General features: G+C 59.8%; 50 protein-coding genes, 1 other RNA gene and 5 pseudogenes (2 of these 56 only partly in view). 21 read left to right on the top strand and 35 right to left on the bottom strand.

Translation table 11 applies throughout. From position 1 onward, the window contains the following. From JFV26_RS15440 to JFV26_RS33600, 3 genes are all read right to left on the bottom strand, one after another. Positions 1-878 carry the beginning of a cytochrome c biogenesis protein DipZ gene (locus tag JFV26_RS15440; protein WP_201193666.1) on the bottom strand. 886 nt of this gene lie to the left of the window's left edge, so only the first 878 of its 1,764 coding nucleotides appear in the window; the start codon lies at positions 876-878; its stop codon lies beyond the left edge, outside the window. A 42-nt stretch (positions 879-920) separates the two neighbouring features. Further along, positions 921-1,439, bottom strand: coding sequence for a peptide-methionine (R)-S-oxide reductase MsrB (gene msrB, locus JFV26_RS15435; RefSeq protein ID WP_201193664.1), 519 nt, complete (start codon positions 1,437-1,439; stop codon positions 921-923). Positions 1,440-1,506: 67 nt separating this feature from the next. Beyond that, a complete protein-coding gene (locus JFV26_RS33600) occupies positions 1,507-1,728 on the bottom strand; it encodes a hypothetical protein (protein ID WP_242487848.1) in 222 nt (73 codons plus the stop codon). Between JFV26_RS33600 and JFV26_RS15430 the strand changes: the two are divergent. The 4 genes and pseudogenes from JFV26_RS15430 (at position 1,630) to JFV26_RS15415 (ending at position 5,323) form a co-directional block, all read left to right on the top strand. Continuing rightward, positions 1,630-2,306, top strand: a pseudogene (locus tag JFV26_RS15430) (response regulator transcription factor). The gene JFV26_RS33600 and the pseudogene JFV26_RS15430 overlap by 99 nt on opposite strands. After that, positions 2,303-3,817, top strand: a complete 1,515-nt coding sequence (locus tag JFV26_RS15425; RefSeq protein ID WP_201193662.1) for a sensor histidine kinase — start codon at positions 2,303-2,305, stop codon at positions 3,815-3,817. The pseudogene JFV26_RS15430 and the gene JFV26_RS15425 overlap by 4 nt, the downstream one beginning before the upstream one ends. Before the next feature lie 55 nt (positions 3,818-3,872). Beyond that, positions 3,873-4,376, top strand: coding sequence for a DUF6622 family protein (locus JFV26_RS15420; RefSeq protein ID WP_201193660.1), 504 nt, complete (start codon positions 3,873-3,875; stop codon positions 4,374-4,376). A 242-nt stretch (positions 4,377-4,618) separates the two neighbouring features. Further along, complete coding sequence (locus JFV26_RS15415; protein WP_201193658.1) at positions 4,619-5,323, top strand: hypothetical protein; 705 nt, start codon at positions 4,619-4,621, stop codon at positions 5,321-5,323. Between the two features lie 75 nt (positions 5,324-5,398). Here JFV26_RS15415 and JFV26_RS15410 read toward each other — a convergent pair whose 3' ends face one another. Together JFV26_RS15410 and JFV26_RS15405 are read right to left on the bottom strand one after the other, a co-directional pair. Next, positions 5,399-5,890, bottom strand: coding sequence for a RidA family protein (locus JFV26_RS15410; RefSeq protein WP_201193656.1), 492 nt, complete (start codon positions 5,888-5,890; stop codon positions 5,399-5,401). Positions 5,891-6,240: 350 nt separating this feature from the next. Beyond that, a complete protein-coding gene (locus tag JFV26_RS15405; protein WP_201193654.1) occupies positions 6,241-6,735 on the bottom strand; it encodes a RidA family protein in 495 nt (164 codons plus the stop codon). Positions 6,736-6,857: 122 nt separating this feature from the next. Between JFV26_RS15405 and JFV26_RS15400 the strand changes: the two are divergent. Further along, positions 6,858-8,266 (top strand): annotated as a pseudogene (locus tag JFV26_RS15400) (aminotransferase-like domain-containing protein). A 134-nt stretch (positions 8,267-8,400) separates the two neighbouring features. Here JFV26_RS15400 and cyoE read toward each other — a convergent pair. The 7 genes from cyoE to hmpA form a co-directional block, all read right to left on the bottom strand. Then, a complete protein-coding gene (gene cyoE, locus JFV26_RS15395) occupies positions 8,401-9,288 on the bottom strand; it encodes a heme o synthase (protein ID WP_123410182.1) in 888 nt (295 codons plus the stop codon). A gap of 11 nt (positions 9,289-9,299) precedes the next feature. Then, complete coding sequence (gene cyoD / locus JFV26_RS15390) at positions 9,300-9,647, bottom strand: cytochrome o ubiquinol oxidase subunit IV (protein ID WP_201193652.1); 348 nt, start codon at positions 9,645-9,647, stop codon at positions 9,300-9,302. Continuing rightward, positions 9,647-10,273, bottom strand: a complete 627-nt coding sequence (locus JFV26_RS15385) for a cytochrome o ubiquinol oxidase subunit III (RefSeq protein ID WP_054613570.1) — start codon at positions 10,271-10,273, stop codon at positions 9,647-9,649. The genes cyoD and JFV26_RS15385 overlap by 1 nt, the downstream gene beginning before the upstream one ends. A 3-nt stretch (positions 10,274-10,276) precedes the next feature. After that, positions 10,277-12,307 (bottom strand): cytochrome o ubiquinol oxidase subunit I, encoded by a 2,031-nt coding sequence (gene cyoB, locus JFV26_RS15380; protein WP_201193650.1) that lies wholly within the window; start codon positions 12,305-12,307, stop codon positions 10,277-10,279. Between the two features lie 3 nt (positions 12,308-12,310). Then, complete coding sequence (cyoA, locus tag JFV26_RS15375; protein WP_201193648.1) at positions 12,311-13,255, bottom strand: ubiquinol oxidase subunit II; 945 nt, start codon at positions 13,253-13,255, stop codon at positions 12,311-12,313. A 799-nt stretch (positions 13,256-14,054) separates the two neighbouring features. Further along, complete coding sequence (locus JFV26_RS15370) at positions 14,055-14,564, bottom strand: disulfide bond formation protein B (protein WP_201193646.1); 510 nt, start codon at positions 14,562-14,564, stop codon at positions 14,055-14,057. Positions 14,565-14,789: 225 nt separating this feature from the next. Continuing rightward, positions 14,790-15,971 carry an NO-inducible flavohemoprotein gene (gene hmpA / locus JFV26_RS15365; RefSeq protein ID WP_201193645.1) on the bottom strand — a complete coding sequence of 394 codons (1,182 nt, stop codon included), beginning with the start codon at positions 15,969-15,971 and terminating at the stop codon, positions 14,790-14,792. A gap of 147 nt (positions 15,972-16,118) precedes the next feature. Here hmpA and norR point away from each other — a divergent pair, with 147 nt between their 5' ends. The 5 genes and pseudogenes from norR (at position 16,119) to JFV26_RS15340 (ending at position 20,558) form a co-directional block, all read left to right on the top strand. Beyond that, positions 16,119-17,669, top strand: a complete 1,551-nt coding sequence (gene norR, locus JFV26_RS15360) for a nitric oxide reductase transcriptional regulator NorR (protein ID WP_201193644.1) — start codon at positions 16,119-16,121, stop codon at positions 17,667-17,669. Positions 17,670-17,859: 190 nt separating this feature from the next. Further along, the gene (locus JFV26_RS15355; RefSeq protein WP_201193643.1) at positions 17,860-18,762 is read left to right on the top strand and encodes a chemotaxis protein CheV; all 903 of its coding nucleotides are present in this window, start codon (positions 17,860-17,862) and stop codon (positions 18,760-18,762) included. Positions 18,763-18,788: 26 nt separating this feature from the next. Further along, positions 18,789-19,247, top strand: coding sequence for a GNAT family N-acetyltransferase (locus JFV26_RS15350; RefSeq protein WP_201193641.1), 459 nt, complete (start codon positions 18,789-18,791; stop codon positions 19,245-19,247). Positions 19,248-19,399: 152 nt separating this feature from the next. Then, a pseudogene (locus JFV26_RS15345) lies at positions 19,400-19,725 on the top strand (hypothetical protein). Positions 19,726-19,808: 83 nt separating this feature from the next. Next, complete coding sequence (locus tag JFV26_RS15340; RefSeq protein ID WP_201193639.1) at positions 19,809-20,558, top strand: YkgJ family cysteine cluster protein; 750 nt, start codon at positions 19,809-19,811, stop codon at positions 20,556-20,558. 224 nt (positions 20,559-20,782) lie between these two features. On the opposite strand, the gene JFV26_RS15335 is transcribed toward JFV26_RS15340, so the two are convergent. Continuing rightward, complete coding sequence (locus tag JFV26_RS15335; protein ID WP_201193638.1) at positions 20,783-21,040, bottom strand: hypothetical protein; 258 nt, start codon at positions 21,038-21,040, stop codon at positions 20,783-20,785. A gap of 377 nt (positions 21,041-21,417) precedes the next feature. Here JFV26_RS15335 and JFV26_RS15330 point away from each other — a divergent pair, with 377 nt between their 5' ends. The 7 genes and pseudogenes from JFV26_RS15330 (at position 21,418) to JFV26_RS15300 (ending at position 31,692) form a co-directional block, all read left to right on the top strand. After that, positions 21,418-22,578: an efflux RND transporter periplasmic adaptor subunit gene (locus JFV26_RS15330; RefSeq protein WP_201193637.1), complete on the top strand. Its 1,161-nt coding sequence runs from the start codon at positions 21,418-21,420 to the stop codon at positions 22,576-22,578. After that, a complete protein-coding gene (locus JFV26_RS15325) occupies positions 22,575-25,667 on the top strand; it encodes a multidrug efflux RND transporter permease subunit (RefSeq protein WP_201193635.1) in 3,093 nt (1,030 codons plus the stop codon). The genes JFV26_RS15330 and JFV26_RS15325 overlap by 4 nt, the downstream gene beginning before the upstream one ends. 9 nt (positions 25,668-25,676) lie before the next feature. Next, on the top strand, positions 25,677-26,351 hold the full coding sequence (locus JFV26_RS15320; RefSeq protein WP_201193632.1) for a heavy metal response regulator transcription factor: 675 nt from the start codon (positions 25,677-25,679) through the stop codon (positions 26,349-26,351). Positions 26,352-26,471: 120 nt separating this feature from the next. Then, positions 26,472-27,842: a heavy metal sensor histidine kinase gene (locus tag JFV26_RS15315; protein WP_201193629.1), complete on the top strand. Its 1,371-nt coding sequence runs from the start codon at positions 26,472-26,474 to the stop codon at positions 27,840-27,842. 276 nt (positions 27,843-28,118) lie between these two features. Beyond that, positions 28,119-28,343 (top strand): hypothetical protein, encoded by a 225-nt coding sequence (locus tag JFV26_RS15310; RefSeq protein ID WP_201193628.1) that lies wholly within the window; start codon positions 28,119-28,121, stop codon positions 28,341-28,343. A gap of 244 nt (positions 28,344-28,587) precedes the next feature. After that, a pseudogene (locus tag JFV26_RS15305) lies at positions 28,588-29,855 on the top strand (OprD family porin). A 334-nt stretch (positions 29,856-30,189) separates the two neighbouring features. Further along, on the top strand, positions 30,190-31,692 hold the full coding sequence (locus JFV26_RS15300) for a sensor domain-containing diguanylate cyclase (protein WP_201193625.1): 1,503 nt from the start codon (positions 30,190-30,192) through the stop codon (positions 31,690-31,692). A gap of 161 nt (positions 31,693-31,853) precedes the next feature. Here JFV26_RS15300 and lpxC read toward each other — a convergent pair whose 3' ends face one another. The 18 genes and pseudogenes from lpxC to rsmI all read right to left on the bottom strand — a co-directional run bounded on the left by lpxC (position 31,854) and on the right by rsmI (position 51,359). Continuing rightward, positions 31,854-32,765, bottom strand: a complete 912-nt coding sequence (lpxC, locus tag JFV26_RS15295) for a UDP-3-O-acyl-N-acetylglucosamine deacetylase (RefSeq protein WP_201193622.1) — start codon at positions 32,763-32,765, stop codon at positions 31,854-31,856. A gap of 112 nt (positions 32,766-32,877) precedes the next feature. After that, positions 32,878-34,071 carry a cell division protein FtsZ gene (gene ftsZ, locus JFV26_RS15290; RefSeq protein ID WP_033061342.1) on the bottom strand — a complete coding sequence of 398 codons (1,194 nt, stop codon included), beginning with the start codon at positions 34,069-34,071 and terminating at the stop codon, positions 32,878-32,880. A gap of 75 nt (positions 34,072-34,146) precedes the next feature. Further along, positions 34,147-35,406, bottom strand: coding sequence for a cell division protein FtsA (gene ftsA, locus JFV26_RS15285; protein WP_046048247.1), 1,260 nt, complete (start codon positions 35,404-35,406; stop codon positions 34,147-34,149). Between the two features lie 15 nt (positions 35,407-35,421). Then, a pseudogene (locus JFV26_RS15280) lies at positions 35,422-36,290 on the bottom strand (cell division protein FtsQ/DivIB). Positions 36,291-36,294: 4 nt separating this feature from the next. Further along, positions 36,295-37,263, bottom strand: a complete 969-nt coding sequence (locus tag JFV26_RS15275) for a D-alanine--D-alanine ligase (RefSeq protein ID WP_201193619.1) — start codon at positions 37,261-37,263, stop codon at positions 36,295-36,297. Continuing rightward, a complete protein-coding gene (gene murC, locus JFV26_RS15270; protein WP_201193617.1) occupies positions 37,260-38,720 on the bottom strand; it encodes a UDP-N-acetylmuramate--L-alanine ligase in 1,461 nt (486 codons plus the stop codon). The genes JFV26_RS15275 and murC overlap by 4 nt, the downstream gene beginning before the upstream one ends. Beyond that, a complete protein-coding gene (gene murG / locus JFV26_RS15265) occupies positions 38,713-39,783 on the bottom strand; it encodes an undecaprenyldiphospho-muramoylpentapeptide beta-N-acetylglucosaminyltransferase (protein ID WP_201193616.1) in 1,071 nt (356 codons plus the stop codon). The genes murC and murG overlap by 8 nt, the downstream gene beginning before the upstream one ends. Then, entirely contained in the window at positions 39,773-40,990 is a 1,218-nt protein-coding gene (ftsW, locus tag JFV26_RS15260; RefSeq protein WP_446739930.1) for a putative lipid II flippase FtsW, read from the bottom strand. Before ftsW ends, murG begins: the two co-directional genes overlap by 11 nt. Next, entirely contained in the window at positions 40,987-42,333 is a 1,347-nt protein-coding gene (gene murD, locus JFV26_RS15255) for a UDP-N-acetylmuramoyl-L-alanine--D-glutamate ligase (RefSeq protein ID WP_201193614.1), read from the bottom strand. The genes ftsW and murD overlap by 4 nt, the downstream gene beginning before the upstream one ends. Before the next feature lie 5 nt (positions 42,334-42,338). Then, entirely contained in the window at positions 42,339-43,421 is a 1,083-nt protein-coding gene (gene mraY / locus JFV26_RS15250) for a phospho-N-acetylmuramoyl-pentapeptide-transferase (protein ID WP_201193612.1), read from the bottom strand. Further along, positions 43,421-44,788: a UDP-N-acetylmuramoyl-tripeptide--D-alanyl-D-alanine ligase gene (locus JFV26_RS15245; RefSeq protein WP_201193610.1), complete on the bottom strand. Its 1,368-nt coding sequence runs from the start codon at positions 44,786-44,788 to the stop codon at positions 43,421-43,423. The genes mraY and JFV26_RS15245 overlap by 1 nt, the downstream gene beginning before the upstream one ends. Further along, positions 44,781-46,244, bottom strand: coding sequence for a UDP-N-acetylmuramoyl-L-alanyl-D-glutamate--2,6-diaminopimelate ligase (locus JFV26_RS15240; protein WP_201193608.1), 1,464 nt, complete (start codon positions 46,242-46,244; stop codon positions 44,781-44,783). Before JFV26_RS15240 ends, JFV26_RS15245 begins: the two co-directional genes overlap by 8 nt. Next, on the bottom strand, positions 46,244-47,983 hold the full coding sequence (locus JFV26_RS15235) for a peptidoglycan D,D-transpeptidase FtsI family protein (RefSeq protein ID WP_201193847.1): 1,740 nt from the start codon (positions 47,981-47,983) through the stop codon (positions 46,244-46,246). The genes JFV26_RS15240 and JFV26_RS15235 overlap by 1 nt, the downstream gene beginning before the upstream one ends. Then, positions 47,983-48,276 carry a cell division protein FtsL gene (ftsL, locus tag JFV26_RS15230; RefSeq protein ID WP_201193606.1) on the bottom strand — a complete coding sequence of 98 codons (294 nt, stop codon included), beginning with the start codon at positions 48,274-48,276 and terminating at the stop codon, positions 47,983-47,985. Before ftsL ends, JFV26_RS15235 begins: the two co-directional genes overlap by 1 nt. After that, positions 48,273-49,220, bottom strand: a complete 948-nt coding sequence (rsmH, locus tag JFV26_RS15225) for a 16S rRNA (cytosine(1402)-N(4))-methyltransferase RsmH (RefSeq protein WP_446739929.1) — start codon at positions 49,218-49,220, stop codon at positions 48,273-48,275. Before rsmH ends, ftsL begins: the two co-directional genes overlap by 4 nt. Next, positions 49,217-49,672, bottom strand: coding sequence for a division/cell wall cluster transcriptional repressor MraZ (gene mraZ, locus JFV26_RS15220; RefSeq protein WP_008147486.1), 456 nt, complete (start codon positions 49,670-49,672; stop codon positions 49,217-49,219). The genes rsmH and mraZ overlap by 4 nt, the downstream gene beginning before the upstream one ends. A 355-nt stretch (positions 49,673-50,027) precedes the next feature. Further along, positions 50,028-50,377, bottom strand: an RNA gene (rnpB, locus tag JFV26_RS15215) — RNase P RNA component class A. Between the two features lie 76 nt (positions 50,378-50,453). Continuing rightward, positions 50,454-51,359, bottom strand: coding sequence for a 16S rRNA (cytidine(1402)-2'-O)-methyltransferase (gene rsmI / locus JFV26_RS15210; protein ID WP_201193605.1), 906 nt, complete (start codon positions 51,357-51,359; stop codon positions 50,454-50,456). A 177-nt stretch (positions 51,360-51,536) separates the two neighbouring features. Here rsmI and JFV26_RS15205 point away from each other — a divergent pair, with 177 nt between their 5' ends. The 4 genes from JFV26_RS15205 to JFV26_RS15190 all read left to right on the top strand — a co-directional run bounded on the left by JFV26_RS15205 (position 51,537) and on the right by JFV26_RS15190 (position 54,986). Next, positions 51,537-53,348, top strand: a complete 1,812-nt coding sequence (locus JFV26_RS15205) for a penicillin-binding protein activator (protein WP_201193603.1) — start codon at positions 51,537-51,539, stop codon at positions 53,346-53,348. Next, complete coding sequence (locus JFV26_RS15200) at positions 53,348-53,710, top strand: YraN family protein (protein WP_007904371.1); 363 nt, start codon at positions 53,348-53,350, stop codon at positions 53,708-53,710. The genes JFV26_RS15205 and JFV26_RS15200 overlap by 1 nt, the downstream gene beginning before the upstream one ends. A 104-nt stretch (positions 53,711-53,814) precedes the next feature. After that, positions 53,815-54,408: a phosphoheptose isomerase gene (locus tag JFV26_RS15195; RefSeq protein ID WP_007904374.1), complete on the top strand. Its 594-nt coding sequence runs from the start codon at positions 53,815-53,817 to the stop codon at positions 54,406-54,408. Further along, positions 54,405-54,986, top strand: coding sequence for a BON domain-containing protein (locus JFV26_RS15190; protein ID WP_201193601.1), 582 nt, complete (start codon positions 54,405-54,407; stop codon positions 54,984-54,986). Before JFV26_RS15195 ends, JFV26_RS15190 begins: the two co-directional genes overlap by 4 nt. 194 nt (positions 54,987-55,180) lie before the next feature. Here JFV26_RS15190 and JFV26_RS15185 read toward each other — a convergent pair whose 3' ends face one another. The 4 genes from JFV26_RS15185 to JFV26_RS15170 all read right to left on the bottom strand — a co-directional run. Further along, complete coding sequence (locus JFV26_RS15185) at positions 55,181-55,594, bottom strand: ClpXP protease specificity-enhancing factor (protein WP_201193600.1); 414 nt, start codon at positions 55,592-55,594, stop codon at positions 55,181-55,183. Between the two features lie 16 nt (positions 55,595-55,610). Then, positions 55,611-56,228, bottom strand: coding sequence for a glutathione S-transferase N-terminal domain-containing protein (locus JFV26_RS15180; protein ID WP_201193598.1), 618 nt, complete (start codon positions 56,226-56,228; stop codon positions 55,611-55,613). 150 nt (positions 56,229-56,378) lie between these two features. Beyond that, entirely contained in the window at positions 56,379-57,161 is a 783-nt protein-coding gene (locus tag JFV26_RS15175; RefSeq protein WP_201193596.1) for a cytochrome c1, read from the bottom strand. Next, positions 57,161-57,671, bottom strand: the final stretch of a protein-coding gene (locus JFV26_RS15170; protein WP_054045582.1) for a cytochrome b. 701 nt of this gene lie beyond the right edge of the window; the window shows 511 of its 1,212 coding nt (coding positions 702-1,212); its start codon lies off the right edge, out of view; it ends in the stop codon at positions 57,161-57,163. Before JFV26_RS15170 ends, JFV26_RS15175 begins: the two co-directional genes overlap by 1 nt.

The following is a 57,671-nucleotide window of genomic DNA, read 5'->3' as shown; positions in this document are numbered from 1 at the left end:
TTCAACGCCTGGGCGGTCAGTGGTGGCGAGTTGAGCCATTGCACGGCACCGTCCAGCGCTGGAAGGTTGCCTTCGACAGGGAGTGTGCCGGGTGCTTTGTCAGCCACTTGCATGGCGCTACCCGAGGCCGAAGCCGGCTCGCTGTTACTCGGCGATTTGCCGGCCAGTCGCCCGACCAGGGCCTGTTCGATGCCGCCGGTAGACGCGGTCGAAAACCGCGCCAGAATCCCGGTATCCAGCCCCAGAGCGATGGCCGCCACGCCCGCCAACATCAGCGCACCGAGCCCACGTCGAACCCACTCGCCTGCGCCGATGGAACGCTTCATCGCCGTGAAAACCTTACCGCCCAACAGCAGCGCCACGGCCAGGGAGGTTGCCGCCCCGGCGGCGTACGCCAACAGCAGCAACGTGGTGCCGATACTGGCTCCTTGCAGCGCCGCACCGGTCAGCACCAGCCCCAGAATCGGCCCGGCGCACGGCGCCCAGAGCAGGCCCGTGGCGACACCGATCAGGAACGAAGCGCCGGGGCGTGGCCGGGCATCGGCGCCTGCCACTTCCGACAACCGACTGCCCGCCGCCACCAGTGGCCGGGTCAAGCGGTCGGCCAGTTGTGGCAACAACAGCGTCAGCCCGAACAGCGCAACGAACACCAGCGCGACCCAGCGCCCGTACTGATTGAGTTGCACCACCCATCCGCCGCCGACCGCCGCCAGCGAGGCGACGAGCGCAAAGGTCATGGCCATACCCGCCAGCAGCGGCAAGCCGCTTTTCATAAACGGCTGCCCGGTGCGCGCGAAGACGAAGGGCAATACCGGTAGAATGCACGGGCTGACAATCGTCAGCACACCACCGAGATAAGAGAGAATCAGAAGCCACATAGCGTCGACCTGCATCAAGTGAGAGAAAGGATTAACCGCGGATCAAGCCGTCTGTGGCTTGAAGGTCATCGCCAGGCCATTCATGCAGTAGCGTAGCCCCGTCGGTTTTGGCCCATCGTCGAAGACATGGCCCAGATGCCCGCCGCAACGCCGGCAGTGAACCTCTTCGCGCACCACGCCGAAGGAGCGGTCCTGACGCGTGGCCACCGCCTTGTCCAACGGCTTCCAGAAACTCGGCCAACCGGTGCGGCTGTCGAACTTGGTGTCGGATGAAAACAACGGCAGATCACACCCGGCGCAAGCGAATGTGCCAGCGCGGTGCTCGTCGTTCAACGCACTGGTATAGGCTCGTTCGGTGCCTTCTTCGCGCAGGATCTCGTACTGCTCGGCACTGAGGATGGCGTGCCATTCGCTGTCGGTGTGAGTGACCTCGAAAGCCTCAGCCGCGCTGGCATCACTGACCAGCGCTGTGCTCGCCGCAAATTTTGGCAATGCACCGATCACCAGGGCTGCCGCCCCCAGCCCACCGCTGGTTAAAAGAAATTGTCTGCGTGAAAACATGGCCGTCTCCAAAATTCCAGGTGCCTGTCATGGAACACAGCCTAGGCTTGGGTTGATCGCCAAATCCTCACGGGAAGTTAAACAATTCGTGATAACTCCCCCTGAGGAAAACCCGCACAATGTGCCCATTCGCGGCAAAGGATTGAGCTTCATGGAACAGACCAAACGCGTCCTGGTGGTCGAGGACGATTTGCACATCGCCGACCTGATCTGCCTGCATCTTCGTGATGAGCAGTTCGAGGTGGTGCATTGCGCCGACGGGGACGAAGGCATGCGCCTGTTGCAGCAAGGAAGCTGGGACGCGCTGATCCTCGACCTGATGCTGCCCGGCGTCGACGGCCTGGAGATCTGCCGCCGCGCCGGGCCATGGCTCGCTACACGCCGATCATCATCACCAGTGCGCGCTCCAGCGAACTGCACCGTATCCTCGGCCTGGAACTGGGCGCTGACGATTACCTGGCCAAACCGTTTTCCATGCTGGAGTTGGTGGCACGGGTCAAGGCCTTGTTGCGACGGGTCGACGCCATGGCCCGCAACCTGAAGATGGACGCCGGCAGCCTGATCGTCGATGGACTGTCCATCGACCCGATCACCCGCGAAGTGTCCCTCGACGGCCGGCGCCTGGACCTCACGCCACGGGAGTTCGACCTGCTGTATTTCTTCGCCCGCCAACCGGGCAAGGTGTTCTCACGCATGGACCTGCTCAACGCCGTGTGGGGCTACAGCCACGAAGGCTATGAGCACACGGTCAACACCCACATCAATCGTTTGCGGGCCAAGATCGAAACCGACCCGGCACAACCGGTGCGCATCCTCACGGTGTGGGGACGTGGTTATAAATTCGCGGCACCCGAGGACCCGTCATGAGATTGACCCTGACCCAGCGCTTGTCCCTGGTATTCGCCGTGTTGCTGCTGGTGTGCTGCGGCACCTCGGCATGGATGCAGGTGCGCTCCAACCAGATGCATGAGCTGGAAGTGGTGCAGGGGTTGTCCCGGGACCTGGCCCAGCACATCGCCCACGACACCGTGCTGATGGACAGCAAAGGCCTGATGCCCAATGCCGTGCGCGATCTGTTCAGCCAACTGATGCTGGTCAACCCGAGCGTCGAGGTTTACCTGCTGGACAGTCAGGGGCGGATTGTCGGCAGCGCCGCGCCTGAAGGACGAATACGCCGCGAGCAAGTCGATCTGTTGCCGATCCAGCATTTGCTCAAGGGCGATGCCCTGCCCATTCTCGGTGACGACCCGCGCAGCATCGATGGTCGCAAGGTCTTCAGCGCGGCACCGTTGCAGGTCGACGGTAAACCGGCGGGCTATCTGTATGTGGTATTGCTGGGTGAAGAACACGACCGCTTCGCCGAACGCGGTGCGACCAGTGCCGCGCTCAACACCGCCCTGCTGTCCATCGGATTGGTGGCGTTGTTGTGCCTGATTGCCGGCCTTACAGCCTTTGCCCTGATTACCCGACCCTTGCGGCGCCTGACCGAAACCGTCAGCCAGTTCGACATTGACGGCGTTCCCGTCACGCCCTCCGCGCCAGCACCGGTTGAAAAAGCTGCCAGCCACGATGAGATTGCCGTACTCGACGCCGCGTTCCGGCAGATGCAAACCCGCCTCAGCGAGCAATGGCGTTCGCTGACTCGCCAGGACCAGGAACGCCGCGAACTGGTGGCGAACATCTCCCACGACCTGCGCACACCGCTGGCCTCGCTGCACGGTTATCTGGAAACCCTGTCGCTCAAGGACGCCACGCTGTCGCCTGCCGACCGGCGCCGCTACCTGGGCATCGCCCTCGATCAAAGCCGCAAGGTCGGTGGCCTGGCGCAATCGCTGCTGGAACTGGTACGGCTGGAACACGGGTTTGTGCAACCGATACTGGAACGCTTCTCCATGACCGATCTGGTGCAGGACATCTTCCAGAAATTCGAACTCACCGCCGAAGCACGCCAGGTGGAGCTCAAGGCGACCTTCGCCCCCAACGTTTCAGCCGCTTGCGCCGACCTGGGGCTGATCGAACGGGTGCTGACCAACCTGTTCGACAATGCCCTGCGCCATACGCCACAAGGCGGTGAAATCGAACTCAGCTTGCGGCCGCAAGGCTCTTTCGTTGAGGTGACCATCAGCGATACCGGTCCCGGCATCGCCGCCGAACTGCGTGAAGGGCTGTTCCTGCGGCCCTTCAATATTGGCGGCGCACGGCGCGATGGTGGGTTGGGGCTGCGGATCGTGCATCGGATCCTGCAACTGCATGGTCGCGATATCCAGTTGATCGATGTGCCTGGGCGTGGCGCAACCTTTCGCTTCACGTTGCCCGTGGACGAACAAACAGCCGAACAAGGGGTGGTTCGCTCGATGAACCTGAATACTCCAGGGTAATCGTCGAACGCTACCGCTATGATCCCGGCACCTGTTTCGGCAAGGACGCTGCGCAATGCTGAACACCCTGCAAAATACCCCGTGGTGGGTTTATGGAGTCCTTCTGCTGCTGTGCTACTACGGTATCAAGGCCCTGTCCCCGACCCGGGAAAGCAAAACCTCATTGCTGGTCACGCCGCCGATTTTGTTGGTCTGGTCGCTGTATTCGCTGAACCTAACGCTCAATCCGTCGTTGTCGTTGAGCTGCTGGTTGATCGCCCTCTTGATCGGGAGCCTCGCTGCGCTGTTGATTTTTTCCCGCAAGGGCATCGAACTGGATGATTCGCAAACCGGGCTGATCCTGCCGGGCTCACTCAAGACACTGATGCTCTACCTGTTGTTTTTTGCCGTGAATTATTACTTCGGCTATCAGGCCGCCGTGCAGCCAGAACTGTCGGCAACACTGCAGATGGTGTTGCTCAAGGCGTGTGCGTCAGGTTTTGCCAGCGGGTTGTTCTGTGGGCGGACGATCAAGCTGTACCGGGTTTTCCAATCGCTGAAGCCAATGACAACCGCGTAGGAGCTGCCGAAGGCTGCGATCTTTTGATCTTCAGCACCTTCAGCACTTTCAGCACCGCCGAAGATCAAGATCAAAAGATCGCAGCCTTCGGCAGCTCCTACAGGGTGACCCGCGCACCCGGTATATTGCCCGCTCGCCTGTTGGGTCGTGACAACGTCGTCTCGGTCCAATAGATTAGGCGGCCTGAAAAGGCCTCGCGCTTTCTCGCCTCAACTCAAGTTAAAAGAAGTAGTGAAATTTCAATGTCCGATTCCAACACCGCTGAATCCGTAGTCACCTTGTCGTCCAAAGCGGAATACGAAAACTCCATCAATCTTTCACAGCACGTGCCCCAGGCCAAGACCATCAGCGAGATGGTGCTGGACGCTTTCCAGTCCACTCGTGAAAGCGACCAGATCCGCGAGCTGCGCACCGCGATTCGCCAGGCTCACGACAGCTTCGATGACGATAAAGCCTACGAACTGATGGGCGAGCTCAAGCAACTCAAGGATGCCGAGGCGTCCGACATTGCCGCCCTGGAAGACCTGAGCAGCAAGTTCCCGATCAGCCGCATTCTGTCCAGCTTCAAGAACGACCCGGCGTTCCAGGAAATCGTCTATGGCCTGGCACTGACGGTGCTGAACCAGACGCATCAAGCCATCAGCAACCCGAGCAGCGGCAAGAGCAAGACCGCTCGGGCCAAGAAAGAAGTCGAAGTGTTCACCATCAGCAAGGATGGCGTGAACGTCACCCTGCCGCTGCGCACCCCGCGCTCGCGCCTGAACGTTGACCGTGAGGCCCTGGAATTCCTCGGTTTCAACTTTGTCGGCGAAGGTGAGGAAGCGGAGCTGGAAAGCGAAACCTTCCTGGACAATGCCGGGACCGAACAAGCGGTGAACCGCAAAAACATCATCACCGCGTTGCAGCAGCAAACCGCGTTTGATGGTTACAGCATCGCCGCGCAGTAATACGATTCAGCATTACTGCAAAAACCAAAAGCCCCGTCCTGAAACTCAGTGCGGGGCTTTTGGTTGCCTGGAACCTCACGTTGCAGGGCGCAACGCAGCGATCATGTCCAGCTGAACTGCCGCGTTGTTCGGCAGTTGATACACCCCAATCGTCGTACGTGTATGTTTGCCGGCATCACCCAGCACATGGCTGAACACATCCGACGCACCATTGGCCACTTCACTCAGATCAACAAAGTCTGCCGTGGACTTTACATAGACCGTGACGCGCAGCAGCGACTTGATTTTGTCCAGCGAGCCGATGGCATCGACAATCAACGCCAAACCGCGCATCGCACAAATGCTGGCGGCGGTTTGAGCATCGGCCAGGGTCAGCTCAAGACCGACTCTGCCGGGGTACTGAACCTTGCCATGCACACGCGGCACCAGAGCGCTGAGATACAGTTCATGGTCATGCCGAACCAGCGGCGCGTAATGCCAGTCGGCGGAGCTCTCACCGTAAATGTCGTAACCGAGCTCCGATGCCAGGGCGATGTAGCGCTCATCGCACGTCATGTGTTCAGTCATGCCCCTCACCTAATCTCTTTATCAATCCATCAACAACCCCTACCTTCAAAAGATTAGACCAAGGCCACTCATCTCCACACGTTTGAATGAAAAAGCCCCAGTTAACCGGTAATGCCGGTCAGTTAAGCTAAACGCGATCTGTAGCAGCTGGCGAAGCCTGCGTTCGGCTGCGCAGCAGTCGTAAATCCTGCACACGCGGTTTGCCTGAAAGAACCGGGGGCTGATCTTACGACTGCTGCGCAGCCGAACGCAGGCTTCGCCAGCTGCTACAACGAGCGTGTGTCACCTTGGGATATTCTTAACTGATCGGCATTACCGGTTAACCGGGGATTTTTAGTCGGTTATTTCATCTACAACGCCGATGGGTGCAGGGCCGCAATCACATCCACTTCGATGGGGGCGTTTTTTGGCAGTTGATAAACACCGACGGTCGTTCGGGTATGTTTACCGGCATCGCCCAGCACATGGGTGAAGACATCCGACGCGCCGTTCGCCACTTCACTGAGGTCAACGAAATCAAAGGTCGATTTCACAAAGACCGTTACGCGAAGCAATGACTTGATGCTATCCAGCGAACCGACGGCCCCCATGATCAGGCCCAGTGCACGGATTGCACTGATGCTGGCGGCCGCTTGCGCATCCGCCAGGTTGAGTTCCAGCCCCACTCGGCCGGGGTACTGAATTTTGCCGTTCATGCGTGGCACCAGACCACTGACATACAGTTCATCGTCATTGCGGATCAACGGGGCGTAATGGCCACCGACCGCATTCTCGTCGTAGATATCGAAACCGAGCTCCTTGGCCAGTTCGATGAAGCGTTCGTCACGGGTGGTTGGCTTGATCATCTGTTGAACCTTCTTAATCAATCATGCAAAAAGCGCAATTGATGGTAGGCACGGACGCTTGTCTTGATCAGAGCAAGTTCGTATAGAATCCAGCGAACTTTACTGCCAGGGAGACCAGTAAAATGCAGGCTCAACGCGCGGTGATCGCCGCCATCGAGTTTCAGCCGGGCGTGCCGCTGGTGCAGCAGATCGTCGATCAATTATCAGTCGCCATCAGTCAGGGCGGCCTGCCCCACGGCACCAAGCTGCCGCCGATTCGCGAGCTCTCCGAGTTGCTAAACGTGGGCAAGTCGACAGTCGTCGATGCCCTCGACCGCTTACGTGCCAAGGGTTTGGTGGTTTCCCGCCAGGGTTCGGGGCATTACGTGCACCGCTCCAACACCACGATTGCGACGGCCCCGGGCCGGACCTGCAACCCCAAGACACCCTCAGCGTGATCCGCCGCGCCGTGCTGCTGGACAACGGCGCCCTGCGCCCCGGCTGCGGATTCTTGCCGCCCTCCTGGCTGCCCGCCGAAGAATTGCTCAAAGCCGTGCGCGGCACCCTGCGCACCACGGCTCTGCGCATGGGCGAATACGGCGTCACCGGCGGTTATCTGCCGCTACGTCAGGCCTTGCGGGTCAAACTGTCGACCTTTGGCATCGATGTGCCGGTAGAACAGATCATCACCACCGCCAACACCATGCAGGCCATCGACCTGCTGATGCGCCTGCTGATCAAATCCGGCGACACGGTGCTGCTCGACGACCCCTGTTACTTCAACCTGCACACCAACCTCGCGCTGCACGGCGCCAGGGTCATCACCATCGCCCGGGATTGCGACGGCATGGACCTGGAGGCATTCGAACAATTGCTGATCACCCACAAACCCGTGCTCTACTTGACCAACAGCACGCTGCATAACCCGACCGGACACTCGTTCTCCCCGGCGCAGGTGTATCGGTTGCTGGAGTTGAGCCACCGCCATGGCTTGCACATTGTCGAAGACGATTTGTATGGCGACCTGCAACAACGTCGCACCCCGCGGCTGGCGGCGAGCGGGTTGGACAATGTGAGTTACGTGTCCGGGTTCTCCAAGACCCTGACGGCCAACAGCCGGGTCAGCTACGCGGTGCTGTCACCACAACTGGCCGCGCGGTTGATCACCCTGAAAATGGCCTGCGGCGGCGTGACTTCGGAATTCGCCGAGCAGATCACCTGCACGATGCTCAGCAATGGCAGCTATGCCAAGCATGCGCGGCGCACGGTGGATCGGCTGTATGAGTCGAGCAGTCGGGTAGCGCGTTGGTTGGTTGAGGCAGGTTGTTCCGTATCATCTCTGCCCGGTGAAGGCCTATTTATCTGGACGCGTTTACCGCAAGGGCTGCATGCCGAAACGTTGGCTCGCAAAGGCTTGGAAAGCGACCTGGTCCTCGCACCCGGCACCTTGCTCAGCAAAACGCCCGATGCCAGCCAGTTCCTGCGATTCAACGTCGCACACAGCGATCATCCGCAGGTTCGTGAGCGGTTCTTTCGGTTGCTTGATCGCTAAGGCTTCTAGACACACCGCATCGCGGCCTACGCGAGCCTGCTCGCGAAAGCGGCAATTCGGTCCACCAAAAGAACCCCAATAAAAAGCCCCGCCGTTCTCTCGAAGGGCGAGGCTTTTCGTACAGCGGCTAAACCTTAAGGCGCATAAGTCAGCAACAGCTCACTCGGCACTTTAAAGTCCAGCGACATCATCACGCTCAGCGCGGTAATGGTGAAGATCGAGAACACGAACAGCTTGCGTGCCCAGACCGTGTCATCCACTGCCTTGTAGCCGGTCCAGGCCATGTACAACCAGTACATGCCCATGGCCGCGGCGACGGCGAGGTAGCTCATGCCGGCGTAGCCGCTGAAGGTCAGCATCAAGGTCGCGACCAGGAATGCCAGGATGTAGAGCAGGATGTGCTTCTTGGCGACCTGGATCCCGCGCTTCACTGGCAACACCGGAATCGATGCGGCCAGGTAATCGTTGAAGCGGAAGATCGCGATGGCGTAGGAATGCGGCATCTGCCACAGGCTGAACATCACCAGCAGGGTCAGCGCGGCCATGTCGAAGCTGTTGGTCACGGCGACGTAACCGATCACCGGCGGCATGGCGCCCGACAGACTGCCCACCAGCGTGCCGTGAACCGACTTGCGCTTGAGGTACAGGCTGTAGAAGCCGACGTAGATGACAAAACCGATCACGGCGAACAGCGCAGCCAACGGGTTGGCCACCTTGTACAACAGTGCAACGCCGGCAATGCCCAGGACGGTCGCGTAGATCAGGGCCAGTTTCAGGGAAATCAAGCCCTGGACCAGCACCCGGTTCTTGGTGCGTTCCATCTTCAGGTCGATGTCGCGGTCGATGCAGTTGTTGAACACGCATCCGGAGGCCACCACCAGGGACGTGCCGATCATGGCGGCCAGGAAAATGGCCAGATCGACATGCCCTTTCGAGGCCAGGAAAAACCCGCCTGCCACAGAAAGCACGTTACCGAAAATGATCCCCGGTTTGGTGATTTGGATAAAGTGCTTAAAGGACATCCGGACTTTCCTCAGTGCGCCATCATGACGGTGTGGATGCTGAACATGATCCACAGCGACAAGCCAACCAGCAGGACGATCACCATCGCAGCGAAGACAAACGCAATCACGTTGTTACGCTGGGCGGCAGAACGGTCCAGGTGGAGGAAGTACACCAGGTGAACGAGCACCTGGATCACTGCGAAGGCCAGTACGATCCACAACGTCCAGACTTTCGGCAGCGATGGGTACATCACCAGGCCGAACGGAATGATCGTCAGGATCACCGACAGGATGAAGCCAATGGCGTAGGACTTTACGCTGCCGTGGCTATCGTCGTGGCTGCCATGGCCATGATTTGAGTGAGCTGCGTTAGCCATTACAGGGTCCCCATCAGGTAAACAACGGTGAATACGCAGATCCACACCACGTCCAGGAAGTGCCAGAACAGGCTCAGGCAGCTCAGGCGGGTCTTGTTGGTCGACGTCAGGCCATGTTTGTTGACCTGATACATCATGATCGCCATCCAGATCAGACCGCTGGTCACGTGCAGACCGTGGGTGCCGACCAGGGTGAAGAACCCGGACAGGAAGCCGCTGCGGCTAGGGCCGAAGCCTTCGGAGATCAGCTTGTGGAACTCGTTGATCTCCATGCCGATGAAGCCCAGGCCGAACAGGAAGGTGATGGCCAGCCAGCCCAACACGGCCTTCTTGTTGCCCTTGAACAACGCCAGCATGGCGAAGCCGTAGGTGATCGAGCTGAGCAACAGGCAGGCGGTTTCGCCCAGCACGTATGGCAGCTCGAAGATGTCGTGGCCCGACGGGCCACCCGCTACGTTGTTAACCAGTACCGCGTACACCGCGAAGATCGACGCAAACAAAATGCAGTCGGTCATCAGGTAGAGCCAGAAACCGAATACGGTCATCTCGCCCGAGTCGTGGTGATGGTCATCGTGCCCATGTTCATCGACATGGGTGTGTCCAGCATTGGTCACTAAGTTCGACATGGTTTAAGCCTGTTCCAACGAGGTTTCAACACGGGTGGCGCCAGCTGGGACTTTCCCGGCCGCTACCAGACGCTTGTGCTGCTCGGCTTCGATGCGCTCGATCACGTCGACCGGCACCATATAGCCCTGGTCATCACGGGCAGCATGGATAACGAAGTAGATCACGGTACCGGCGAGGCCGAAGATGGCCATCCACCAGATGTGCCAGATCATCGCGAAACCGAACACGGTCAACAGAGCACCCATGACCAGGCCGGTCGCGGTGTTGTTTGGCATGTGGATCGGCTCGTACTTGACCGGAGTCTGGTACGCAGTACCGTTTTCCTTGGCCTCGGTGAACGGGTCGATGCCTGGGGCTTTCGGCAGTACGGCGAAGTTGTAGAACGGCGGTGGCGACGAGGTCGACCATTCCAGCGTGTGGGCATTCCACGGGTCGCCGTGTTCGCACATGTTCTCTGGCTTCTTGCGGTCACGCACACTGACGTACAGCTGGATCAACTGGCAGGCAATGCCGACAGCGATCATGACTGCGCCGAACAATGCAACGTGCAGGTAAGGCACCCACTCAGGGTTGGTGGTGGCGTTCAGACGACGGGTCATGCCCATGAAGCCCAGTGCATAGAGCGGCATGAACGCGACGAAGAAGCCCGAGATCCAGAACCAGAACGCTGCCTTGCCCCAACCTTCGTGCAGCTTGAAGCCAAACGCTTTAGGGAAGAAGAAGGCGAAACCGGCGATGTAGCCGAACACCGCGCCACCGATGATCACGTTGTGGAAGTGAGCGATCACGAACAGGCTGTTGTGCAGGACGAAGTCAGCACCCGGGATGGCCAGCAGTACGCCGGTCATGCCGCCGATGGCGAAGGTCACCATGAAGCCCAGGGTCCAGAGAACCTGGCTGGTGAACTGCAGACGACCGCGGTAAATGGTAAACAGCCAGTTGAATAGCTTCACCCCCGTCGGAATCGAGATCAGCATCGTCGCCAGACCGAAGAAGGCGTTGACGCTGGCACCCGAACCCATGGTGAAGAAGTGGTGCAGCCAAACCATGAAGCCCAGGATCGAGATCGCGCCAGACGCATAGATCATCGAGTGGTGGCCGAACAGACGCTTGCCGGAGAAGGTCGAGATGACTTCGGAGAAGACCCCGAACGCCGGCAGAATCAGGATGTAAACCTCGGGGTGACCCCAGGCCCAGAACATGTTCACGTACATCATTGGATTGCCACCAAGTTCATTGGTGAAAATGTGGAAATCCATGTAACGGTCGAGGGTCAGCAGTGCCAGGGTAGCGGTCAGGATCGGGAACGAAGCCACGATCAGGACGTTAGCCCAGGTGCAGGTCCAGGTGAAGATAGGCATGTCCATCATCTTCATGCCTGGGGTACGCATTTTCAGCACGGTGGCCAGGAAGTTGACCCCCGTCAGTGTCGTACCTAGCCCGGACAGTTGTAATGCCCAGATGTAGTAGTCCACACCCACGCCCGGGCTGTAGCCCAGTTCCGACAGCGGTGGATACGCAACCCAACCGGTACGGGCGAATTCGCCGACACCCAGGGACACGTTCACCAGTACTACGCCGGAGACCAGCAGCCAGAAGCTCAGGGAGTTCAGGAACGGGTAGGCAACGTCACGCGCGCCGATCTGCAGCGGCACTGCAAGGTTCATCAGGCCGGTGAAGAATGGCATCGCCATGAAGATGATCATGATCACACCGTGAGCGGTGAAGATCTGGTCATAGTGTTCAGGTGGCAGGTAGCCAGGCGAACCCTCGGTGGCCATGGCCAACTGGGTACGCATCATGATGGCGTCGGCGAAGCCGCGCAGCAGCATGACCATGGCCACGATGATGTACATCACGCCGATTTTCTTGTGGTCGACCGACGTCAGCCACTCGGTCCACAGGTAAGTCCACTTCTTGAAGTAGGTGATTGCAGCAAATACCGCCAGACCACCGAGCGCGATCATGGCGATGGTAATCATCACAATCGGCTCGTGGAACGGGATCGCTTCCCAACTTAATTTACCAAACATCGTTTACTCCTCTGCCCCGGCAGCTGAATGCGAACTCATGTCCATCCCTTCCATGGTGGCCATTTCGTGCTCTTTACCTTCGTGTTGCATTGGCTTGCCCGGTTTCATGCCTTCGTACTTGTCGAGGATGATCTGGAACAGGTTTGGCGTGAACGAGGCGTAGAGCTCGACTGGGTTGTTCTGGCTTGGTTTGGAAAGGGCTTCGTATTCAGCTTTTTCCAGCTGTTTAGGTGCCTTCTTGACATCACTGACCCAGGCATCGAAATCCGCCTGGGAAGTGGCGATAGCTTTGAACTTCATGCCGGTGAAACCCGCGCCGCTGTAGTTGGCGGAGATACCGTCGAATTCAGCGTTCTGGTTGGCAATCAGGTGCAGCTTGGTCTGCATGCCCGCCATCGCGTAGATCTGGCCGCCCAGGCCCGGGATGAAGAACGAGTTCATCACGGTGTCGGAGGTCACTTTGAAATTGATCGGCGTATTAGCCGGGAACACCAGTTTGTTAACGGTGGCGATGCCTTGTTCCGGGTAGATGAACAGCCACTTCCAGTCCATGGCGACCACTTCAACGGTGATCGGCTTGACGTCGGAATCCAGCGGACGATACGGGTCCAGTGCGTGGGTCGACTTGTAGGTCACGTAACCCAGGGCAATGATGATCAGGACCGGAACAGCCCACACCGCGATTTCGATCTTGGTGGAGTGCGACCATTTAGGCGCGTACACGGCGTCCTGGTTGGAAGCGCGGTATTTCCAGGCGAACAGGAACGTCATGACGATGACCGGCACAACGACCAACAGCATCAGCAGCGTTGCGGTGATGATCAGGTTTCGCTCATCCAGGCCCACCTGGCCCTTGGGGTCGAGCAAGGTCATGTTGCAGCCTGACAGCAACAATGTGCCGATCAGCGGCAATAAGCCTAGTAGTCTGGGGTACCTGTTTTTACTCATCTCACGACCTCTAAAGCAGCTTGCGCAATGCAGTTGGGTTTTGATCGCCAACACTTCACCCTGCCAAGGGTTGGCATTTTCTTTGATTGAATAAGGGCTGCCCGTCGCGCGTCAGACGCTGTTCGACAAAACCTGGGCTAGCGGTGAGTTCTTATTCGAATTCGTGGTCAAAGGCCTTGTTACAGACCAATTCCATTTGGTGCGGATAGTCGGAAAGGCACCAACACCAGGAGGTCGCATGAAGCCGTCAGGCTTCTCGACACCCTATTGTGCTCAGTCGAGAGCAGTGCCGGGAATTCAGTGCGGGCGATTGTAGATACGTCGCGCTGTATAAACCATGTCTCATCTCGAAATAATTTTTATCCGTTCCAGCAACAATCATTAACGGATTTTGCAAAAGCTCGGCATGGTATCGAAATTAATTCTCAACAAAAACACCATATTTTGTGGGGCTACCACCCACAGTTCAGACAGCCTTCATGGCGCTTTGCCTTCCTTCGACCCGGCTAACCCCCCGATTTGGCAGGGTTCTGGCGCTTCACCGGACCCTGTTAAAACTGCCTGTTCAAGCACTATGGGGCTTGAATGAGCGGAGGCTCCGAACGGGCCATTTCATTGCTTAGCTATGCACCATTTCCGCATTTTGAAATGCCTTGCGACACTCAAGCTGTGACAACATGTCGCACATGTCGCGCCCCCTTCGCTGCCGCACATCACAATCTGTTTACCTGAGCTCTGAAATGCAAAACGCCCCGGCCCTCTTCACGAAGACTGGGGCGTTTTTTGTTAACGCGACGGGTTAGCGCAGCGCCTTGCGGTTACGCGAGACCAGCAACGGCACCAGCACCACCACCAGCACAAACGACACCAGCGCCCACTGCGCCAGCGACAGGCCCAGGATCGGCGGGTACGGCGTTTCACAGAAGCCGTCGACCTGGAAGCCCAGCGGGAAGATCTTCGCCAGCGGCAAGCCGTCGACAATCGGTTGCAGCACATCGATGCCACAGCTGACCGCCGGATAGAACTGCGTATAGACATGATGCCCCGCCGCCGCAACGCCGCCGAGCGCGGCGATCACCACCAGCACCTCGAACACCGTGAGGCTACGACGAGTGCGCATGGCGGCGCCAACAAAAGCGAAAATCGCGATCAGCAACAACGCATAGCGCTGCAGGATGCACAGTGGGCACGGCGCCTCTTCCAGAACCACCTGCATGTACAGCGCGCCGCCGATCAAGGCCAGGCAGATGATGCCCAGCAACACCAGATAACGCCGCTCACGGCCCAACCGCATCGTTTCGTCACTCATCGCGTTTCCCTTCTAAATATCGATTGCCGCAAGTTTACACGCAGACCGTGACTGTTGAGAGCCAGGTGCACGTCGGTAGATGTCGGGGAATAGACGATAGGCCGGTTAAGCAGGGATTAACTTTTGAACAACAAGATCAAAAGATCGCAGCCTTCGGCAGCTCCTACGCGCCTGTGGGCGCCGCCGCAGGCTGCGATCTTTGCGGGTTCACCCCATTACATCGACTTACTCCAAAGCCGAAGCCGGCCCAAAGAACTCATAACGGCTTTGCTTCTCCGGCACACCCAACGCTTTCAAATGACGCTTGATCGCCGCCATAAAGCCTTTCGGCCCCAGGAAGTAAGCATCCAGATCCCGCTGCTGCGGCAACCACGCGCCCAACTGTTCCTGACTCAACAAGCCAACCTGGTCCGCCGCCGGGCTCACGCCGTCATCTTCGGCGTAGCAATAGAAGCGCTTGAGTTGCGGATGACGCGCAGCCAAACCATCGATCCAGTCCCTGAACGCATGCACGCTGCCGTTACGCGCGCAGTGAATAAAGTGCACCGGCCGTTCGGTCGCCAGCGCCGCTTCGAGCATGGCCAACGTTGGAGTGATGCCGACGCCGCCACTGATCAGCACCAGCGGTTTGTCGCTGGCGGTCAGGGTGAACTCGCCGGATGGCGGGAACAGCTGGATGCTCGCGCCCACATGCAGTTGATCATGCAAGTGGTTGGAGGCACGGCCACCGGTTTCGCGTTTGACGCTGATGCGGTACTGGCCGTTGTCCGACAGCGACGACAGCGAGTAATTACGACGAATCTCTTCGCCATCGAGGATCAGCTTCATGCCGATGTACTGACCAGGCTCGGCGGCGAGGATCGGGGCTTTGTCGGCGGGCTCGAAGTAGAACGAGATGATTTCCGCGCTCTCCTCGACCTTGGCCGCGACGATGAACTCCCGCGCCCCGCGCCAGCCGCCCGGAGCCTGTTCTTTCTGGTCGTAGATGCTGGTTTCAGCACCGATCAGAATGTCGGCCAATTGATTGTAAGCCGCGCCCCACGCTGCGATGACTTGCGGGGTGGCAATCTCTTCGCCCAACACTTCGGCAATCGCACGCAGCAGGCAAGTCCCGACAATCGGGTAATGTTCCGGAAGAATTTGCAGGGCCACGTGTTTATTGATGATCTTCGCCACCAAGTCGCCCAACTGGTCGAGCTGATCGATGTGCCGCGCGTACATCAACACGCCGTTGGCCAACGCACGAGGCTGGTCACCGCTGGCCTGGTGGGCCTGGTTGAACAGTGGGCGCACTTGCGGGTATTCGCAGAGCATCATGCGGTAGAAGTGAGTGATCAGCGCTTCGCCACCGCTTTCCAGCAGCGGTACGGTGGATTTGACGATGGCACGGTCTTGAACGCTAAGCATATGGGCGACTCCTGAGCTTTATGTGAATACCCTTTACTTATCAGTTTCCATGCCAAGACTTAAAACCTTACAAATCAATAACTTGAATTCATAGTAGTCATATCGACACAGGGTGCCTTATAGTCATGTCGACTACATGGAGTCACTATGACTGCAAAATCCCTGCTCACTGCCCTGCTCCCGCTGGTCTGCGACCTGTCCCGCGAATTGCCCGAAGGCGAGCGCTATCGGCGCCTGCTCGAAGCCATGCGCGCCCTGCTGCCCTGCGATGCCGCCGCCCTGTTACGCCTCGACGGCGAATGGTTGGTGCCGCTGGCCGTGGACGGCTTGAGCACTGACACCTTGGGCCGGCGCTTCAAAGTCAGCGAGCACCCGCGTTTCGAGGCGCTGCTCAGCAACCCCGGGCCGACCCGCTTCGCCGCCGACAGCGACCTGCCCGACCCTTATGACGGCTTGGTCGACGGCCTCGACGAACATCTGGAAGTCCACGATTGCATGGGCTGCCCGCTGTTTATCGATGAGCGCCCGTGGGGCCTGTTGACCCTCGATGCGCTGGACCCGGAGCGCTTCGAACCGATCGAACTGGACGCCCTGCAAGCCTTCGCCAGCCTCGCCGCCGCGACCGTCAACGCCGCCGAGCGCATCGAACGGCTGGCCACTCGCGCCGAAGACGAACACCAGCGCGCCGAGGTCTACCGCCAGGCCAGCGGCCAGCAGAACCGCGAGATGATCGGCCAGAGCAAGGCTCACAAACGCCTGGTGGAAGAAATCAACCTGGTGGGCGGCAGCGACCTGACCGTGCTGATTACCGGAGAAACCGGGGTCGGCAAAGAGCTGGTGGCCCAGGCGATTCACGCCGCTTCGCCGCGCGCCGACAAACCGATCATCAGCCTCAACTGCGCCGCACTGCCGGACACCTTGGTCGAGAGCGAGCTGTTCGGTCACGTGCGCGGCGCGTTCACCGGGGCGATGAACGACCGGCGTGGCAAGTTCGAACTGGCCAATGGCGGCACGTTGTTCCTCGACGAAGTGGGTGAACTGTCCCTGACCGTGCAGGCCAAGCTGCTACGGGTGCTGCAAAGTGGTCAGCTGCAACGGTTGGGCTCGGACAAAGAGCATCAGGTCGATGTGCGGCTGATCGCAGCGACCAATCGCGACCTCGCCGAAGAAGTACGCAGTGGCCGCTACCGTGCCGACTTCTATCATCGCCTGAGCGTTTACCCGTTGCTGGTGCCGGCACTGCGGGATCGCGGGCGGGACGTGTTGCTGCTCAGCGGCTTCTTCCTCGAACAGAACCGCTCGCGCATGGGCCTCAACAGCCTGCGCCTGACCAGCGATGCCCAAGCGGCGCTGCTCGCGTATCAATGGCCGGGGAACGTGCGGGAACTGGAGCACTTGATTGGCCGCAGTGCCTTGAAGGCGCTGGGCAACTGCAAGGAACGGCCGAAGATTCTCAGTTTGAGCGCGGCGGACCTGGACTTGCCTCATGGCAGCGTTGAGGTGCCAGCCGAGCAACCGACCGCCAGCCCTGTGTCTTTGGTCTCGGGTGACTTGCGGGCCGCGACCGAGGCGTATCAGCGTCAACTGATCAACGCCTGTCTGGAACGCCACCATAACAATTGGGCGAGTGCGGCGCGTGAGCTAGGCTTGGATCGGGCGAACCTTGGGCGGATGGCCAAAAGATTGGGTATGAAGTAAGCAAGATCGCAGCCTTCGGCAGCTCCTACGCCGATCGAGTTTCCCTGTAGGAGCTGCCGAAGGCTGCGATCTTTTGATCTACCCAACATTTATTGGCGCTAAAGCCTGCCCCCATCAAGTCGATAACCCGGCATCAATAGCTTTTGGCGACGCTTCATTCGCCCATCACCTTTCTCCAAAGAAGGTTTTTATGTCCTCCACCAAAGCCCGCGCAGATTCGCTTTCGCTTCTTCTGTTTACCTTGCGCAGCGGCAAGCTGATGGCGATCAACCTGCTGAAAGTCAGTGAAATCATCCCCTGCCCGCCGCTGACCAAGCTGCCGGAGTCGCACCCTCACGTCAAAGGCATCGCCACCCTGCGCGGCGCATCGTTGTCGGTGATCGACCTGAGCCGCGCCATTGGCGAACGGCCGCTGGAAGACCCGAACGGCGGCTGCCTGATCGTCACCGACGTCAGCCGCTCCAAGCAGGGCCTGCACGTTCAAGCGGTGAGCAAGATCGTTCATTGCCTGACCACCGACATCCGTCCGCCGCCCTTCGGCTCTGGCGGCGTGCGTTCGTACATCACCGGGGTGACCTCGGTCGACGGCGTGCTGGTGCAAGTACTGGACATCGAAAAAGTCATCCACGGCATCGCCCCGGCGCAGATTGAAACAGCCCCGACCGAACTGAGCATGGAAGACGCCGAAGTCCTCGGTAACGCGCGAATTCTGGTGGTCGATGACAGCCAGGTCGCGCTGCAACAATCGGTGCACACCCTGCGCAACCTCGGCCTGCAATGCCACACCGCCCGCAGCGCCAAGGAAGCCATCGATTGCCTGCTGGACCTGCAAGGCACTGCCCAACAGATCAACCTGATCGTCTCGGACATCGAAATGTCAGAGATGGACGGCTACGCCTTCACCCGCACGCTGCGCGAAACCCCGGACTTCTCGCACCTCTACGTGCTGCTGCACACTTCGCTGGACAGCGCGATGAACAGCGAAAAAGCGCGTTTGGCCGGCGCCAACGCGGTACTGACCAAGTTCTCTTCGCCAGAACTGACCAAGTGCCTGATCGAAGCCGCCAAGGCGGTCGCCGAGCAAGGTCATTGAGTGTGGCCCAGGACTTTTGCTTCTTGATGCGGCGCAACCTTGCAGAGGCGGTGCCCGCCATCGCCTGGCCAACCGGCATTGAACTGTGCCAATACCGCCCCGAACTCGCAGAAGCCGTGCATCAACTGATGGAACTCGGCTATCGCGAAGGTGGCGGTCGGGTGCCAGCGCTTGATGTCTGGCAACAGCGTTTTGAAACCGATCCGGAATACGACCCAAGCCTGTGCTTCATCGCCCTGGATGCGAATGGCATCGTCGGCGTTTGCCAGTGCTGGACCAGTGCCTACATCAAGAACCTGGTGGTGCACCCACGGGCTCAGGGCCTCGGACTGGGTCGCGCCTTGCTGCTCAATGCTTTCAACGTGTTTCAGCAGCGCCGTGAAGGGTTTATCGATTTGAAAGTGCTGGAAGACAACCTCCGGGCACAGCGGCTCTATGAAAGTGCCGGGATGCGGGTGGTTCGCCGGGAATTAGTACCAGCGTAATACCGTTAAAAGATCGCAGCCTTCGGCAGCTCCTACAACTGATCACATTCCAACTGTAGGAGCTGCCGAAGGCTGCGATCCTGGCGGTGTCGGCCATTCAAAAGTCTTGAGGCATACTCCAACCTTGGCCAACACGCACAAGGATGCCCTCCATGAAACTCATTACCCTGCTGCTCCTCAGCCTCACCGCCCTCGCCACCCAAGCCCAAGCCTCCAGCCCCGACGCCTGGGCCGCTTTCGACAAAGCCGTACTCGCCAGTTGCACCAAGGCCAGCAGCCTGAAAGCCCCCAAACCCGCGGCACCGCCGCGCAATTCGATGACCGGGTCGGCTACACCGCGCTCCTGCTGCAAGGCCAATACCCGCAGAAACACATGAAGGGCCAACAAGGCACCGAGTTGTGCCTCTACAACAAGGCAACCAAAACCGCCTACGTCACCGAATGGGACTCCATCCGACCGACTGCCAGGAAGCCGTGAGTGGCGCATAACTTGCTTCGAGACACGCCTTGGCGATGGCTTTCTGTCGCCATTTGATGACCTTACCGGCGACCGATCGAACCATGAACACGACGTTTTCCTGCGTAGGTTGCGGCAAGTGCTGCAACGACCACCATGTCCCCCTGACCCTGACCGAAGCCCGTATGTGGGCCGACGATGGCGGCCAGGTGATCGTGTTGGTGGAAGGCTTTCTGGGCAATGGCCTGGGCCTGCCTCTGTTGCAGCGAGAACACGCCGAACGTCGTTCGGTGAAGGTTCGCAGCGGCGCCAGCGATGCACATGTGGCCATCACCTTCGCGGCTTACAACGTCGGTCCCTGCCGGAATCTTGACGAAGACAACCGCTGCCGCATCTATGAGCGCCGGCCGCTGGTGTGTCGCATCTATCCAATGGAAATCAATCCGCACATCCCGCTGAACCCGGCAGTGAAGGAGTGCCCGCCCGAGTCGTGGGAACAAGGCCCTGACCTGATTGTGGGGGGTGAGTTGGTGGATCAGGAATTGAAGACGCTGGTCCAACGCTCGCGCCAGGCGGATCGCGATGACGTTCAGGCCAAGGATGCTATTTGCGGGTTGTTGGGGATTCGTACAACGGCGCTCAAGGGCGACGGGTTTACTGCTTACCTGCCGGAGATGGGGGCATTTGCTTCGGTCATCGATCAGGTCGTGGCACAGCCCTTGGCCGCGCCGGGCAGTGAATGGTTGTTTCATGTTTCGGGCGAGGACATTGCCGGGCAAGTGTTGGCGGCTGGGGGTGAAGTGGCAACTGAAGCGCCGCTTGACTATGCGTTTATCTCGTTGCGGGCGGCTTGATCGTAGATAGGTGGCGGCTGTAATGGCGCCATCGCGAGCAAGCTCGCTCCCACAGGGGATTTTTGAACGACACGAATCCAATGTCGTTTTATTGGGAAGAGTCGGCAGGGCTGCTGACTCTAAGCGCGCTGAAACCACAAACACTGATCTGGCCCAGCATCTGGGCACTTAGCCATCATTGCGATTGAAAACCGCAACCGATGGCCTATGGCAGGGGTGAAACCTTAGCGTTTACCCATCGTACGACGAGTACCCGGTGGCGCTGCGCCTGGGGTTTTGGTGTGGCCGTTCTTGGCGCCGTTCTTGTACCACGGCTGGTTGGCGTTCTTGGCCGCAGCCAGTTCGCCCGGTTTGAACGGAAACTTGAACGTCGGGATCGCGGCTTTGGTTTCGCTGTCTGCGCTGGAGTCGACGCTGTCTGGCAGGTCTGCCGGGGCGTCGCTCAAAGCGTCGGCGACCGGCGGTTGTGTCGGGGAAGTCATGAAAGCTCCGGGTGGTGCACAAAGAGTCGCGCCCGGTGGGTGGGCCGCGAAAGGCGGCAGTATACCTGTGTCGGGGGCGGCAAGCTGCAAGCGGCGAGTTTGAAGCGACAAGTAGTCGGTCAGTCCGGTCTTGTATTAGCTGGGCTGCCGCCATCGCGAGCAGGCTCGCTCCCACAAGGGAACACATTTCAATGTGGGAGCGAGCCCGCTCGCGATGAACGATAACGCGGTCCATGAATGCCCACACTGGACTCTCCGCCGCCCAAACTGACAGCGCCGTCAGTTAGCAGTCACTTTGCTGACCGGGTAACAGGGCTATAAGGAGAGGTATAAAATCTGACGATATTCCCGTCCCTCTAGCCCGGCGCCCCACAAGCATGCGAATTCAGAAAAAAACCGCCTTGATCGCAACCCTGCTGATTGCAATCGCAGCACTGGGCTTGTGGTACGCCACCAAACCGGCCACCGCCAAACTCGCCGTTTCCACCGCCGTGCCGGTGCGGGTGGTCGCGGTTGCCGCGAAGGACGTGCCGCGTTACGTCAGCGGCATCGGCTCGGTGTTGTCCTTGCACAGCGTTGTGGTGCGTGTGCAAATCGACGGCATCCTCACCAAGCTGCTGGTCAAGGAAGGTCAACTGGTCAAGGCCGGCGATTTGCTCGCGACCATCGACGACCGCTCGATCCGCGCCAGCCTCGATCAGGCCCGCGCCCAACTGGGCGAAAGCCAGGCACAGTTGCAAGTGGCGCTGGTCAACCTCAAGCGCTACAAACTGCTAAGCGTCGATGATGGCGTGTCCAAGCAGACCTACGACCAGCAACAAGCCCTGGTCAATCAGCTCAAAGCCACCGCCCAGGGCAATCAAGCGTCCATCGACGCGGCTCAGGTGCAGCTTTCCTACACGCAGATTCGCTCCCCGGTCACCGGTCGCGTCGGTATTCGTACGGTGGACGAAGGCAACTTCCTGCGCATGGCCGACGCCCAAGGGTTGTTCACGGTGACCCAGATCGACCCGATCGCCGTGGAGTTTTCCCTGCCGCAACAAATGCTGCCGACCCTGCAAGGCCTGATCAGCAACCCGCAACGCGCTCAGGTGAAGGCCTACATCGGCGCCGACACCGATGGCGAAACCGGCAACCTGTTGGGTGAAGGCCACCTGACGCTGATCGACAACCAGATCAGCGCCAACACCGGGACCATCCGCGCCAAGGCTGAATTCGACAACGCCAGCCAAAAGCTCTGGCCCGGCCTGCTGGTGACGGTAAAAATCCAGACTGCTCTGGATAAAGATGCGCTGGTCGTGCCGCCGACCGTCGTACAGCGCGGCCTCGATCAACATTTCGTTTACCGGGTCAATGGCGACAAGGTCGAGATCGTCCAGGTGCAGATGGTGTATCAGGGCAGCGGCCAGGACATCATTACCGGCGTCAAATCGGGCGATGTGCTGGTCAGTGACGGCCAGTCCCGGCTCAAGCCCGGCTCGACCGTGCAGGTGCTGACGGAGCCGCCGCAAGTGGTGCAAGCGGAGCCTAAACAATGAAGGGCCCCTCCGCGTGGTGCATCGATCACCCGGTCGCCACCATCCTGTTGACCTTTGCCCTGGTGTTGCTCGGCGTCATTGCCTTCCCGCGCCTGCCAATCGCGCCGTTGCCGGAAGCGGAATTCCCGACCATTCAGGTGTCCGCGCAACTGCCCGGCGCCAGTCCCGACACCATGGCGTCGTCGGTGGCCACGCCGCTGGAGGTGCAATTCAGCGCCATCCCCGGCATGACCCAGATGACGTCGAGCAGTGCCTTGGGTTCTAGCCTGCTGACCCTGCAATTCACCCTCGACAAGAGCATCGACACCGCCGCCCAGGAAGTTCAGGCCGCGATCAACACCGCCGCCGGCAAGCTGCCCAAGGACATGCCGACCCTGCCGACCTGGAAGAAGGTCAACCCGGCCGACAGCCCGGTGTTGATCCTCAGCGTCAGCTCGACGCAGATGCCCGGCACCGAACTCAGCGACCTGGTGGAAACCCTGCTGTCGCGTCAGATCAGTCAGATCGACGGCGTAGGCCAAATCAACATCACCGGTCAGCAACGTCCGGCGATCCGCGTCCAGGTCTCGGCAGACAAACTCGCCGCCATCGGCCTGACCCTGGCGGACATTCGTCTGGCGATCCAGCAGACCAGCCTCAACCTGGCCAAGGGTGCGTTGTACGGCGAGTCGAGCATTTCGACCCTGTCCACCAACGACCAGTTATTCCACCCCGATGAATACAACCAGCTCATCGTTTCCTACAAGGACGGTGCACCGGTTCACCTCAGGGATGTCGCCAAAGTCGTCAACGGTTCGGAAGATGCCTACGTCCAGGCGTGGGCTGGCGATCAACCCGGTGTGAACCTGGTGATCTCCCGGCAACCGGGGGCGAACATCGTCGAGACCGTGGATCGTATTCAAGCCGCATTGCCGGGCCTGGAGGCGATGCTGCCGGCTTCGGTGCAGGTCAAGGTGCTGATCGACCGGACCCAGACCATTCGCGCGTCCTTGCATGAAGTGGAAATCACCCTGCTGATCGCGATCATGCTGGTGGTCGCGGTGATGGCGCTGTTCCTGCGCCAATGGTCGGCGACCATGATTGTGTCAGCCGTACTGGGTGTGTCGCTGACCGCCAGTTTCGCCCTGATGTACATCATGGGCTTCAGCCTGAATAACCTGACCCTGGTGGCCATCGTGGTGGCCGTGGGGTTTGTGGTGGACGATGCGATTGTGGTGGTGGAAAACATTCACCGTCACCTGGAGGCCGGCGACGGCATGCGCGAGGCGGCGATCAAAGGCGCCGGCGAGATTGGCTTCACCGTGGTCTCGATCAGTTTCTCGCTGGTGGCGGCGTTTATTCCGCTGCTGTTCATGGGCGGCGTGGTCGGGCGGTTGTTTAAAGAGTTTGCCCTGACCGCTACCTCGACCATCATGATTTCGGTGGTGGTGTCGCTGACCTTGGCGCCGACCCTGGCCGCGCTATTCATGCGCGCGCCGGTGCATCACGCCCACAGCAAACCGACCTTCGGCGAACGCTTGCTGGCCGGCTATGAAAAACTGCTGCGTCGCGCCCTCGCCCACCAGAAGCTGATGATCGGAGTGTTCTGCCTGTCGCTGGGCCTGGCGATTGCCGGCTACATCTTTATCCCCAAAGGTTTCTTCCCGATTCAGGACACCGGCTTCGTCCTCGGCACCACCGAAGCGGCTGCTGATATTTCCTACGGCGACATGGTAAAAAAACACTTGGCGATGGCGAAAATCGTCGCGGCTGACCCGGCCGTGCAGGCGTTTTCCCACTCGGTCGGGGTGTCGGGCAGCAACCAGACCATCGCCAACGGCCGGTTCTGGATTGCGCTGAAACCACGCGGTGACCGCGATGTGAGTGCCAGCCAGTTCATCGACCGGATTCGCCCGCAATTGATGAAAGTCCCCGGCATCGTGCTCTATCTGCGCGCCGGCCAGGACATCAACCTCAGCTCCGGCCCGAGTCGCGCCCAGTACCAATACGTGCTCAAGAGCAACGACGGTGGCGTCCTGAGTACCTGGACCCAGCGCCTGACCGAAAAACTGCGCACCAACCCGGCGTTCCGCGACATTTCCAACGACCTGCAACTGGGCGGCAGCATCACCCACATCAGTATCGACCGCAGCGCCGCCGCGCGTTTCGGCCTGACCGCCAGCGATGTCGACGAAGCGCTGTACGACGCTTTTGGTCAGCGGCAGATCAACGAGTTCCAGACCCAGATCAACCAGTACAACGTGATCCTGGAACTCGACGCCAAGCAGCGCGGCAAGGCCGAAAGCCTGAACTACTTCTACCTGCGCTCGCCGTTGAGCGGGGAAATGGTGCCGTTGTCGGCGCTGGCGAAATTCGATGCGCCGACCATCGGCCCGTTGTCCATCGCCCACGACGGGATGTTCCCGGCCGCCAACCTCTCGTTCAACCTGGCGCCCGGCGTCGCGTTGGGTGATGCGGTGATCATGCTCAACCAGGCCAAAACCGATATCGGCATGCCAACGGCGATCAGCGGCAACTTCCAGGGCGCGGCCCAGGCGTTCCAGAGTTCGCTGGCCAGCCAGCCGTGGCTGATTCTGGCGGCGCTGGTGGCGGTGTACATCATTCTGGGCGTGCTCTATGAGAGCTTCGTCCATCCGCTGACCATCATCTCGACCCTGCCGTCGGCGGGGCTTGGGGCGGTGATCATGTTGTGGATCTGGGGCCAGGACTTTTCGATCATGGCGCTGATCGGGCTGGTGCTGCTGATCGGCATCGTCAAGAAAAACGGCATCCTGATGATCGACTTCGCCCTCGAAGCGCAGCGCAAGGGTGGCTTGCCGCCAGAGGAAGCGATTTTCAAGGCCTGTATCACGCGGTTCCGGCCAATCATCATGACCACCCTCGCCGCCCTGCTCGGCGCGTTGCCGCTGATGCTCGGCTACGGCACCGGCGCCGAACTGCGCCAGCCATTGGGGATCGCCGTCGTTGGCGGGCTGCTGGTGAGTCAGGCGCTGACGCTGTTTACCACTCCGGTCATATACTTGTGGCTTGAGCGGCTTTTCCATCGGCCCAAACCACTGCCGCTTCCGGCACTGGCGACCACAGACTGAGGCGGGGTCATGCGCGTTCTGATTATCGAAGATGAGGAAAAAACCGCGGATTACCTGCACCGCGGCCTGACGGAACAGGGTTACACCGTGGACCTGGCGCGCGATGGCGTCGAAGGCCTGCACCTGGCGCTGGAAAGCGACTATGCGGTGATCATCCTCGACGTGATGCTGCCGGGACTCGACGGCTTTGGCGTGTTGCGTGCCTTGCGCGCCCGCAAGCAAACCCCGGTGATCATGCTCACTGCCCGCGAGCGGGTCGAAGACCGGATCAGAGGCCTGCGCGATGGTGCCGACGATTATCTCGGCAAACCGTTTTCCTTCCTTGAACTGGTGGCGCGCCTGCAAGCGCTGACCCGGCGCAGTGGCGGCCATGAACCGGTGCAAGTGAGCATCGCCGACCTGTGGATCGATTTGATCAGCCGTAAAGCCACCCGCGCCGGTGCTCGCCTGGACCTGACCGCCAAGGAGTTTTCACTGCTCAGCGTGCTGGCCCGCCGCCAAGGTGAAATCCTCTCGAAAACCGCCATCGCCGAGATGGTCTGGGATATCAATTTCGACAGCGACGCGAACGTCGTCGAAGTCGCGATCAAACGCTTGCGGGCCAAGCTCGACGGGCCGTTCGACGAGAAGTTGCTGCACACCATTCGTGGCATGGGTTATGTGCTGGAGAGTCGCGGTGTTTAGGGTAGGTCATCATTCATTTCCTGTGCCGCGTTGCTCGGAGCTTATTTGGAACAACCAAACCGCGCTCCTCGCGCCTTGCCCTGCGCAACAGCAGACTCGGCGCGGCACAGGAAATGAATGATGACCTACCCTCGTAACTCCATCGCACTGCGCCTCAGTGGCATGTTTACGCTGGTGGCATTGCTGGTGTTTCTGTTGATCGGCTGGGCGTTGTACCAGCAGGTCGACAAAGGTCTTGGCTTGTTGCCCGAAGCCGAGCTGGATGCGCGCTACAGCGTGCTCGAGTCCACGGTCGGACGTTTCGGCACGCCCGAGCATTGGGTGAAGATCTACAACAAGCTCAAGTTGCTGGGCGAAGAAGACAAGCGCATCAGTTTCTGGATTATCAGCGGTGATTCGCAGTATGAGTACGGCAACATCACCCCGCAGATTCGCGCCTTCGCCGAAGGGCCGCTGGGCCGGCGCGACCTTCAATTGCCGGACCATGCCTACCCGCTGAAAGTGCTGGTCAGTCAGTTCCCGGCCAAGGACCAGCGACCGCCGCTGCGTTTCATAATCGGCATCGACACCGAGACGTTTTTGCAGACTCAGCATCATCTCCTGCTCGCCTTGATCAGCCTGGCGATTGTCGGCGTGTTGCTGGCCTCGGCGCTTGGTTATTGGGTGGCACGGATCGGTCTCAAGCCGTTGATCAAGTTGTCGCAGGAGGCCCAGCGCCTGGCGCCGCCGTTGCGCTCGGGGCGTTTGCGCCTTTCGCCGTTGCCGCCGGAGCTGGATCAGTTTGTCAGCTCGTTCAACTCCACATTGGAGAGAGTCGAACAGGCTTACTCGCGTCTGGAGTCGTTCAACGCCGACGTCGCCCATGAACTGCGTTCGCCGCTGACCAACCTGATTGGCCAGACCCAGGTGGCGCTGACTCGCGGACGCTCGGCCGAACACTATTTCGAGGTGCTGCAATCGAACCTCGAAGAGCTGGAGCGGCTGCGTTCGATCATCAATGACATGCTGTTCCTGGCCAGTGCCGATCAAGGAAGCAAGGCGACCAAACTGACTTCCACCTCACTGGCCGATGAAGTGGCCACGACCCTGGAGTATCTGGATTTCATTCTGGAAGATGCGCAGGTTCAGGTGCGAGTCAGCGGTGATGCGCAGGTCAGCATTGAGATCGCGCATTTGCGCCGGGCATTGATCAACCTGCTGAGCAACGCAGTGCAGCACACCGAGCCTGGACAGGTGATTGAGGTGCGGATCGAGGTTGCGGAGCATCAGGTGAGTATTGCTGTGGCCAATCCGGGCTTACCGATTGCCAGTGAGCATTTGTCGCGATTGTTCGAGCGGTTTTATCGGGTGGATGCGTCGCGCAGCAACAGCGGGAATAACCATGGGCTGGGGTTGGCGATCGTCAAGGCGATTGCGTTGATGCATGGCGGCGATGTGTTTGTGCATAGTGATCATGGGATGAACACGTTCGGCATTCATCTGCCTGTCTGACGGGCCCGATCCCGTGTAGCCGCTGGCGAAGCCTGCGTTCGGCTGCGCAGCAGTCGTGAAATCAGGCACCCGGTTCTTTCAGGTAAACGGTGTGTGCAGGGTTTGCGACTGCTTTGCAGCCGAACGCAGGCTTCGCCAGCTGCTACAGGTGCCTCGCGCTGGCGACTGTTGCTCGGCGCGCAACAGTCCTTTCTGAAATCCGCTCTGTTTCCCATCGTGCTTGAACCCTAACCTTGGCGCACCAAACAGCACTTGCCAAGCAAGAAGGTTTTAAAGATGTCCAACACTATGGGTATTGCCAGCGCTTTCGCTTTGTCCGCTTTGTTCCTGTCCCCGCTCGCCATGGCTGAAGAATCGCCGGCCTTCGTCGCCCAAAACGCGGCCCGGGCAAAAGCGTTCGAACAGTCTCAGGCCGAGATGACTGCCAAAGCCCAAGACGCTGCGCAAACCCCTCAAGCGTCAACTTCTGCAGCCAAGCCACCGGTTGAGAAAGACAGCTGATCCACCGTATCGCTCTGTTTCCCTCGACACTCTTCATCGGCTCTTCCCTTTGAAAAGTTGTCTTCAAAGCCGCTGCTATCAGCGGCTTTTTTTATTGTGCAGAAAACACGTTACTCTTCGTCTCCCTAAACAAGAAATAAAAAACGTCGATCCATGAACTGACGTTAATGACCCAAAAGGAGCTGCACCACACGTGTCTTTTTCTCTGAAACTCAGCCCGTTGTTCATTGCAATCGCCGCAACGATGGCCGCCAACGCACAGGCCGCCGACGACACCAGCCGCGAAGGTTTTGTCGAAGGGTCGAGCCTCAACCTCAACGCCCGCAACTACTACATGAACCGCAACCGGCACCAGCACACCGACGACAACATCGAATGGGGCCAGGGGTTTCTCGGCAAGTTTGAATCCGGTTTCACCCAGGGCACCGTCGGTTTCGGTCTTGATGCCCATGCCATGCTCGGGCTGAAACTCGACGGTGGTGGGGGCACTGACAGTTCGAGCATCCTGCCGGTGAGCGATGGCAACGGCAAAGCGCCAGGCTCGTTTTCCACGGCCGGCGGTACGTTGAAAATGCGCGCCTTTGATACCGAACTGAAGGCTGGTGACCTGTTTCTCACCAACCCGGTGATTGCCGGTGGTGAAAGCCGCATGCTGCCGCAGACCTTTCGCGGGGTCAGCCTGACCAATCACAGCTTCGACGGCTGGTTGATTGAAGGTGGCCAGGCCAGTTTCACCAAGCCTTACAACCAGAGCGGCCACAAACGCATCGGCACGTCCTACGGCACCCTCGCAGACGGTGACGAGAGCCAGCACCTGAACTGGGCCGGCGTGGCCTGGAGCGGCTTGCCAGGTTTGACCAGCAGCCTGTATGCCTCTGAGCTCAAGGACATCTGGAACCAGTACTACTACGACCTGGATTACACCTACGCGCTGAACGACCTGGTCAGCCTCAACCCGGGCCTGCACTTCTATCACACGCAAGACACTGGCGATGCGCTGCTGGGCAACATCGACAACAACACCTACAGCCTGCATTTCACCGTCGGCGTGGGCAATCACAGCGTCACCGCCGCGTATCAGCAGGTCAACGGCAACACGCCGTTCGACTACATCAGCCAGGGCGACAGCGTCTACCTGGACAACTCCCAGCAGTACTCGGACTTCAACGGCCCGAACGAGCGCTCGTGGAAACTCAAGTACGCCTACGATTTCGTCGGTCTCGGCTTGCCGGGCCTGACCTCGGCGGTTTCCTACTCCGGGGTGAAACGGACTTGACCAAGGTCGATCCGGACAGCAAAGGCTACGCTTCGTGGTACAGCGCCGACGGCAAACACGCCAAGCACTGGGAACGCGACGTCGATCTGAAATACGTGGTCCAGGGCGGCAAGGCCAAGGACCTGGCGCTGCGCCTGCAATGGGCGACCAACCGTGGTGGCAATGGCTACGGCGCGCTGGATCAGGACACCGATGAATACCGCGTGATCGTTGATTACCCGATCAACGTCTTCTAACACCCTCCGAAAAACTAAAAGGCCAACCTGTTTGGCCTAATGGTGCAGAACCTGTGGGAGCGAGCTTGCTCGCGATAGCGCACTGGCAGGCAACACAATCTGCTGAATGTTCAGCCGCAATCGCGAGCAAGCTCGCTCCCACAGGGATTGTGGTGTTCATGCCTTAACTGACTGGCATTCGCCTATTTGCTGGCCTTTTTTCGGCCTGTCATTTATACCTTTGCCCAGTAACATCCAAATATCCATGACTGATTGCTGCGATGAGCGCGCGTCCTTCGGGAAACGACGTTTATGGAACTACGCTTATAAAGTCCCTTCAGCAGACATCAGAACCATGACAGCAAGCCGAACCCCGTACACTCCAGGCAGGACCGGACGCCCTGAGCTCCTGCTGATTCTCGGCAGCTGCCTGACGGTCATCGCGATCCTGAGCATCGTGACCTTCCTGCTGATCCGCGAACACGCCAATGCCCAGCAGGACGCGACCCGCAGCGCGACCACCATTGCCCAGTTGATCGACGCCGACGTGTTGCGCACGGTCGAACTCTACGACCTGACGCTGCAAGGGCTGATTGCCGCTTCGCAACGCGATGACCTGAAACAGATGCCACCGCAGGTCCGGCAACTGGTGCTGTTCGATCGATCCACCGCGGCACGCTTCAAGGGCGACATCCTGTTGCTGGACAAGCACGGCGAGGTGCTGGCCGACTCATCGCTGATCGAGCCAAAACCGGATAACTACGCCGACCGCGACTACTTCGAAGCTCATGTCTTCGACCGCGATACCGGAATGTTCATCAGCCGCCCGTTCAAGCCCCGCTGCGACTGCGCAGACAGTGACCAATGGCGGATCAGTTTCAGTCGGCGCATTTCCTCACCCACCGGAGAGTTCATGGGCGTGGCGGTAGCGTCGATGCGCCTGGCTTACTTCGACGAGTTGTTCAACAGCCTGAACATCGGTAACGACAGCACGCTGAACATCATCAACAACGACGGCATCCTGCTGGCGCAAAAGCCTTACCTGCAAAGCGACTCGATCGGCAAAAGCTTCGCCAGCCGTCCCAACGTCGTGCGCATCCTGCGAGAGGGCAGCGGCAGCTTCAACAGCGTGTCGAGCATCGATCACCGAAAGCGCCTCTACACCTTTTCCCGAGTCGGCAATCTGCCTTTGACAGTGATTGTCGCCCTCTCCAGCACTGAAGTGTTCGGCACCTGGGAACGCACAGCGATGGTCATCAGCGGCGCCACCAGCGTGCTGTGTATCGGCCTGCTGTGGCTGACCTGGTTGCTCTGCCGCGAATTGCGCTTGCGTCACAACGCCGAGCGAGAGCTGGCGCAACTGGCAGCCACCGATGCCTTGACCGGCGTGGCCAACCGCCGAACCCTGGATCAGGCCTTGCGCCATGAATGGTTTCGCGCCCAACGCTCCGGTAAACCGCTGTCGGTGCTGATGATCGATGCCGACCACTTCAAGGCCTTCAATGACCGGCATGGCCATCCGGGCGGTGACGATGCGCTGCGCTCGCTGGCCAAGGTCATCAGCAGCAATGTGCGGCGGCCAGGCGATATGGTCGCCCGTTACGGCGGTGAGGAGTTTTCGGTGATCCTGCCGGAAACCGACAGCGCGGGCGCGCAGCAGATTGCCGAACACATCCGTGAGGCTGTGGAGCAACTGCCGTTGGTGGCGGATGCCAAGACGCCGATGACTGTCAGTATTGGGATTAGTACCTGGACCAGTGCGAGTGAGATCAGCCTGGAGCAATTGTTGTTTGCGGCGGACAAGGCGTTGTATCAGGCCAAGGAAGGGGGGCGGAATCGGGTGGTTAGCGCAGGTTAAAAGCGAAGATCAAAAGATCGCAGCCTTCGCCAGCTCCTACATTTGAAATACGTTCTCCTGTAGGAGCTGCCGAAGGCTGCGATCTTTGATTCTGATCTTGATTCATCGGGCATAAAAAAGGCCACCCGAAGGCAGCCTTTAAAAACTAGAGAGGTTTTTGCTTACACGGCCGCAACAGGACGCATGTAAGAGATCGGTGCAGTGCTGGCGTCTTCGAAAGTCACGACTTCCCAAGCATCTGTCTGCTCAATCAACTTGCGCAGCAGCTGGTTGTTCAATGCATGTCCGGACTTGAAGCCCTTGAACTCACCAATCAGGCTATTGCCCAGCAGGTAGAGGTCACCAATTGCATCGAGGATCTTGTGCTTCACGAATTCGTCTTCATAGCGAAGGCCGTCTTCGTTCAGTACACCATCCGCGTCGACCACAATAGCGTTTTCAACGCTGCCGCCGAGTGCGAGGTTGTGCTTGCGCAGGTACTCGATATCACTCATGAAACCAAAGGTACGGGCACGGCTGACTTCTTTTACGAACGAAGTGCTGGAAAAATCCACGCTTGCACTTTGTGTGCGGTCACGGAAAACCGGGTGATCGAAATCGATCTCGAAGCTCACTTTGAAACCTTCGAAAGGGACGAAAGTGGCGCGCTTGTCGCCGTCTTCCACTGTCACTTCCCGCAGGATCCGGATGAACTTCTTGGCAGCGTCCTGTTCTTCCAGGCCGGCCGATTGAATCAGGAATACGAAAGGTCCAGCGCTACCATCCATGATTGGGACTTCGGACGCGGAGAGCTCGACGTAGGCGTTATCGATGCCCAGGCCAGCCATGGCCGAGAGCAAATGCTCCACCGTGTCCACCTTGACGTCACCGTTAACCAGTGTGGTCGACATAGTGGTTTCGCCAACGTTTTCCGCGCGAGCAGGAATCTGCACCATAGGGTCCAGATCGGCACGAACAAACACGATGCCGGTGTCGATAGGTGCAGGCTTGAGGGTCAGGTATACCTTCTCCCCGGAGTGCAGGCCTACACCTGTGGCACGGATAATATTTTTCAGTGTGCGTTGTTTAATCATGGCTTGGGCCGCTTCAGCGCAAATTGCGAACTGGTATCAACAAAGGCTGGCGATGATAGCAGACCAGACCTTTGCTGAACACCAATCACCTTCATCGCCCTGATACATTCCATCAATCAGCCTGACGACGCAGGAAAGCCGGGATGTCCAGGTAATCCAGATCGTCTTGCGGATTCATCTTCGCGGCAGTCGCAGCACCGGCCTGAGCCTGGTTGCGCATGACGGTCGGACGGTCCAGGTCACGGTAGTTCACAGCAGGCGCTTCCTGACGAGAAGGCGCTTGTTGCTGCGGCTGCGATGCCACGGACGTATGCATGGTGTTGTCGATGACCTTCACAGGCTTCTCGATTTTCGCGCCCAGACCAGTGGCAACCACAGTCACGTGCAGCTCGTCGCGCATGTCCGGATCGATAACCGTACCGACCTTGACCATCGCGTGCTCGGAAGCGAAGGCTTCGATGATGCTACCCACGTCGGAGTACTCACCCAGGGACAGGTCAGGACCGGCGGTGATGTTCACCAGGATGCCGCGTGCACCTTGCAGGTTCACGTCTTCGAGCAACGGGTTGCGAATGGCCGCTTCGGTGGCCTCGCGTGCACGGTTCGGACCGCTGGCGCAGCCAGTGCCCATCATCGCCATGCCCATTTCACTCATTACGGTACGTACGTCAGCAAAGTCGACGTTGATCATGCCCGGACGCTTGATGATGTCGGAGATACCGCGAACGGCACCGGCCAGTACATCGTCAGCCTTGGCGAAAGCCGACAGCAGGCTGGCGTCTTTACCGAGGATGGTCAGCAGCTTCTCGTTGGGAATGGTGATCAACGAGTCGACGCTTTCAGACAGCAGACGGATACCTTCGTCGGCGATCTGCATACGCTTGCGGCCTTCGAACGGGAAAGGACGAGTCACCACCGCAACGGTGAGGATCCCCATTTCCTTGGCCACTTCGGCAATGATTGGCGCAGCACCGGTACCGGTACCGCCGCCCATGCCAGTGGTGATGAACACCATGTTGGTGCCCTGCAGGACTTCGGCAATGCGCTCACGATCTTCGAGAGCGGCCTGACGACCTACTTCAGGGTTGGCGCCGGCGCCCAGACCTTTGGTCACACCGGTACCCAATTGCAGGATGGTCCGCGCGCCGATGGATTTCAGCGCCTGGGCATCAGTGTTGGCGCAGATGAATTCAACGCCTTCAATGTTGCTCTTGACCATGTGGTTGACAGCGTTGCCGCCGCCTCCGCCAACACCGATAACTTTAATAACCGGGCTTGCGGGGATGTTGTCTACGAGTTCGAACATGTTCCCTCTCCTTACATTCTCTAGTTTTTTCGCCTACTGCTTTTTGCTGCGGTCTTGCGGTGTCGCGGTAAATCTTTAGAAGTTGCCTTGTACCCAGCTCTTGATGCGATCGAGCAAGGCGGCTTTCGGTTCTTCATTGCTGTAGCTGTCGCGGCTGCTGATGCCCGAGAACGAAATCCCGTCGGACTGCTTTTGCAGGCCGTACATCAACAGGCCAACGCCAGTGGAATAAATCGGGTTGCGAACCACGTCATCCAGACCCTTGACGCCGTGCGGCACGCCCAGGCGGACCGGCATGTGGAAGATTTCCTCGGCCAGTTCGACCGCGCCTTCCATCTTTGACGTACCACCGGTCAGCACAATGCCGGCCGGGATCAGGTCTTCGTAGCCGCTGCGGCGCAGTTCGGCCTGGATCAGCGTGAACAACTCGTCGTAACGCGGCTCGACCACTTCGGCCAGGGCCTGGCGGGACAGCTCGCGCGGTGGACGATCGCCAACGCTTGGGACCTTGATGGTTTCACCGGCACCGGCCAGTTTGGCCAGGGCGCAGGCGTAACGGATCTTGATTTCCTCGGCGTACTGGGTCGGAGTGCGCAACGCCATGGCGATGTCGTTGGTCACCTGGTCGCCCGCAATCGGGATCACCGCGGTGTGACGGATCGCGCCTTCGGTGAAGATCGCGATGTCGGTGGTGCCGCCGCCGATGTCCACCAGGCACACGCCCAGTTCTTTCTCGTCGTCGGTCAGGACCGAATACGCGGAAGCAAGCTGCTCAAGAATGATGTCGTCGATTTCCAGACCGCAGCGACGCACGCATTTTTCAATGTTCTGTGCGGCGTTGACAGCGCAGGTCACTACGTGAACCTTGGCTTCCAGACGTACGCCCGACATGCCCAGCGGCTCACGGACGCCTTCCTGGTTATCGATCACGTAATCCTGCGGCAGGGTGTGCAGCACGCGCTGGTCAGCCGGGATCGCCACGGCCTGGGCAGCATCGAGTACACGCTCAAGGTCAGCAGCGCTGACTTCGCGATCACGAATCGCCACGATGCCGTGGGAGTTCAGGCTGCGGATGTGATTGCCGGCGACGCCGACAAACGCCGAGTGGATCCGGCAACCGGCCATCAACTGCGCTTCTTCGATGGCGCGCTGGATCGATTGCACGGTGGACTCGATGTTCACCACCACGCCTTTCTTCAGGCCACGGGACGGATGAGTGCCGATCCCGACGATTTCCAGCGTGCCGTCGTCCGAGACCTCGCCGACCAGCGCCACCACTTTGGAGGTGCCGATATCGAGACCGACGATCATTTTGCCGCTTTGCACGTTTGCCATGGGTCCTGCCTCTTCTTAATTCTTCGCGACAGCGGGTTTGGCTGTCGTCGGCGCTACAGGTTCCCGCCAGCCAACAGCGAGGCCGTTGGCGTAGCGCAGATCGATGCGCGCAATGTTCGTAATCTGTTCTTTAAGCGTCTTGTCGTAGATGGCAATGAAGCGGCGCATCTTTTCTACCAAAGCGCCGCGTCCCAGCAGCAGTTCGATCCCCGGGCCAGCGCTACCGGCCCCCGTAGTCAGGAACCAGCTGCCTCGGTCACGCAACTCCAGGCGTGCAATCGAGAAGCCCAATGGCCTGAGCATCTGGCTCAGCACCTGGTATTGCTGCATCACTTGCTGCTGGGCCCGTTGTGGGCCGAACAGCTGTGGCAGGTGTTCGTAGTTCGCCAGTTCCTTGGGCGTAAACGCCTGGCCCTGGTTGTTCAGCAACGCCTCGTCGCCCCAACGGGCCACCGGCAATTGTTCTTCGAGGCGGATGACCACCTGATCCGGCCACACCCGACGCACTTCGGCGTGGGCAATCCATGGCATCTGTTCCAGCTCGGTACGCATGCTCGCCAGGTCGATGGTGAAGAAGCTCGACGCCACGTACGGGGCGATCCGCTGCTGCACGGCTTGCTGGCTGATGTAACTCAAATCGCCCTGCACGTTGATCTTGGTGATCGGCCGGTCGGCGTAGGGCAGCAAACGCTGCGCGCCTTCGTAAGTGCCGAACCCCAGTGCAACCAGCAACACGGGCCAGAACAACGCTTTGAGAAAACCAAAATTGGCTTTCGGCAGACGCACAGACATCGGCTCTTTGGCCACCATTCGGCTGGCACCCCGCGGCACCGGCTTGCGGCCGGGGGTGCGGGGGGCTGATGTCTCAGCTGTGCGCCTTGCATGGTCTTAACCTCGCGGCTCGTGGTTGCCGGCAACGCTGGCGGCCAGAATCGCCAGAACCAGTTGCTGGAAATCCAGACCGGCAGCACGGGCCGCCATCGGCACCAGACTGTGATCGGTCATGCCCGGTGCGGTGTTGACTTCCAGGAACCAGAACTGCCCGTCGGCGTCCTGCATCACGTCTGCCCTGCCCCAACCGGCGATACCCAGCGCCTCGCAGGCTTTCGCCGTGAGGTCCATGAGTTCCTTTTCCTTATTGCTGTCCAGGCCACACGGAATCCGGTACTGGGTATCGCAAGCCACGTATTTGGCGTCGTAGTCGTAGAAGCTGTGCGTGGTGCCCAAGGCGATGACTGGCAACACCTGGTCACGCAGGGTGGCGATGGTGAACTCCGGACCTTGAATCCATTGCTCGACCAACACTTGCGAATCGTAGGTACTGGCCGCTTTCCATGCGTCGATCAACTCCGACGCGGAACTCACTTTGGCCATCCCGATACTTGAACCTTCATGGGCCGGTTTGACGATCAAAGGGAAGCCCAGTTCCGTGGCCGCCGAAATACAATCGGCCTCGGAGCCAAGAACGGCGTGGCGTGGCGTCGGAATCCCGAGGCTGTGCCAGACCTGCTTGGTGCGCAGTTTGTCCATCGCCAATGCCGACGCCAGGATGCCGCTGCCGGTGTAGGGAATGCCCAGGCATTCGAGCAGGCCTTGCATGCTGCCGTCTTCACCGCCACGACCGTGGAGGATGATGAAGGCGCGATCGATTTTTTCGTTCAGCAGACGCTGCAGCAGGTCATCGCCGACGTCGAGGCCGAACGCGTCCACACCAGCACTTTGCAGCGCTTCGAGAACCGCGTTACCCGACTTCAGGGAAACCTCACGCTCGGCACTCTTGCCGCCGAAGAGCACGGCGACGCGGCCGAAGTCTTTCGGCGCGATCGTGGAGACGAGGTTGGCGTAGGCAGCAGTCATTTCAATTTCCCCACAGCCGGGGCCGCAACGGCACCGGCGAACAACGGACTGTTCAACAGTTTTGGTGCGAGACCGCCGATATCACCGGCGCCCTGGCACAGCAGGATGTCGCCGGCACGCAGCAGCGGCTTGACGATCGGTGCCAGGTCGACACCGCGCTCGATGTAGATCGGGTCCAACTGGCCGCGCTGGCGGATGCTGTTGCACAGCTTGCGGCTGTCGGCGCCCGGAATCGGTTCTTCACCGGCCGGATAGACTTCCATCAGCAGCAGGACGTTGGCGTCGGCCAGTACATTGACGAAATCGTCGTACAGGTCCCGCGTGCGGCTGTAGCGGTGCGGCTGGTAAACCATCACCAGACGCCGCTCCGGCCAGCCACCGCGTACGGCTTTGATCACCGCGGCAACTTCGGTCGGGTGGTGACCGTAGTCGTCGACCAGCATCACGTGGCCGCCCTCGACCGGCAGTTCGCCGTAGACCTGGAAGCGTCGGCCGACCCCCTGGAACCCGGACAGGCCCTGGACGATGGCTTCATCGCTGACGCCCTCATCGGTGGCGATGCAGATGGTCGCCAAGGCGTTCAATACGTTGTGGTTGCCCGGCATGTTCACCGAGACATCCAGCGGCTCGCGCTCAGGGCGCAGCACGGTGAAGAAGGTCTGCATGCCTTGCTGGCGGACATTGATTGCGCGCACGTCGCAGTCGTCGCCGAAGCCGTAGGTGACCGTCGGGCGTTTGATCAGCGGCAGGATTTCACGCACCACCGGATCGTCCAGGCACACCACCGCCAAACCGTAGAACGGCAGGTTGTGGAGGAACTCGACGAAGGTTTTCTTCAGTTTGTTGAAGTCACCGTCGTAGGTCGCCATGTGGTCGGCGTCGATGTTGGTGACCACAGCCACCAGCGGCTGCAAGTGCAGGAAACTCGCATCGCTTTCATCGGCTTCAGCGATCAGGTAACGGCTGGTGCCGAGCTGGGCATTGGTACCCGCGGCATTCAGGCGGCCACCGATGACGAACGTCGGGTCCAGGCCACCGGCCGCGAACACCGAAGCGATCAGGCTGGTGGTGGTGGTTTTGCCGTGGGTACCGGCGACGGCGATGCCGTGGCGATAACGCATCAGCTCGGCGAGCATTTCGGCACGCGGCACCACCGGAATCCGACGTTCCAGGGCAGTGGCAACTTCCGGGTTGGAGGTGTTCACGGCACTGGAGGTCACCAGCACATCGGCGCTCGCGGCGTTCTCGGCACGGTGGCCGATGTAGATGTGAGCACCGAAAGATTCCAGGCGTTCGGTCACCGGCGACGCTTTGAGGTCGGAGCCTGAGACTTCATAGCCCAGGTTCAACAACACTTCAGCGATGCCGCACATGCCCACGCCGCCGATACCGACGAAGTGGATTTTACGGATCCGGCGCATTTCCGGTTGTGGCATGGCTTTCTGGTGCTCAACCATGGGCCACCTCCAGGCAGCTGTCGACGACGTTACGGGTTGCATCGGGTTTCGCCAGTCGGCGGGCCGCGTTGGCCATGTCATTAAGTCGTTGCGGTTGCATCAGGACCTCTGTCAGGCGTGCGGCAAGATCTGCGGCGCCAGTCGTTCTTTGCGGCATCAGGAAGGCAGCACCTTCACGAGCCAAATATTCGGCGTTGCGGGTCTGGTGATCGTCGATCGCGTGGGGCAAAGGCACCAGCATCGAGGGCAGACCGGCGGCGGCCAGTTCACTGATGGTCAATGCGCCTGCACGGCACACCACCAGGTCGGCCCAGCCATAGGCGTGGGCCATGTCTTTGATGAAAGGCTGCACTTGCGCCTCGACGCCAGCCTCGCGATAGCGCTGCGCAGTCACTTCATCGTGGTTTTTGCCGGCCTGATGAAACACTTCCGGACGCAGGTCGGCGGCGACTTGCGACAGGGCTTCAGGCAGCAACTTGTTCAACGGCTCTGCGCCCAGGCTTCCGCCCAGGATCAGCAAACGCGCCTTGCGACCGGCCAGGGCTGGTCGCGGTGTGTCGAGGAACAGCTCGGTGCGCACCGGGTTACCGGTGGTCCGTCGGCTGTCCGACAGGGTAAAGGTGTCGGGGAACGCTTCACAGACTCGGGCGGCCAACGGCATGAGCAACCGATTGGCGGTACCGGCCACGGCGTTCTGCTCGTGAACGATGATCGGCACGCCGGACAATTTGGCGGCAACACCGCCAGGACCGGTCACATAACCACCAAAACCGACCACGCACACCGGCCGCAGCCGACGAATGATCGCCCGCGCCTGCCAGATTGATTTGAGCAACATGAACGGGGCCTTGAGCAGCGACAGCTTGCCCTTGCCCCGCAGACCGCTGGCATTGATGCGATGCAGTTCCAGACCGGCCGCCGGGACCAGGTCGTTTTCGATGCCGCGCGGGGTGCCCAGCCAATGCACGGTGTAGCCGCGGGCCTGGAACTCGCGAGCGCAGGCCAACGCCGGGAACACATGCCCGCCGGTGCCGCCCGCCATGATCAATACGTTAGCGCCCATGGGGTGGCTCCTCGGCGAAGTCACTCTCCTGGAACTCCATCTCTTCACTGCCCAGGTGGGTTCGACTCTCCCACTCGATGCGCAGCAACAACCCGAGACAGGCACAGCAGATCACCAACGAACTACCGCCATAACTGAGGAACGGCAGGGTCAGGCCCTTGGTCGGCAGCAGGCCGACGTTTACCCCGATGTTGATCAGGAACTGACCAATCCACAGGAACGACAGCCCGTAAGCCACGTACGCCGCGAAGAACTGCTTGGCCTTCTCTGCCCACAAACCGATGTACATGCCACGAATACAGACAAAGACGAACAGCGCGACGGTGCACAAGGAACCCACGGCACCCAGTTCTTCGGCCAGAACCGAGAATACGAAGTCAGTGTGGGCTTCCGGCAGGTAGAACTGTTTCTGCACACTGTTGCCCAGGCCTACACCCAGCCATTCACCGCGACCGAAAGCGATCAAGGCTTGAGACAACTGATAGCCGGCACCGAACTGGTCGGCCCACGGATCCGCGAAGTTGGTCAGACGCGCCATGCGATACGGCTGCACTTGAATCAGCAGCACCACGGCCGCGAAAGCGAGGACCACCATCAAGGAAAACCGAAACAGCCCGACCCCGCCGAGGAACAGCATTGCCGCCGCCGCCCCCATCATGACGACGGTGGCACCGAAGTCCGGCTCCATCAGCAACAAGCCCGCCATCGGCAGCAGCACAATGAATGGCTTGAAGAAGCCCATCCAGCTTTCGCGCACTTCCTTCTGACGACGTACCAGGTAACCGGCGAGGTAGATCACCACGAACACCTTGGCGATCTCGGACGGCTGGACGTTGAAGAAGCTAAAACCGATCCAGCGCATCGAACCGTTCACTTCACGGCCGATCCCGGGGACGATCACCATGATCAGCAAACCGAAGGCACCCAGCAGCATCAGCCAGCCCAGGCGTTGCCAGGTGGCAATCGGGATCATCATGGTGATGACGCAGGCACCCAGGCCCAGCACGATGTAGATAAGGTGGCGAATCATGTAGTACAGCGCGCTGCCCGACTGCGCCGCGGCCACTTCGGTGGAGGCCGAGGCAATCATGATCAGGCCCAGGCCCAGCAACGCCAGGCAACCCGCGAGCATCGGGAAATCAAGGTCGATACCGCGCCCGGTGATAATCGGCGACGGGTACGGCTTGATGATATTTCGCAGGCTCATGCCAGATCCTCCACAGCGCGGACGAACTGGTGACCACGGTCTTCGTAATTTTTGAACATGTCGAAACTGGCGCAGGCCGGCGACAACAGCACCGCATCGCCCGGTTCAGCGAGGGCGCGGCATTGCTCCACGGCTTCAAGCAGCGAGTTGACGCGAATCAGCGACACGCCATCGCCGATGGCCTGGCCGATCAGGTCGGCGTCGCGGCCCATCAGCACCACGGCGCGGCAGTTGGCCGCCACCGGATCACGCAAATCCTTGAACTCGGCACCCTTGCCATCGCCACCGGCGATCAGCACGAGTTTGCCTTCGATGTCCGCGCCCAGGCCTTCGATGGCGGCCAGTGCGGCGCCAACGTTGGTGGCTTTGGAGTCGTTGTAATAGCTCACGCCATTGAGGTCGCGGACCCACTGGCAACGATGCTCAAGCCCGGCGAAGGTGCGCAGGCTCGACAGCATCGCGTCGAATGGCAGGCCGACGGCGTGACCCAGTGCCAGCGCCGCAAGGGCGTTGGACTGGTTGTGAGCACCGCGAACTTTCAATTCGCGCACCGGCATCAGGTTCTGGAATTCGAAGGCCAGGTATTTCTCGCCGTCCTCTTCGCGGATACCAAACGCCTTGAAATCAGGTTTGCTCAAACCGAAGGTCCAGCAAGGCTGGCCTTCGCCGATCAACGGACGGCTCAGGGCGTCCTGACGGTTGACCACAAACTGCTTGGCCCCGCGGAAGATCCGGTGCTTGGCCAGGTGATAGGCCGGCAGGCCGCTGTAACGGTCCATGTGGTCTTCGCTGACGTTGAGCACGGTCGCCACTTCGGCGTTAAGTTGAGCGGTGGTTTCGAGCTGGAAGCTCGACAGCTCCATCACGTACAACTCGACGTCGTCGCTGAGCAGGTCCAGCGCCGGTGTACCGAGATTACCGCCGACAGCGACTCGCTTGCCCGCCGCAACGGCCATCTCGCCAACCAGGGTGGTGACGGTGCTTTTCGCGTTGGAGCCGCTGATGGCGACAATCGGCGCCTTCGCGTTACGCGCGAACAGCTCGATGTCACCGGACAACGCCACGCCACGGGCCGCAGCGGCTTGCAGGGCCGGGGTCGCCAGCGCCAGGCCGGGGCTCACGTAGAGCTCGTCGGCACGGCACAGGAACTCGACGTCCAGCTCGCCACAACGCACTTCCACGTGCGGATAGTCACGACGCAGCGTGTCTAGCTCCGGTGGATTTTCCCGCGTATCGGCCACAGCAAACGACACGCCCCGGTTCGCCAGGAAGCGAACCAGGGACATGCCGCTCTTGCCGAGGCCGACAACGATGCGGAAGTGGTCAGAAGCGATCAGAGACACTCGTTCTACCTCAGCTTCAGGGTGGCAAGGCCAACCAGTACGAGAATCACGGTGATGATCCAGAAACGGACGATCACGCGCGGCTCGGGCCAGCCCTTGAGTTCAAAGTGGTGGTGTATGGGTGCCATTCGGAACACACGGCGACCGGTCATTTTGAAGGAGGCCACCTGGATGACCACCGACAGGGTTTCCATCACGAACACGCCGCCCATGATGAACAGGACGATTTCCTGACGGACGATCACCGCAATGGTGCCCAGGGCTGCGCCCAGTGCCAGCGCGCCGACGTCGCCCATGAAGACTTGGGCCGGATAGGTGTTGAACCAGAGGAACCCCAGGCCAGCACCGATCAACGCGCCACAGAACACGATCAGTTCACCGGCGCCCGGTACATAGGGGATCAGCAGGTATTCAGCGAATTTCACGTTACCGGACAGGTAGCAGAAGATCCCCAACCCGCCACCGACCATCACCGTCGGCATGATCGCCAGACCGTCGAGGCCGTCAGTCAGGTTGACCGCGTTGCTCGAACCGACAATCACGAAGTAGGTCAGGACGACGAAGCCTGCGCCCATCGGAATGCTGTAGTCCTTGAGCATCGGCAGGATCAGCGTGGTTTCTACCGGCGTGGTCGCGGTCATATAAAGGAAGAGCGCCGCGCCCAGGCCAAACACCGACTGCCAGAGATACTTCCAGCGGCTCGGCAAGCCACGGGAGTTCTTCTCGATGACTTTGCGGTAATCGTCGACCCAGCCAATGGCGCCGAACAACAGGGTCACCAGCAACACGGTCCAGACATAGCGGTTGCTCAGGTCAGCCCAGAGCAACGTGCTGACGCCGATCGACGACAGAATCAGTGCACCGCCCATGGTCGGGGTGCCCGATTTGGACAGGTGCGATTGCGGACCATCGTTGCGAACGGATTGACCGATCTGACGGTTCTGCAAGGTGCGGATCATCCACGGGCCGTAGCACAGCGACAACACCAGCGCGGTGAGCACGCCGAGAATCCCGCGCAGGGTCAGGTACTGAAAGACCGCGAAGCCTTTGTAGAACTGTTGCAGATACTCCGCTAGCAGCAGCAGCATTAATGTTTCTCCAGACTGGACCCGCACAAAGCGGCGACGATGTTTTCCATCGCAGCGCTGCGCGAACCCTTGATCAAAATAGTGGTGTTTGTATCTTGCTCGGCGCCCAGGGCTTCGATCAGTTCAGCCTGGGTGCTGAAGTGAAAGGCTTGCGGACCGAACGCGTTCACAGCGTGAGCCATCATTGGTCCAACCGCGTAAAGCGCAGAAACCTTGCCACGGGCGTACTCGCCCACGTCGCGGTGCCCCTGCTCTGCCCAGTCGCCCAACTCGCCGATATCTCCGAGCACCAGAACGGTGCGGCCGGAAAAGCCGGCGAGTATATCAACGGCGGCGCACATGGAGGTGGGGTTCGCGTTGTAAGTGTCATCAATAACGCGCATGCCGTTGGTGGCCAGTTGCGCGACGGTGCGGCCCTTGACCGGTTGAACCGCGCCGAGGCCCGTGGCGATGCCGAACAGCGACACGCCCAAGGCATGTGCGGCAGCCGCAGCGGCCATGGCGTTGGCAACGTTATGGGTGCCAAGCAGGTTCAACTGAACCCGTTCCACACCTTCAGGGCTGTGCAGATTGAACGCCGGGCAACCGCGGGCATCGCGATCCAGCTCGCTGGCATGGAAGTCGGCGCTTGGGTTGTTCAGCGCAAAGGTCAGCACTTTTCGAGCGCCAGCGCGGGTTTTCCAGATGCCGAAGGCCTTGTCGTCGAGGTTGAGAACGGCGACGCCATCGGCATCCAGCCCTTCGATAATCTCGCCTTTGGCTTCAACGATTTTTTCCGGCCCGCCGAATTCGCCAACGTGAGCAGTCCCGGCGTTATTGAGGATGGCTACGTGTGGCTTGGTCATGCCCACGGTGTAGGCAATTTCGCCAAGGCGCGACGCACCGAGTTCGATAACGGCAGCGGTGTGTTCCGGCGCCAGCTCGAGCAGAGTCAGCGGTACGCCGAGGTCGTTGTTCAGGTTGCCACGGGTCGCCAGCACCGGGCCGCGGGTGCGCAGAATGCTCGCGAGCATTTCCTTGACCGTGGTCTTGCCGCTGGAACCGGTGACGGCCGCAACCGGGTTGCTATAAGCCGCACGGTTCAGCGCGCCCAATTGGCCTAGGGCCTGACGGGTGTCTTTGACCAGCAGTTGCGGCAACGTGCTGTCGGCGACTTCGCGCTCGACCAATGCAGCCACGGCGCCTTTACCTGCCACGTCATTCAGATAGTCATGACCATCGAAGCGCGGGCCGGTCAGGGCAATAAACAACTGGCCTGGCTTGATCGCGCGGCTGTCGATGCTGACACCATCGAAACTGGCATCGCCGGACACCAGGCGGGCATTCAACACGCGGGTCAGTTCGCTGAGTTTCAAGGCTTTAAGCATGAGCCACCTCCCACGCGGTCAGGGCGTGATCGGCCTCGACCAGATCGGAGAAGGCATGGCGTTCGCCGTTGATTTCCTGATAGTCCTCGTGACCTTTACCGGCCAGGACAATCACGTCATCAGCAGTTGCACTGGCGATCAACTGGGCAATCGCCTGGCCACGACCCGCCACGAACGTCACGTTATCCACAGCGGTGAAACCGGCGCGGATGTCGTCGAAAATCACCGCAGGGTCTTCGGTGCGCGGGTTGTCGTCGGTGACCAGCACGCCATCGGCCAGACGCTCGACCACTTCAGCCATCAGCGCACGCTTGCCGCGATCGCGGTCACCGCCGCAACCGAACAGGCACAGCAACCGGCCTCTGGCATGTGGACGCAGGGCCAGCAAGACTTTTTCCAGCGCATCCGGGGTGTGGGCGTAATCGACCACCACCAGCGGCTGAGTCCCGCCGCCCAGGCGCTGCATGCGACCGGCAGGCCCTTCGAGTTTTGGAAGGACCTTGAGGATTTCGTCCAGCGCGTAGTCCAGACCGAGCAAGGCACCGACTGCGGCCAGGACGTTGCTCAGGTTGAAACGACCGAGCAAGGTGCTGCGCAAATGGTGCTCGCCTTGCGGCGTGACCAACGTGGCGCGCACGCCTTCGTCGTCAAACTGCGCTTCGCGGCAATAAAGGTAGGCGCTGGCGTCTTCCAGGCTATAGGTGATCAAACGCGATTCGCGCTTGTCAGCGGCCAGTTGCCGGCCGAATTCGTCGTCGAGGTTGATCACCCGGCACTTCAAATCGTTCCAGGCAAACAGCTTGGCCTTGGCTTCGCCGTAGGCCTGCATGGTGCCGTGGTAATCCAGGTGATCGCGGGACAGGTTGGTCATCACTGCCACATCGAACGCCAATGCGCTCACGCGGCCCTGATCCAGACCGTGGGAAGAGACTTCCATCGCCACCGCTTTGGCCCCGGCCTTTTTCAGGTCGGCGAGGGTCGCTTGCACTGCAATCGGGTTCGGCGTGGTGTGCAGGCCGCTTTCAAGCGCGCCATAAAAACCGGTGCCCAGGGTGCCGACGATGCCGCAGTGTTGACCGAGCAGGTCCAAGGCTTGCGCGACCAATTGCGTCACGCTGGTTTTGCCGTTGGTGCCGGTGACTCCGACCAGATTCAGGTGGCGGCTCGGGTCGCCATAAAAGCGCCCGGCAATGTCCGACAACTGCGCCGCCAGGCCTTTGACCGGAATCAGCGGCGCATCGGTGATCGGCAGCACGGTGGCGCCTTCGACTTCATAGGCCACCGCCGCAGCACCGCGTTGCAAAGCATCGGCAATGTGCGCGCGACCGTCGAGTTTGCCGCCGGGCACAGCGAGGAACAAATCGCCTGCCCGTACATTACGGCTGTCCAGGGTCAGTTCGCGGATCAACAGATCACGACCGGCATGGGCGAAAATCTTGTTCAGACTCAGAGACATCAGCCGCGCCCTCCATTGGCTTTCAGCGGAACGAGCGGTGCAGCGTTGACTTGTTGGGTCGGTGGCAGGTTATCCGGGGTGACGTTCATCAGGCGCAGCGTCCCGGACATCACTCGGCTGAACACGGGCGCCGATACCAGACCACCGAAGTAACCGGCCTTGGACGGCTCATCAATTACCACTACGATGGCGTAACGCGGATCGCTCATCGGGCCGAAGCCGGCGAACAGCGAGCGGTAGGAATTCTCGGCGTAGCCTTTGGTGCCCACGGACGTCTTACGCGCGGTACCCGACTTGCCAGCCACGTGGTAAGCCGGCACCTGCGCACGGAATACACCGCGCGGGGCCTCGATCACTTGGGTCAGCATGCCTTGCATGGTTTTGGCGACGTTTTCCGGGATCACCTGGGTGGTCTGCGGTGGCTTGTCGGTCTTGATCAGGGTCAGCGGCGCGATCCGACCGTTGTTGGCCAGCGCCGAGAACGCGTGAACCAACTGGATCGCCGTCACCGAAATGCCGTAGCCGTAGGACAGCGTGGCGGTTTCAGCCTTGCGCCATTCGCGGTAGTTCGGCAGGTTACCGACGCGCTCGCCCGGGAAACCCAGGCCGGTGTCCTGGCCGAGGCCGACTTTCTGCGCCAGACGGAAAATGGTTTCGCCGCCGATGTCGAAGGCGACCTTACTCATGCCGACGTTACTGGAGTTGATCAAAATGCCGGTCAGGTCGAGCACCGGGCCTTCGGTCTTCGATACGTCCTTGATGGTGTATTTACCGATCTGCAAGCTGCCCGGGTACACCTCGACGGTGTCGCTCGGCTTCCAGCGCCCGGTTTCCAGGGCGGCACTCATGGAGATCGCTTTCATGGTCGAGCCGGGCTCGAACACGTCGATCATTGCGCGGTTACGCATCATCGCCGGTTGCAGGTTGCGACGGTTGTTCGGGTTGTAGGTCGGCTGGTTGACCATGGCGAGGATCTCGCCGGTCTTCACATCCATGATCACCAGGCTGCCGGCCTTCGCGCCGTTCTCGATGATTGCGTTACGCAACTCGCGGTTGGCCAGGTATTGCAGGCGCAGATCAATGGACAACGCCAAGGGCTTGCCGGCCTTGGCGTTTTTGGTGACCTGGACATCTTTGATCAGTCTGCCGCGCCGGTCCTTGATGACCTGTCGCTTGCCGGCGACCCCGGCCAGCCATTCGTCGTAGGCCAGCTCGACGCCTTCGCGCCCGTGGTCGTCGATGTCGGTAAAGCCGACCATGTGTGCGGTGACTTCACCGGCCGGGTAGAAACGGCGGAACTCTTCAATGCCGTAGACGCCAGGCACTTTCAGGTCGAGCACCGACTGGCCTTGCTCAGGCGTCAACCCGCGCACCAGATAGATGAATTCCTTATTGGCCTGGGCTTCGAGGCGTTCGGTCAGGGCTTTCGGATCCTGGCCCAGCGCTGCTGCCAGTGCCGGCCACTTCTCTTTGGCCAGCTGCATTTCCTTGGCGTTGGCCCACAGGGTGGTAACCGGGGTACTCACGGCCAAAGGCTCGCCGTTACGGTCGGTGATCAGACCACGGTGAGCCGGAATAGGAATGTGACGGACGCTACGCGCGTCGCCCTGCCCCTTGAGGAAGTCACGGTCGACCACTTGCAGGTCGATGATGCGCCAGCAGATTGCAGCCACCATGACGCCGAGCAACCCCATGACCACGCGGAACCGCCAAGGGAAAAGTGCACCCTCAAGTTTCATCATGGCGCCACCATCCGTACTTCAGCAGCGCCGGGAATGCGCATCTTCAGTTGTTCGGTGGCCAGGACTTCGATGCGGCTGTGGGCGGTCCAGGTGCTCTGCTCGAGAATCAACCGGCCCCACTCGGCCTGTGCCTTGTCGCGCACGCTCAACTCGTTGTACAGCGAGTTCAACAACTGACGGTTCCAGTGGGCGCTGTAAGACACGCCGATGGCTGACACGATCACGCCAATAAACAACAGCAGCATGAAAAAGCTTCCGCCGGGAAGTGGCTTGGCGAAAAGCTTGCTCACCGCAGCTTCTCCGCGACGCGCATGATGGCGCTACGAGAACGTGGGTTGGCTTTGAGTTCGGCCTCGGAGGCGGACTGCGCTTTGCCATGGACTTTGATTTTCGGTTCGAAGGCGACGTGACGGACCGGCAGGTTGCGCGGCAGGTTGTCGGTCTCGCCTTTCACCAGTTTGCGCATGAACAGTTTGACGATGCGGTCTTCCAGCGAATGGAAGCTGATGACCACCAGGCGACCACCGACTTCCAGGCATTCCAGTGCGGCTTCGAGGCCGGCTTCCAGATCGCCCAGTTCGTTGTTGACGTGAATACGCAGGCCCTGGAACGCACGGGTGGCCGGGTTCTTGCCTTTTTCCCATGCCGGGTTGGCGACTTTCAGGACTTCGGCCAGGTCAGCAGTGCGCTCGAACGGCTTGATGTCGCGACGCTCGGCCACGGCACGGGCCATGCGACCGGAGAAGCGTTCTTCGCCATATTCCTTGAACACCCGGGCGATTTCTTCCACCGGCGCGGTGTTGACGAATTCGGCAGCGCTGATCCCGCGGGACGGATCCATGCGCATGTCCAGCGGGCCATCATTGAGGAAGCTGAAGCCGCGCTCGGGGTCGTCGAGCTGTGGCGACGAGACGCCCAGGTCGAGCAAAATGCCGCTGACCTTGCCGGCCAGACCGCGTTCGGCAACTTCCGAACCGAGCTCGGCAAAGCTGCGCTGCACAACGACAAAGCGGCCGTCTTCGGCCGCTAGCGTTTGCCCGGTGGCAATCGCTTGAGGATCTTTATCGAATCCGAGCAACCGACCATCGGGACCGAGCTGGCTGAGGATCAACCGACTGTGTCCGCCGCGTCCGAACGTACCGTCCAGATAGCAGCCATCAGGACGTACGGCGAGAGCCTCCACGGCTTCGTCAAGCAGTACGGTGATGTGGTTAAAGCCGCTATCAATAGTCACAGGATCAAATCACGCAGTTCATCAGGCATGGCGCCCGGTTGTTGAATAGCAGCCAGGTCAGCGGCAGAAACCGCATCCCAGGCATCCTCGTCCCATAATTGGAACTTGTTCAGTTGGCCCACCAGCATTGCGCGTTTATCCAACTTGGCATATTCGCGCAGACGCGGCGGAACCAGAAAACGACCACTGCCATCGAGCTCGAGGTCGACGGCATTACCAATCAGCAAACGTTGCAGGCGGCGGTTCTCTTCGCGAAGCGAAGGCAGTGCGCGCAGTTTGGTTTCAATAATTTCCCACTCATCGAGGGGGTAAACGCACAAACATGGATCAACGGCATCGATGGTGACGATTAATTGACCGGAACTTCTCGAAACCAGCTCGTCACGGTACCGGCTCGGCATAGCGAGACGGCCCTTTGCATCGAGACTGATAGCGTTAGCTCCGCGAAACACGTCAGCGTTTCTCCAATTTTTAGCGTTTTGAGCTCAAAAAACCCACTTCATGCCACTTTCCGCCACTTGTGCACACTATAGGAATGCGCCCACCACACCGTCAAGGCGCGGATTAAAGGAAAACCCTTACAGAACGGAGATTTAGGAGGGTAAAAGGAGGGGTAACGAGAATCTGGCGTATGTTTTCGCTCAATAACTTGAATCAGCACGGATAGCTGCATTCGAAAGTTAAAGTAATTTGTTAAGAGTAAGATTTTTTCGGTATTACGAGAGGGGGTCTGCTGGTGTTTATGTAAGGAGGGAAATTGCCACTACCAGCACCCTGCTCAATGATTCAAGCAGGGGAGAGAAAAAGGTGGAGAGTCGATCTGTAAGCCGGGTTCTGTCTTGAACAGTCATTCGTCTACGATGGCCATCACTGGACATCTTTAGCAACCTACCCGGTCCCAGCGCGGGCCACGCCTTGGGACCCTATTTGGTCTTGCTCCAAGTGGGGTTTACCTAGCCACGAACTGTTGCCAGACGTGCGGTGCGCTCTTACCGCACCTTTTCACCCTTACCGGCGCCGAAGCGCTTAGGCGGTTATTTTCTGTGGCACTTTCCGTAGGCTCACGCCTCCCAGGCATTACCTGGCACTTCGCCCTATGGAGCCCGGACTTTCCTCCCCTAATTTTCATAGAGGGCAGCGACTGTCCAATCGACTCTCCGCCGCAAAGGTTAACGGCAGAGCGGCCGAAGAACAAGCGCTAAAAGCCTTTGGCCACTCCTGCGCGTCGGGTTTTTACTCGCCCTTCTGTTTATCCAGCGCGACTTGATAGAGCACATTCTTGCGCTCGCCGGTAATTTGCGCGGCCAAGGCTGCGGCGCGCTTGAGCGGCATTTCTTCGAGCAACAGATTGAGGATGCGCATGGCTTCGCTGCTGACCGCGTCTTGCGTCTCCGGCGCCGACCAGCCAGCCACCAGCACCACGCACTCCCCGCGCTGCTGATTGCTGTCGGACTCGACAAACTCACGCAACTCGGCGAGCGGCAACCCCTTGAGCGTCTCGAACGTTTTAGTGATCTCCCGCGCCAGCAACGCCGGACGCTCCCCGCCGAATACCAGCTCCATGTCTTGCAGGCACTCAAGGATGCGGTGCGGGGCCTCATAGAAAATCAGCGTACGCGGTTCTTCCTTGACCAATTCCAGGCGCGCCCTGCGCCCCACCGCCTTGGCCGGCAGGAAGCCTTCGAAAATGAAGCGATCCGACGGCAGCCCCGCCGCCGAAAGTGCCGCGATCAACGCGCAAGCACCGGGCACTGGCACCACATTGATCCCTGCGGCACGAGCCTGACGCACCAGGTGATAACCCGGATCGGAAATCAGCGGCGTGCCGGCGTCAGAGATCAATGCCACATCGTCGCCGGCCAGCAGGCGCGTGATAAAGCGACTACCTTCATCACGTTCGTTGTGTTCATGGCAGGCGGCCAACGGCGTAGGAATGCCGAAATGCTGCATCAAACGCTGGGAGTGACGCGTGTCTTCAGCGGCAATCAACGCCACCTCGCGCAGGATTTTCAGCGCACGGGCACTGATGTCGTCCAGGTTGCCGATGGGCGTCGCCACCACATAAAGCGAGCCAGCAGCGGAATTCAAAGCACCTGGAGCAGTCAAAGCGCACACCTCATGATCGGTAAAAGTCGCCATTGTAGCGCGTAGCGGCTTTCGCGATACGCCCCACCCGCCCTTGGTTTTTCGGCCTTTTGTGCAGTACTGCAACATTTACACGAGCTAAATTGACGGTTTCACGCCAGTAACATCGCGCCCCGGCCAGCGCTTGGGTACAATTCCACGCTAATTTGATCGAGTATCAGGAACACTTACATGATCGCTTGCCTGCGGCTGTTCTCTGCCCTCTGCCTCGCTGCCTTGCTGGTGGCTTGCGCCAGCTCGCCCTCCTCCAGCCTTGGCGAACTTCCACGCACCCCGGATGCCAGTATTGAGCAATTGCTCGAAAAGGCTGCCCAAAGCAAAACGCCGGAACAAGCTGCACTGTTTCGCCTGAGCGCGGCAGACCTGGCTTACCGTCAGGGCAATGCCGGCCAGTCCGCGCAAATCCTGCAACAAGTGCCGATGGAACAACTCAAGCCTGGCCAACAGGTCTTCGCCAGCACACTGGCGGCTGAACTGGCCATGGTGCGCAATCAGCCCAAGGCGGCGCTGACGGCCTTGAGCCATCCGAGCCTGCAACGGCTGGGTGAATTGCCGGTCGAGCAACAAGTGCGCACCGGTACCGTTCACGCCCGCGCCCTTGAAGCCGATGGCCAGACCCTGGCCGCCGCCCGGGAGCGCATCTTCATTGCGCCAATGCTCGAAGGTGAAGCTGCCAGCAAAAACCACGAAGCGATCTGGACCCTGATCGCCTCGCTGCCCACCGATCAATTGCAGCCGACCACCTCCGATGACCTCGGCGGCTGGATGGGCCTGGCCCTGGCGGTAAAAACTGCCGGCACGCTGGAGCAACAACAGGCGGCGATCGACAGCTGGCGCGCACAGAATCCCAAGCACCCGGCTGCGCTTCAATTGCCGCTGCCGCTGACCAAACTCAAGGAGCTGGCGAGCCAGCCCCTGAGCAAAATCGCGCTGCTGCTGCCACAAGACGGCCAGTTGGCGTCGGTTGGCAAGGCCCTGCGTGACGGCTTTATGGCCGCTCACTACCAGGCACAACAAGCCGGGCAGAAGCCACCCGCCGTCGTGTTCTATGACAGCTCGAAGCTGACCTCGATGGACGAGTTCTATCGCAAGGCCCAGGCCGAAGGCGTGCAACTGGTCGTTGGTCCTCTGGAGAAGCCGCTGGTCAAACAGCTCAGCACCCGCCCGCAACTGCCGATCACCACCCTGGCGCTGAACTACAGCGAAGGCCAGCAAGGTCCGGCGCAGCTGTTCCAGTTTGGCCTTGCGGCTGAAGACGAAGCTCGCGAAGTGTCCCGCCGCGCTCGTGCCGATGGCCTGCATCGGGCTGCCGTCATGGTGCCAAAAGGCGAATGGGGCGACCGCGTAATGAAAGCGTTCAGCCAGGACTGGCAAGCCAACGGTGGCAGCATTGTTGCCGTCGAACGCGTTGATCAGCCGGTACAACTGGCGCAGCAGATTGCTGACATGTTCCAGTTGCGTCAGAGCGAAGGCCGCGCCAAGAGCCTGCAGAGCACCGTTGGCTCGCAAGTCGCCGCCCAGCCTTCCCGCCGTCAGGACATCGAGTTCATCTTCCTGGCGGCCACCCCACAACAGGCACAACAGATCAAACCGACCCTGAACTTCCAGTACGCCGGTGACGTCCCGGTTTACGCGACGTCCCACGTGTTCAGCGCCAGCGGTGATGTGAACCAGTACAACGACATGAACGGCGTGCGCTTCTGCGAAACCCCATGGTTGCTGGATGCCAACGACCCACTGCGTAAACAAGTCACTGCCCAATGGCCGCAGGCCGGTGGCAGCCTCGGTCGCCTTTACGCAATGGGTGTTGATGCCTATCGCCTGGCACCGCGCCTGGGACAACTCAAGGCCCTGCCGGACAGCCGTATCGAAGGCCAATCGGGCAGCCTCGGCATGACTCAGAACCAACGCGTGGTTCGCCAGTTGCCGTGGGCACAGTTCGTCAATGGTCAGATTCAACGCCTGCCGGACACCCCGCGCTAATGCCTGACAGGTCACGCCAGCAAAGCGGCAAAGATGCCGAGCGCCATGCGCTCGAGCATCTTCAACAACAGGGTCTGCGCCTGCTGGCGCAGAACTGGTTGTGTAAACGCGGCGAGCTTGATCTGGTCATGCTTGATGGCGATACAGTAGTATTCGTTGAAGTTCGCTACAGAAAAAACACTCAATGGGGTGGCGCACTCGATAGCATCGATGGGCGTAAACGGCAGAAACTGATTTTCGCCGCGCAGTATTTTCTTCAGCGCGAGTCGCGTTGGGCCAATTCCCCTTGCCGTTTCGACGTGGTTGCCATCGACAGCAACCTTGATCAGTTGAACTGGTTGCAGAATGCCTTTGACAGCTGATCGCTTGCACCCCGAACCGGACACTTTCACCCAACACTTTTGCTCTTTGCTTTGCGGGCTGCACATTCATGTGCCAAGTAGCCGCGCCAATTAAGGTCACACAGATGGACATGCAATCCCGAATTCGCCAGCTTTTTCAGGCCAGTATCGACACCAAGCAACAGGCGATGGACGTACTTGCACCGCACATCGAGCAAGCCAGCCAGGTGATGGTCAACGCCCTGCTCAACGAGGGCAAAATGCTTTCCTGCGGCAACGGCGGATCCGCCGGTGACGCCCAACACTTCTCCTCGGAACTGCTCAACCGCTTCGAGCGCGAGCGCCCGAGCCTGCCAGCCATCGCGCTGACCACCGACAGCTCGACGATCACCTCGATCGCCAACGACTACAGCTACAACGAAATCTTTTCCAAACAGATCCGCGCCCTCGGCCAGCCGGGTGACGTATTGCTGGCGATTTCCACCAGCGGCAACTCGGCGAACATTATTCAAGCGATCCAGGCCGCACATGATCGCGAAATGATTGTCGTAGCATTGACCGGTCGTGATGGCGGCGGCATGGCGTCGCTGCTATTGCCCGAAGACGTCGAGATTCGCGTACCGGCCAATGTCACCGCACGTATTCAGGAAGTCCACCTGCTGGCGATCCACTGCCTTTGCGACTTGATCGACAGCCAACTGTTCGGGAGTGAAGAATGACCCCTAATCGCCTAGGCCTTCTGGCCTTGACCCTGTGCCTCATCGGCATCAGCGGCTGCACCTCGGTGGTTAACGCCAGCCGTGAAGCACCGATTGAAGATGACCGCGGCACGCGCACCTTCGGCAGCAAAATCGACGATTCCCTGATTGATACCAAGGTTGGCGTTAACGTCGCCAAGGCCGATCCGGCGCTGGATAACGACTCGCACATCGTCGTCACCAGCTTCAACGGCGTCGTATTGCTGGCAGGGCAAACGCCTCGCGCAGACTTGAAGGCCAAGGCCGAACAGGCTGCCGCCGCCGTCCAGCGTGTGAAGACAGTCCATAACGAGCTGCAGATCCTGCCGCCGTCCGGATTCATCGCCCGCCAGAACGACACCTGGCTGACCACCAAGATCAAGACCCAGATGCTGGCCGATGCAAGCATCCCAGGTTCGCGCATCAAGGTCGTCACCGAGAACGGCATCGTTTATCTGCTGGGCCTGCTGACCAAGCAGGAAGCCGCACAGGCCACCAATCTGGTTCAGAGCGTTGCCGGCGTGCAGAAGATTGTGAAGCTGTTCGAATACATCGACTGAGACCTCTCTCCTGTAGGAGCCAGGCTTGCCGGCGAAGGCGCTCTTGAGATCGCCTTCGCCCTGTAGGAGCTGCCGAAGGCTGCGATCTTTTGATCTTAAAAAGCCAAAATCAAAAGATCGCAGCCTTCGGCAGCTCCTACGTTTGAAAGTGGTGAAGTAATAAAAAAGGCGATCCTTTCGGATCGCCTTTTTTATTACTTCACCACTTTCAAACTGGGTCGACCGCTGGGGCGCGGCGGTTCGTTGTCGGGTGGCGGAACATCATCATCCGGCTCGATCTCTTCGTCGTCTTCCATCGGCGACTCCAGATCAAACACCATGCCCTGGCCGTTCTCCCGGGCGTAAATGCCCAGGATCGCAGCGATAGGCACGAACAGGGTGTGCGGCACGCCACCGAAGCGCCCTTCGAAGCTGACCGCTTCGTTGTCCATGTGCAAATGACGCACGGCTGCCGGCGAAACGTTCAGGACAATCTGTCCATCACTGGCGAAACCTTGAGGTACCTGCACCGACGGATACTCGGAATTGACCAGCATGTGCGGGGTGCAATCGTTATCAACAATCCACTCGTAGAGCGCGCGGACCAGATAAGGTCGACTGGAGTTCATAGCGGCTCCTTAAGCCTTAGCGCATATCGCGTTCGACACCAGACAGACTCGCCTGGAAAGCCTCACGCGCGAAAGAGCGCTCCATGTAATCAAGCAGCGGCTTGGCAGGCCGCGGCAGTTCAATACCCAGAATCGGCAATCGCCAGAGTATTGGCAATAGGCAGCAATCCACCAGACTTTGTTCCTCGCTGAGGAAAAACGGCTTGTCGGCGAACAACGGCGACACGCCGGTCAGGCTTTCGCGCAGCTCTTTACGAGCCACGACACGGGCTGCTTCCTTGGACCGGGAATCCAGAATCAGATCCACCAGGCCACACCAGTCACGCTGAATACGATGAATCAGCAGACGGCTGTTGGCACGCGCCACAGGATAAACCGGCAGTAAAGGCGGGTGCGGGTAACGCTCATCCAGATATTCCATCACCACGGTCGACTCCCACAACGCCAGGTCACGATCGACCAGGGTGGGCAAGCTACCGTAAGGGTTCACTTCGATCAGTTTAGGCGGGTGACGACCAGCTTCCACGTAAATGATCTCGGCGCTGACACCCTTCTCTGCAAGTACGATGCGTACTCGGTGGGAATAGTGGTCGGCGGGGTCGGAGTAACAGGCCAACCGATTGGTCACGCCCATGGCGGTCCTCCTCGCTTGTAGAAATTATCGGAAGCGGAAAAACGCGCGCGCCCAGAGGACGCCTCCCGTAACGCCTGGCTCACCAGACTCGTTACACCTTCAGAGACGCCCCTGGGCGCGCGCGATTAACAGCAATTGCTTACAGCTTTATCAATGTACGTCTTTCCAGTATTCACGCTTGAGCAAGTATGCGAATACGAAGAAGAACGCCAGGTACAGCAATACATAGGTACCGATGCGCTGATGTTGCAGCTTAACCGGGTTAGCCGAGTAAGCGAGGAAGGTTACCAGATTCTTGACCTTCTCATTGAACTGCTCTTCGTTCAGAGCACCGGTCTTCGGCACGATGGTCAACTGATCGCACGCTTCATGAGTCAGCGGCGTACCGGTCAGCGGATCATACTGCTTCTTGCCGTCCTCGACGATTTGAACCTGTTTGCAACCGACCACCTGACGACCTTGCAGGCCGACCAGCACGTTAGGCATGCCGACATTCGGGAACACCTTGTTGTTCACACCCCAAGGACGCGCCGGGTCTTCATAGAACGAACGCAGGTAACCGTAGAGCCAGTCAGTGCCACGAACGCGCGCCACGAGGGTCAGGTCCGGCGGTGCCGCACCGAACCAGGCCTTGGCGTCTGCAGACTGCATGCCGATGCTCATGTGGTCGCCGATCTTGGCCCCCGTGAACACCAGGTTTTTCAGCATCAGATCGTGAGGAATGCCCAGATCGTCGGCAACGCGCTCATAGCGCTGGAACTTGGCGCTGTGGCAGCCCATGCAATAGTTGGCGAACGTACGCGCGCCGTCCTGCATGGCCGCCTTATCGGAAACGTCGATGTCGACTTTTTCCAGCTCGGGACCACCGTGTTCGGCGGCAAAGGACAACATCGGCAGGGCAGCAAGAATCAATACAGCAAATAGCTTTTTCATCAGCCAGTCACCCTTTCCGGAACCGGTTTGGTCTTCTCGAGCCTGGTGTAGAACGGCATCAGAATGAAGTAAGCGAAGTACAGGAAGGTGCAAATCTGCGACACCAGCGTACGCTCAGGGGTTGGGGCCAATACGCCCAGCACACCGAGGATCACGAAACAGATGCAGAACACCCAAAGCCAGATCTTGCTCAGCCAGCCCTTGTAGCGCATGGACTTGACCGGACTCCGATCGAGCCACGGCAAGACAAACAGCATGGCAATTGAAGCACCCATGGCGATAACGCCCATCAGCTTGTCCGGAATCGCCCGCAAGATTGCGTAGAACGGTGTGAAGTACCAGACCGGAGCGATGTGCTCTGGGGTCTTGAAGGCGTTGGCCACTTCAAAGTTCGGCTTCTCGAGGAAGTAACCGCCCATTTCCGGGAAAAAGAACACAATCGAGCAGAAGATGAACAGGAACACCACCACGCCGACGATATCTTTCACGGTGTAGTACGGGTGGAAGGCA

Source organism: Pseudomonas sp. TH31, from assembly GCF_016650815.1.
Taxonomy (GTDB): domain Bacteria; phylum Pseudomonadota; class Gammaproteobacteria; order Pseudomonadales; family Pseudomonadaceae; genus Aquipseudomonas.
This window is presented reverse-complemented; position numbering and strand designations above follow the sequence as displayed.

Excerpts from the sequence above, each read along its gene's own strand:
- JFV26_RS15385 (WP_054613570.1), bottom strand. The coding sequence starts at position 10,273 with ATGTCGAACTTAGTGACCAATGCTGGACACACCCATGTCGATGAACAT.
- JFV26_RS15245 (WP_201193610.1), bottom strand. The coding sequence starts at position 44,788 with ATGCTTAAAGCCTTGAAACTCAGCGAACTGACCCGCGTGTTGAATGCC.
- JFV26_RS15320 (WP_201193632.1), top strand. The coding sequence starts at position 25,677 with ATGCGCGTTCTGATTATCGAAGATGAGGAAAAAACCGCGGATTACCTG.
- hmpA (WP_201193645.1), bottom strand. The coding sequence starts at position 15,971 with ATGCTTAGCGTTCAAGACCGTGCCATCGTCAAATCCACCGTACCGCTG.
- cyoA (WP_201193648.1), bottom strand. The coding sequence starts at position 13,255 with ATGAGTAAAAACAGGTACCCCAGACTACTAGGCTTATTGCCGCTGATC.
- JFV26_RS15410 (WP_201193656.1), bottom strand. The coding sequence starts at position 5,890 with ATGACTGAACACATGACGTGCGATGAGCGCTACATCGCCCTGGCATCG.
- JFV26_RS15185 (WP_201193600.1), bottom strand. The coding sequence starts at position 55,594 with ATGAACTCCAGTCGACCTTATCTGGTCCGCGCGCTCTACGAGTGGATT.
- JFV26_RS15340 (WP_201193639.1), top strand. The coding sequence starts at position 19,809 with ATGAACACGACGTTTTCCTGCGTAGGTTGCGGCAAGTGCTGCAACGAC.
- ftsZ (WP_033061342.1), bottom strand. The coding sequence starts at position 34,071 with ATGTTCGAACTCGTAGACAACATCCCCGCAAGCCCGGTTATTAAAGTT.
- murG (WP_201193616.1), bottom strand. The coding sequence starts at position 39,783 with ATGGGCGCTAACGTATTGATCATGGCGGGCGGCACCGGCGGGCATGTG.
- JFV26_RS15405 (WP_201193654.1), bottom strand. The coding sequence starts at position 6,735 with ATGATCAAGCCAACCACCCGTGACGAACGCTTCATCGAACTGGCCAAG.
- JFV26_RS15190 (WP_201193601.1), top strand. The coding sequence starts at position 54,405 with ATGACCCCTAATCGCCTAGGCCTTCTGGCCTTGACCCTGTGCCTCATC.
- JFV26_RS15355 (WP_201193643.1), top strand. The coding sequence starts at position 17,860 with ATGTCCTCCACCAAAGCCCGCGCAGATTCGCTTTCGCTTCTTCTGTTT.
- mraY (WP_201193612.1), bottom strand. The coding sequence starts at position 43,421 with ATGCTGCTGCTGCTAGCGGAGTATCTGCAACAGTTCTACAAAGGCTTC.
- norR (WP_201193644.1), top strand. The coding sequence starts at position 16,119 with ATGACTGCAAAATCCCTGCTCACTGCCCTGCTCCCGCTGGTCTGCGAC.
- JFV26_RS15235 (WP_201193847.1), bottom strand. The coding sequence starts at position 47,983 with ATGAAACTTGAGGGTGCACTTTTCCCTTGGCGGTTCCGCGTGGTCATG.
- rsmI (WP_201193605.1), bottom strand. The coding sequence starts at position 51,359 with ATGGCGACTTTTACCGATCATGAGGTGTGCGCTTTGACTGCTCCAGGT.
- JFV26_RS15420 (WP_201193660.1), top strand. The coding sequence starts at position 3,873 with ATGCTGAACACCCTGCAAAATACCCCGTGGTGGGTTTATGGAGTCCTT.
- JFV26_RS15315 (WP_201193629.1), top strand. The coding sequence starts at position 26,472 with ATGACCTACCCTCGTAACTCCATCGCACTGCGCCTCAGTGGCATGTTT.
- JFV26_RS15425 (WP_201193662.1), top strand. The coding sequence starts at position 2,303 with ATGAGATTGACCCTGACCCAGCGCTTGTCCCTGGTATTCGCCGTGTTG.
- JFV26_RS15300 (WP_201193625.1), top strand. The coding sequence starts at position 30,190 with ATGACAGCAAGCCGAACCCCGTACACTCCAGGCAGGACCGGACGCCCT.
- JFV26_RS15370 (WP_201193646.1), bottom strand. The coding sequence starts at position 14,564 with ATGAGTGACGAAACGATGCGGTTGGGCCGTGAGCGGCGTTATCTGGTG.
- JFV26_RS15180 (WP_201193598.1), bottom strand. The coding sequence starts at position 56,228 with ATGGGCGTGACCAATCGGTTGGCCTGTTACTCCGACCCCGCCGACCAC.
- JFV26_RS15175 (WP_201193596.1), bottom strand. The coding sequence starts at position 57,161 with ATGAAAAAGCTATTTGCTGTATTGATTCTTGCTGCCCTGCCGATGTTG.
- cyoB (WP_201193650.1), bottom strand. The coding sequence starts at position 12,307 with ATGTTTGGTAAATTAAGTTGGGAAGCGATCCCGTTCCACGAGCCGATT.
- JFV26_RS15195 (WP_007904374.1), top strand. The coding sequence starts at position 53,815 with ATGGACATGCAATCCCGAATTCGCCAGCTTTTTCAGGCCAGTATCGAC.
- JFV26_RS15240 (WP_201193608.1), bottom strand. The coding sequence starts at position 46,244 with ATGTCTCTGAGTCTGAACAAGATTTTCGCCCATGCCGGTCGTGATCTG.
- JFV26_RS15335 (WP_201193638.1), bottom strand. The coding sequence starts at position 21,040 with ATGACTTCCCCGACACAACCGCCGGTCGCCGACGCTTTGAGCGACGCC.
- ftsW (WP_446739930.1), bottom strand. The coding sequence starts at position 40,990 with ATGAGCCTGCGAAATATCATCAAGCCGTACCCGTCGCCGATTATCACC.
- lpxC (WP_201193622.1), bottom strand. The coding sequence starts at position 32,765 with ATGATTAAACAACGCACACTGAAAAATATTATCCGTGCCACAGGTGTA.
- cyoD (WP_201193652.1), bottom strand. The coding sequence starts at position 9,647 with ATGGCTAACGCAGCTCACTCAAATCATGGCCATGGCAGCCACGACGAT.
- msrB (WP_201193664.1), bottom strand. The coding sequence starts at position 1,439 with ATGTTTTCACGCAGACAATTTCTTTTAACCAGCGGTGGGCTGGGGGCG.
- JFV26_RS15275 (WP_201193619.1), bottom strand. The coding sequence starts at position 37,263 with ATGACTGCTGCCTACGCCAACCTCGTCTCCACGATCGCGCCGAAAGAC.
- JFV26_RS15325 (WP_201193635.1), top strand. The coding sequence starts at position 22,575 with ATGAAGGGCCCCTCCGCGTGGTGCATCGATCACCCGGTCGCCACCATC.
- JFV26_RS15415 (WP_201193658.1), top strand. The coding sequence starts at position 4,619 with ATGTCCGATTCCAACACCGCTGAATCCGTAGTCACCTTGTCGTCCAAA.
- JFV26_RS15330 (WP_201193637.1), top strand. The coding sequence starts at position 21,418 with ATGCGAATTCAGAAAAAAACCGCCTTGATCGCAACCCTGCTGATTGCA.
- JFV26_RS15350 (WP_201193641.1), top strand. The coding sequence starts at position 18,789 with ATGCGGCGCAACCTTGCAGAGGCGGTGCCCGCCATCGCCTGGCCAACC.
- ftsA (WP_046048247.1), bottom strand. The coding sequence starts at position 35,406 with ATGGCAAACGTGCAAAGCGGCAAAATGATCGTCGGTCTCGATATCGGC.
- murC (WP_201193617.1), bottom strand. The coding sequence starts at position 38,720 with ATGGTTGAGCACCAGAAAGCCATGCCACAACCGGAAATGCGCCGGATC.
- JFV26_RS15200 (WP_007904371.1), top strand. The coding sequence starts at position 53,348 with ATGCCTGACAGGTCACGCCAGCAAAGCGGCAAAGATGCCGAGCGCCAT.
- JFV26_RS15310 (WP_201193628.1), top strand. The coding sequence starts at position 28,119 with ATGTCCAACACTATGGGTATTGCCAGCGCTTTCGCTTTGTCCGCTTTG.
- JFV26_RS15205 (WP_201193603.1), top strand. The coding sequence starts at position 51,537 with ATGATCGCTTGCCTGCGGCTGTTCTCTGCCCTCTGCCTCGCTGCCTTG.
- cyoE (WP_123410182.1), bottom strand. The coding sequence starts at position 9,288 with ATGTCCTTTAAGCACTTTATCCAAATCACCAAACCGGGGATCATTTTC.